The following is a 52,801-nucleotide window of genomic DNA, read 5'->3' on the forward strand; positions in this document are numbered from 1 at the left end:
GTGAAAGAATCCCCACGTGCCGATTTCTATCAGCAGCACATAGAAGTCCGGCAACGTCTGCAATTCTCTCGCCGACTTCGATGCTTCGAGGCGGGCTGTCAAACCCCTCAACGCGTCGATGGCGGCCACACGCATCTTCACATTGCTCAACGCACCATCCAGCAGGCTCTCCGGCAGCGTTCCTTCGTCGATCGCGTTTCGCGTGGCCACCGCCACCGAAAGTGCCAAAGGATGGTCGACGTTAAATTCGATCTTCAACTCACAAATAGCGCACATCGTTTTTTCCGTCCTGTAGTCAAATGCCGCGAGGGTTTCAGGGCGTGACGATGTTGAACCAGAAATCGAAGTTGTCGAGCCACGACACGAATTCGCCGAGTTTCTTCGTGTCGCCGGTCAGTTTTGCCTTGCCGCTCATGACGAGTTTTTCCATCGTGGAGTTGCCCATCATCACGTCGTTCAGGTCCGTGCGCGTCATCGTCACCGTGGCGTCCGCGGTATTCGAAGTCTGGCCCTTCGAATAGTGAAGCGCGGAGTTCTCGACGCCGACCACGTAGTTTTCCTTTGTGTCGGTCATGACGAAATTGAACGAGATGGTCTTGCCGGCTGCCCGTTCGGCGTTCAGGCGCACGCCCTGATAGTCGAGGAACATTTCGAGCGGCATCGCCTTGATCGTGTCGGGGCTTTGCGAACTGCCGAACGGCACCTTGTGCACGCCGTTGCGCAATTCCATCGCGCCGGTCAGATAGAAGTTGCGCCAACTCGCCGCTTCGGCCTGGTAGCCCAATTGCTCATAGGCGTCCGCCAACATATGCTTGGCGGCTACATTCTGCGGATCCGCGAATACCACGTGATTCACGACTTCGGCGACCCAGCGGTATTCGCCCTTGTCGTAGTACTGCTGCGCCTTGTGCAGAACCGCTGCGGCGCCACCCATGAACTCGACATAGCGCTTGCCGTTCTCGACCGGCGGCAAGCGATGCAGGTTGGCCGGCACACCGTCGAAGAAACCGAGGCGCAAGTTATATTGCGCAACGAGATCATGGAACACAGTGCCGTAGTAACTGCGGCAATACCATTGCTTGGCGAGCGAATCGGGCAGACGCACGGACTCGGCGATTTCCAGCGGCGTATAACCGGTGTTCGCGAGGCGCATGGTCTGATCATGCAGATACCGGTACATGTCGCGCTGTGCCTTCAGGAAGGCAATGATGCGTTCATTGCCCCACGTCGGCCAGTAGTGAGACGCGAACAGCACCTGCATGTCGCTGCCGAACATGTCGATCGCAGCCTGCAGATACTTCGACCACAACAATGCATCGCGCACTTTCGCGCCGCGCAGCGTGTAGAGATTGTGCAGCGTATGGGTTGCGTCTTCGGCGGCGCAGAACGCCTTGTACTTCGGGATGTAGAACATGAACTCGGACGGCGCCTCGGACTCCGGCGCCATGATGATCGTCATCTCGACGCCATCGAGCAGCAGCTTCTGTCCGGTCGTGGTCGCGAAATCTGTTGGCACGAGCAGCGTAATCGCGCCGATCGACGTGGTCTTGCCGAGGCCACCATCCACCACGCCGGCCGGTCCGCGCGGCAGCAGATTGCCGTACATGTAGGCCGCGCGGCGGCTCATCGCATTGCCGGCGATCACGTTTTCGCCCACCGCGGCTTCCGTGAAGCCGGCCGGCGCGTAGATCTTGATCTTGCCGGACTTCAGATCGGCTTCGTCGACAATGCCGCGAATGCCGCCGTAGTGGTCGGCGTGACTGTGGGTGTAGATGACGTGAGTGATCGGCTTGTCGCCGAGGTGCGGAACGACCAGCTGTTTCCACACCACGCTCGATACGTCGGCAGTCATCAGCGGGTCGATTACGATCCAGCCGGTGTCGCCGCGGATGATACTCATTACCGAAAGATCGTAGCCGCGCACCTGCCAGACGCCGTCGACTACTTCGAATAGACCGTGATTCATGTTCAGCTTGGCATTGCGCCACAAGCTGGGGTTCACGGAGTCGGGTGCATTGTTTTCCGGGCCGCCCTTGATAAAGGCGAACTGCCCAAGATCCCAGGCTGCGCCGCCTTTTGAACTGGGGATCACGCCGGGATCCGGCAAGGTCGCGATCAGCCCGCGGCTGGCGTCCTGAAAGTCTTGCGTGTCGTTGAATGCCAGCTGATTGGCATAAACCGCGTTGGCCTCTTTGGTGGCCTTCGTGGGGGGCTTGGCGCCGATGCCGGTAGCCATTGGACCGGTCGCGGTTTGTGCCAATGCGTCTCCGGCGACGGTGCCGATTCCGCTTGCGATGCCTACTGAAACGACACCCTTTAGAAAACCTCTACGTTTTGATGCGGAAGCCTGATTATTCTCGTCGGACATAGAACCACCTCCATGTTTCCCAGACGTCCCATTGGCATTGACCTAGGGGGCCTTCACTCTCCGCGAGCGTTTTGTTCGCGCGACTAATCGTAGTCAAAGTGGTGATGGCACGCAATGGTCTTATGAAAATTCTGCGCAGTGCGGAGCCGCGCCCTTGGCTTTCAATTCCGTCGCGCGGCCTTTCATTTTTGTATTGTCAGTTGAAGTAGCCGACGGCGAGATCGATGAATTCACGAATCTTGCGCGGCACGAACTCGCGACTTGGATAAACGAGCGAGACCGCGACGTCGCCATTGAGCACGGTGTAGTCATTGAGGACCCGCACCAGTGAACCGGCGCGCAATTCATCACTGACCATTTCGAGCGGCAGCAGCGCGATGCCCATTGCGCCGAGTGTCGCCTGCTTCTGCATGATCATGCTATTGACCGTGAACGACGGATCGAGCGCGATGCTTTCTTCGCTGCCGTTGCCCTTGCTGAACATCCAGGTCGGCGGGCTGGTGTCGAGCGGCGCAGCGATCACCCGATGTTGCGCGAGATCGGCCGGGGCTGCCGGATAACCGGCCTCGGCCAGATAGGCGGCGGCCGCCACCGGCACCGCGTGAGAGTTGATGAGTCGGCGCGCCACCAGCGATTCCGAGCGGATCATGTGTTCAGTCACGATGCCCACGTCGAAGCCGCCTTCGAGCAGATCGACGCGTTTTTCGGTGAGCGTGACGCGCAGATTCACGTGCGGAAATTTTGCCTGGTACTCTGCAAAAAGCGGTGTGAGCCGAAACAGCGAGAAGCTGCCCAATGCCACGATCCGCAGATCGCCCGCGACTTCCTTCGAGGTGGTGGTCGCGCGTGATTCGACCTCTTCGAGTTCCGCCAGCAGAACGCGGCAGCCATCGGCGTAATCCGCGCCGGCTTCGGTCAGCACGACCTTGCGCGTAGTGCGCTGAAACAGCCGGATGCCGAGGTGCTTCTCGAGGCTCGACACATGGCGCGTCACGACCGAGGTCGAAACATTGAGTTGCTCCGCAGCTTGCGCGAAGCTGCCCGCGTCGGCGACCTTGACGAAAGCCTGCATGGCCTGAAAAAGATTGATCATGTTAGTGCGAAATACGTGTTCGTTGATCCGTCATTGTGTCGCCGTTATCAGTTTCAGCCCTGCGGGCAGCGATTCGCCGAACACCCGGCCTTCGTCGGCGTTATCGAGCTCCACGGTCTCGCTGACCATCGTGATCCACGCGCGCGGCGCGTTAGCTGCTTCGAGCCGGCGCACCACGGTATGGCGCAAGTCGTCGGGCAGGTCGCGTGAGCGGTCGCCGGTCATACGGGCGATCTGTACAGCGGCGAATGCCGCAGGGTCGACCTTCTTCCAGTCGAGCGCGAGGATTGCGTTCAGCCACTGTGCTGCAATGTCCGGCGGCACGACGCTATGCGCGCTGCCATAGAACGGCCGCCGCGCACCGATGCGGCCGACAGCCCACCAGCTCTGATGGTTTTCCGCGGGCTTCTTCAGCCGCGTGAGTATCGATTCACCGAGCTCGATCTTGCGTTCGACCGGAATGCGTTCGAGCGATGCGCTCAGCCGGACCATGTCGGTGAAGCCGGTTTTCGACACATCGAACGGCAGCTTGTGTCGCGATTGCGCGGCTGTTTGCAGATAAGCCATCGCGTCGAGCACGCGCAGTTGCGCGCTTTCGTCGAGGCCGCCCGCGGCGCGGCGCCATAGCGTCCACCATTCCGACCAGACCTGGCTTTCGTTGAAGTACTGAATGCCGTCGTCGAAGAGCGACCAGAGCTGCTCGACGCGCCATTCGTCGAGCGGATAGCCGAAGCCCGGCCGTACGCAATAACCGGCGAGATTCAGCCATAAGCGCTCGTGGTCCGCCGAGCGCCGACGGCGACGCGCACGTTCCCATAGCGCACCGAACAGTTCGCGCAGCAGCGCGCTGTTCCAACTCTCGCGCGGCCCAAGCAACTGTTCGAGTTGCGAGCGCAGGCGTTTGACCTCTTTCGGGTCGACTTTTTGCGTGCGCGAACCGAAGCATCGGTCGATATGGTCGATCGCTTCGTCGAGTGCAGGGTGCCGGGCTTGTGCCGGATCCGCCGCCAAGTTCACCTGGGCGCTCACCTGGCCGTCTGCACGACGCAACTGGAATTCGAGCAGCCAGCGTTGCGCGGGATTGTCGAGCTCGATGCAATGGACTTCGAGCGTGCCCACTTCGGTCAGGGAAGTGGCGATTTGTACGGCGGTTTCTCCACGCGTGGCGCTCGCGCCGCGCGGCTGCACGATCGTCGCGATGGGTGGCAGCCGAACGAAATCGCCTTGCGTAAGATCGGCCAGATCGCCTGGCCGGTAGACCGTATCCGCGCTTGAAGAAGCCAGATGAAAGCGCACCGGATGCCCGAGGCGCAGCGCAAACGTGTGGTCTTCGATCCGAATTTCGTGGCCTTCTTCGGTGCCGCGCGGCAGCAGGCAGATGCCGCGTTGCACCGGCTCGGCATCGCGTTCGCCATTACCGGCTTCGTCCAGCACGAGAAAGTAACTGCGCGCCGAGCCGCCGCCGATTTTCGGCGCGTGGCCTGTGCGGGCGAGAGCATAAGCGACCGCGCCGCGCGCCACGGAGACGTCGGGATTGTCGTTGTGCAGAACGTTGAGCGGCTCGCCGCGCCATGCGCTCAAGGTGCTGGACAGGCGCTGCGTCAGAGCCTCGGCGCGAAACACGCCGCCGTTCAGCAGTAACGTGTCAGGCACGGGTAAAGGCTCGTCCTGACCTTCGCCTGTATCAGGGGAAACGGGAGAGGAACCCAGCGCCTTGCGCGACTGCGCCGCGAAGCGACTCAGAAACGCCGCGATATGACGCGTGACCGCTGCATCGGTGGCATAGGGCAGGCCGAACTCGACGATCGCGCCGCGTGGCCTTCCGGGCCGTTCGTTCGATGCCACTGCCGGAAAGAATCCGTCGACGATGATCTGCTCGACTTCCTCGCGCGTGACCTGCGCCGTGCGTGCGCCGCCGATCAGCTTGGAGCCCGCGCCGAGCAGCGTGATCGAAGCCGACTCCGGCGCGTGCGGACCGAGCAGTTGTTCCTTCGCGCCGCGGCAACGCTCGACCAGTTGCGACAGACTCGCCGCCGACAGACGCGTGCGCTCGTTGCCTGGTTGCGGCAAACGGGCCTCGACCCGATGCGCGAGCGCGAGATCCATGTTATCGCCGCCGAGCATCAGATGATTGCCCACGCCGATGCGCGTGAGTTCCGGCTCGCCGTCGCGCATGTGGACTTCGATCAGCGTGAGGTCGGTGGTGCCGCCGCCCACGTCGCAGATCAGCACGAGCCGTGTGTCCGACAGTTCCGTCGCAAGGCGCTCGCGATGATGAAACAGCCAGTCGTAGAACGCGGCCTGTGGTTCTTCCAGCAGCCTTAACGTGGGGAGACCCGCGATACGCGCCGCTTCCACCGTCAGCGCTCGCGCGCCTTCGTCAAAAGAGGCGGGCACCGTTAGCACGACGTCCTGTGCTTCGAGTGGCGCGTCCGGAAAGCGCTGATTCCAGGCCGCCCGCACGTGCGCCAGATAGCTCGCGCTGGCTTCGACCGGCGAGACCTTGCGGACGTCGTCCGCCGCGCCCCACGGCAGGATCGGCGCGGTGCGATCGACTGATGCGTGCGACAGCCAGCTCTTCGCGCTGGCCACCAGGCGGCCAGGCACCTGGCCGCCGAGCGCACGCGCGAGCCGGCCGATTACTACGGACTGATTCTCTGCGCCATCGGTCGAACTCTCCGCTACGCGCCAGGGCAACTGCAGATCGCCCGCGCTCAGTTCACCCGGCGCTGCGTGATACCGCACCGACGGCAACAGCGGCCGCGCGGCGACTTCGCCGAGACTCACCAACTGATCGATCTCGAAGACGCGAATCTCCTGCGAACCCGCCGCAGCATAGGCCAGCACCGTATTACTGGTGCCGAGATCAATGCCGACGCTATAGCGCTTCATCTCAGTCATGCATTGGCGTTGCCGCGCACGTCGAACTCGACCTTCCAGCGTTCGTCGCTGCCGCGCGGCATGGCTTCGAGTTCGAGCGTGCCGGCTTCCGTCACGCGCGCATGCAATTTCACCGGCACAATTTCACCGGCGGTGCGGCCGGTGGAGGGCAGCGTCGCCTGGATTTCCTCCAGTTCCTGCAATTCCTCGGGGCCCCAGAAGTCGAGCAGCGTGCCGACCTGATCCTGGCGACGCACCGACGATCCGAAGAAGCGGAAGTGCACCGGCTCACCAACGACCAGCCCGAATTCCTGCGCCGGCAGTTCGGCGTCCGTGCCTTCCTCCATGCCGAACGGTGCGACGCATAGCGCCTGCACCGGCGGCTCGAGACCCGGAACGGCGGGCATCGCCGATTCGATCGCGATGTAGTACGCGCGCGCCGTGCCGCCACGAATGCGCACGCCCTGACCGCGCCGCACGTAACCGTAATAGGCCGCGCCGCGCGCGACGGCGAGATCGAGATCCGCGCCTTCGAGCAGGCGGGCTTGCGGCGCACCTTCGGCGCCGAGCCAGCCATTGAGCGTGCCCATGATCCGCTCGACCAGCAGCGGCGACTTGAACACACCGCCGTTGAAGAGCACAGCGGTGGGGTGCAGGAAGGTCGCGCCTTCCGCCGTGGCGATATCGCGCAAACCGTCGAGTTCGGCGAGCGCGCCCACCTGACGGCCAAGGAAGGCCGCCAGATGCCGTGTGATGCCCGCGTCCTGCGCATACGGCAGGCCGAGTTGCGTCAGACCGGCGCGCGCACGGCTCACCGGACGCGCCGCACTATCCACCTGCGGGAAAAAGCCTTCGAGAATCGTTTGGGTCAACTCCGCACGCGTCAGTTCGGTGCGAATCGAACCGCCGATCAGCTTCGATCCACGGCTCGGCACGATGAGCGGCACAGTATCGGTCGACGCGTCGCTGAGCAGCGTTTCCTTCGCCGAGCGGCAGGCATAGGTGAGGGCGCGCAGTTGCCACGCGTCGGCCTGGGTGCCAAGCGCGGCGAGCTTGCGCGCGACCACGTGGGCGAGCGCGAGGTCCATGTTGTCGCCGCCGAGCAGAATATGTTCGCCGACCGCGACGCGATGCAGTTCGAGATTGCCTTCGCGCTCGATCACGGCGATCAGCGAGAGGTCGGTCGTTCCGCCGCCCACATCGACCACGAGAATGATGTCGCCGACCTTGACCTGCTTGCGCCACTGGCCGCCGCTCTTCTGAATCCAGCTATACAGCGCGGCTTGCGGTTCTTCGAGCAGCGTCATGCGGCCGTAACCGGCGGCTTCCGCAGCTTCGGCGGTCAATTCGCGCGCGGCCGGATCGAACGACGCGGGGATCGTCACCGTGATGTCCTGCTGGCTGAACGGTGCCTCCGGATGCGCGTGATCCCACGCTTCGCGCAGGTGCGTCAGATAGCGCACCGAGCTTTCGAGCGGCGACACGCGCGCGACTTCAGACGGCGCGTCGTTCGGCAGAATCGCCGCGCGACGGTCGACGCCCGGATGGCACAGCCAGCTCTTGGCGCTCGACACGAGCCGGATCGGCGTGGCCGCGCCGCGGCTGCGGGCAAACTCGCCGACCGCGAATTCGCGTTGGCCGGTCCACGGCAGGTACAGGTCGCCCGAGGCCAGTTCGTCCGGATGCGGCAGGTAGAGGAACGAGGGCAGCAGATCGAGGTTGTCGATCGCGCCGGGGCCTGTGAGTTGCGCGACCGGCAGCACGCCTTGAGTGGTCTTTTCGCCGTCGCTGGCTGTGGTGTCCACGTAGGACAACGCGCAGTGCGTGGTGCCGAGGTCGATACCGATTGAATAGCGTGATTCGCGCGGTGCGTCGCTCATAGCTCCACCTCGGCCGGTGCGATCACGCGGGCGTTATGGCTGCCGGTCAGCTTCGGCAGACGCACTTCGTCGGCACGCCAGCCGCGGTGGCTGATGCTGCCGTTAAACGGCGCCTTGCCGACCACATTGCCGGTCAGGCGAATCGAGGTGGCGTCGAAACCTTCGGGCAGCGTTACGCGGCTGCCTTCGGCTTCGTCGCGCACCGGACGGATCGTGAAATGCTCGCGCAGCGTTGCGCGGCAGCCGTCGTGCACGAGGCGGGCGGCGGCGCCGATGTCGGCGTCGCTATAGCCCTTGATGTCTTCTTCGACGAAATCGATGAAGCGCGCGTCGCGTTGCAGCAGGCCGAGCAACTGGAGCGCGGCGTCCGGGCTCGCTTCTTTCAGCGTGGGCGCCTGCGGGGCGGGAGCCGGGGCTGCGGCGGGCGCGGGCGTGGGTGCAGCAGGTGGCGGCGCAGCGCTCGCGGCAGCGGCGTCGGCGAGGCCACCTTTACGCAGGCGCAACACCCCGCCGGCGAATTCGCCATCGCCGAGGATGCTGAAAAACGTACTGACGGCAAGTGAAATCCTGCCAAGGAAAGACGGGTTCGAATCGGTCATGAATGCTCCTGAGGGGCTCTGTTAAAGGACGAGCTGTCCTGGCTGCGCCGCACGCGACAGGCCCGACGGCCCCGATTGGCTCGATGGGCCGTCGCCATGCGTCTTTGCGAGGGTCGGCGGCAGCATTGCCGCCGAGGTCTGAATCATCCGGTCTTGCGGCGCGTTTTGCGCGCGCAAACCCGTATTTTGCCTCGTCGCGCGCCCGAAGCGGGCAAAGCCGGCCATTCTAGCGGTCAATGGGTGGAGATTGGCGGACGGCGAAGGGTGCCTGCCGGCTATGTCCGGCTGCTCATTTCACGCGGTGTGCGGCCCGAATTCGGCCACCACCTGGTCGATAAACGCGCGCAATTTCGGCGTGACGCGGCTTGCCGGAAACACCAGATGCATGGGGCGCGCGGCCGCTTCATAGCCGTTGAGCAGCCGCACCAGCCGGCCCGCGGCGAGCTCATCTTTCACTGCCACTTCGGGCGCGAGTATCACGCCGCCGCCATTGAGGGCAGCGGCCAGCAGCGCTTTCACGTCGTTGGCCTGAAAGCGGCCGGAGATCGGCACCACGTGTTCGCCTTGCGCGTTGGCGAAACGCCATTCGGTCGCAACCGGCAAGCTCGTATAGACGAAGCTCAGACACTCGTGCGCCGCCAGCGCTTGCGGGGTAGACGGCTCGCCGCGCTCGGCCAGGTAGCCGGGCGACGCGCAGGCGACCAGCCGGTACGGCATCAACGGCCGCGCGATCAACGACGAATCCGACAGCGAGCCGAGCCGGATCGCAGCTTCATACCCTTCGTCGATAAGATCGACGAAGCGGTCGGTCAGCGCCAGCTCGACCCGCACCTCGGGATGGGCCTTCAGATAGCGCGTGATCATCGGCGCGAGACAGCAGGTGCCGAAGGTAACCGGCGCGGTGATGCGCAAACGCCCGCGCGGCGAGGCCGACAGCGACTGCGCGACCGATTCGGCCGCCTCGGCATCCGCCAGCAGCGCCTTGCAGCGTTCGTAGAAAATCTGGCCGATCTCCGTGAGGCTCTGGCGGCGCGTGGTCCGGTTGAGCAAACGCGCACCGACGCGCTCCTCCAGCGTGCTGACATGCTTGCCGGCCATCTGCGCGGAGATGCCGAAGGCGAGCGCGGCCGCGGCGAACGAGCCGCTGTCGGCTGTTTTCACGAACACGGCCATGCTGGTCAAACGGTCCATTATTCCCCACTCCTGATTTCGACAGTCGTCAGATTCTGCATATTTATCCGGCTGAAGTTTTGAATCATAGTGTTTCTCACCGATGGGCGTGCGCTCAACCGAGCGATTCGCAGATAGACATGGAGTGTGAAACATGAAGATAGGCATTCTTGGCGCCGGTTTTTTCGGCCGCGCGATGGTGATTCTCGCGAAGAACCATGGTCACGAAGTGATGATCAGTAATTCCCGCAATCCGCGGACCTTGATCAGTACGGCCGCGGCGCTTGGCTGTGCGCTTGGCACGGCTGAAGAGGCGGCGAAGTTCGGCGACGTGGTGGTGGTGACCGTGCCGTTCAGCAACATTGATGCGCTGCCGTTTGCGGCACTCGACGGCAAGATCGTGATCGACACGTGCAACTACTATCCCGACCGCGACGGCCAGATCGAAGCACTCGACAGTCGCTCGACGACCACCAGCCAGATGCTGGCCGCCGCGTTGCCGGGCGCGAAGGTGGTGAAGGCCTTCAACGCGATTCTGGCGAAGGACCTCGAAACGGACGGCAAGCCTGCCGATGTGCCGAACCGCCGGGCACTGCCGATTGCCAGCGACGACGAGCAGGCTAAACACGCAGTGAGCGCACTTCTCGACCAGTTCGGCTTCGATCCGGTCGATACCGGGGGGCTCGCCGACAGTTGGCGCTTCGAGCGTGCGAAACCGGTCTACTGTATTGCGCTGGACCGCGCGGGCATCGCCGAAGGATTGGCTGCGGCGAAGCGCGACGTCGAGTTGCCGCATGGGTCGTGGAGGCATTGACCGGTGCGTCGCGGCGATTGCCTGAAGAGGCAATCGTCGCGAGCTTGCGACGACGAAACTGGCACCTCGCACGCGGCAATGGAAAGCGACTGTTCCGACGTGTTCCCAAATTTAATTCGATATGCGAGTATGTGCTCCATGGACCTCCGTAACGACCTGTTCAACGGTCACCACCATCACGGCCGCATGCAGTTGCGCCGTGGTTCGTTACGTCCATAGCAAGGAAACGGAACTTCACTGATTCCGTTTCATGCATAAACGACCAAGGCGCCTATGGCGCCTTTTTTTACTTTTATGCACAAGAGAGATTGTCGCGGGCTTTCTGGATTCGTTCGGACTGCGTTACGACGTCGACAGCACGGCGCGGCGCGGTCTGAGCTATTACCTGAATGGCGTGGGCTTCGAGATGCGCTGTAGCGAACTCGGGGCGCAGCAGCAGATCGTCGGCGGTGGTGCTTATCGGGAAGGCGCGGGTTTCGGCATCGGCGCAGAACGCTTGCTGCTCGCGATAACGGCTCAGGGCGTCGTCGTCGACTCCGGCTTTCGGAGCGAATGAGTGGTGGATTCGACGATGTACGCACTGACCCTTACCCGTTTTAGTTCACGCCGTGCGGGCCGGCCGGCGTCCGTAGACTCGAGCCATTCAAATTAAATTATTCCATCCGCATACTATGACGGAAAGGCCGCGCAAGTTTGCACTGTTCATTCAAAGACCCCGGTACTATATGGTTCAGCGAGAATCGGCCCGGGAGCCAGCGTGAGAGAAGCCGGCGTGTAAGCCGATACGAGGCGCGCCGCATATTCCACGTAAAAACATGAACAATTTTATTCGACCCCCAGTTTTCTATCCGTCATCTGCTGTTTTCGTGGACGACAGCGATAGCTACCTTGATGCATTGCGCCGATTTTTTCCGGATATCTCCACTAATCTGTTTTTCACGCGACCTCAAACCGCACTCGCTTTCATCCGCAAACATGCCCGCGAGAATTCGCTAGAGTTTGCACCGGCGTCGGCCTGTCTGAGCGAGACGGGACTGGAGCGCTATGTCGAAAGCTCGGCGGAGCGAGACATACTGGCCCGCGATTCCCGATTTTCAGAGGTGGCGGCGGTTGTCGTCGATTACGACATGCCTGGACTGAGTGGTGTCGAATTCCTTTCGTCCATATCCAATTTGCATTGCGCGAAGGTACTCCTGACAGGCGTCGCGGATGAGACCATCGCGGTAAAGGCCTTCAATGCCGGCATCGTCGATTTGTATCTGAGAAAGACGGATGCGGATTCAGCCAACCGACTGGTCCATTTTCTGAAAGACGCCAGGAACAGGCATTGTTCAGAGGCAGGCTGGCTTGGTTTAGGCGAAAACGGTACAACATATTGCGATCCGAGAACGAGAAAGGTCATCGACGAAGTGGTTGCGGCTGAAGGCATCGTCGAGTACTACTGGCGTCCGGAGCAGAATGCCATCCTGATGTTCGACCGTGCGGGCAAGCCGAGCGTTTTCCTGGCGTGGGCCGAAAATGACTGGATCTCCCAGGCGGAGATCGTGGCCGATGAGAGTGGGCCAGCCGATCTGTTGAGGCAAATGGCGGTGCGCGAGTCGATGCCGGTTTTCTGGCCGCACCTGGCCTTTCGTCCCGCTACGGACTTCAAAACGGTAACGCCGCAAACCATCCCGGGCTGGGACGACGCTTTCTATTGCTGGACCCGAATAGATTCGACCGACGTGGGTGTGAACACACTGACGTTTTCGCAATGGCGGAGCGACCGGAATCAGCAAGCCCACGGATGACGGCGCCGCTACTTCGCGTACGCTGCGATAAAAATGCCGGAATAGCCCAATGCTTCCAGACACATTGAGCCACATGTACGCCATTCCGACTGCCTTTGTGTCTGCGCTGTTCGTGGTGTTCGGCCTTTACGTGCTCATCACGCAAGGGGTGACGCGTCTGTCCGCGCCATTTCTTTTGATGTGTGCGGCGACATTTGCATGGCAGGGTATATGGACCTTGCTGTTCCAGACGGAAGATCCTCACATTGCGAGCGTGCTGGTCAGGGTCGGTTATCTCTTCATTCTTTTCCTGCCCACCACGTTTTATCACTTCGTCACGGAGGTGGCGGCGAGGCGTCGTGAGCAACCGGTATTGCTCGCGTCTTACGGTATGTGTCTTGTCCTGGCCGTGCTGCTGCCCGGCAACGAAGTTATCGCCGGTTACCGGCACTACTTCTTTGGCTACTACCCGAGCGCGGGGCCGTTGCATCCTTTGCACGTGTTGCAGACCGTATTGCTCGCCGCCCGCAGCGGACAGCTTCTGCTCGCCGCCCGCAAGCAGGCCGGGGGCAAAGCGCGCAGGCGTCTCGATCTCTGCTTTGCGAGCCTTTGTCTCTATTCGTTCGCGGCAGTCGATTACGCGGTCAACTACGGCTACGCGTTCTATCCGCCGGGCGTGCTGTTCATCGCCCTCAGCCTGGGACTTCTCGCGATCACGATTGTCCGCTATCACCTGATCCACCCCTATGCGCTCGCGGCGACCATCGCGCACGAAATCGCGACGCCGCTGGCGACGATCGCCATGCATGCCGACGAAATCGCCAGCGTATGGTCCCACGTGTTCAAAGGTTACCGGCTGGCCGTCACGCATGGGCTTTACGACGACCAGGAGGTGCATTCCGGACAGCCCGAACGTGTCAGCCAGCTCGCCGCAGCGATCAGACGGGAGGTATCGGGCACCAGCGCAATGGTCGAAATGGCGCTCGCTTCATTCACCCTGGATCGTCTGGACCGCACCCGTTTTAGTCCTCATTCCATACAGCAATGTGTGACGTCAGCGCTGGAGCGCTATCCGTTCCGTGGCGGCGAACGTGCATGCATCACGGTGGCGCCGATCGATGCAGCCTTATGCTTTTCAGGCTCGGACACGCTGGCGGTTTTTGTTCTGTTCAATCTGCTGAAAAACGCGTTGCACGCTATTCACGTGAGCGGTGAGGGCGAGATCGCCATCAGTGCGGTTCAGGAGCAGGGCTTCTGCGTCCTGCGATTCCGCGACACGGGGCCGGGCATCGCGCCCGATGTGCTGCCGCATATCTTCGACGCCTTCTTCTCGACCAAACGGCACGGAAGCGGCGCGGGCATGGGGCTCGCATTCTGCCGCCGCGCGGCGGAGCTTCTGGGTGGCAGTATCGAATGCAGTTCGATGCGCGGTGCGCACACTACTTTCACCGTGCGCTTGCCGGTACCGGGCTCGCCGGCGGACCGCGCGCAGAGCAAAGCGCCGGCGCGTTCCTTGCGCCGGCATCAGAAGTGAAAGTTAGGGTTGGAAGTTAGCGGTGAATCTTAACGATAAAATCCAGCGATAAAACCCAGCGGAAAAACTGAACGGCGAAGGTCAGCCGCTGAGATCAGGCGGCTAATGCCGTCGTCGGCAGTTCATACTCCTTGACCCGCTCGACGATCCCTTCCGGGAAGCGCCTGATCTTCCGGTCCCGCCCGGCGTACAGGATCTGCTGGTAACCCTGCGAAACCTGGCGCCCATCCACGCAGAAGCGGAACAGCAGGTAGGCCGAGCACTGCTTGACCTGCACCGTGTTCAGATAGCAATCCACGTGCTGGAAAGGAAACGTTTCGTGGACGTATTCCTGATGTGCGCGTTTGGTCACGAACATGCCGTCCGATCCCAGCAAGTCATTGTGTATGCACTCATGAAACCATCGCTCGCGGCACACACCCTGCCACTCGAAGTAACGTGAGAAATACGTATTCATGAACGCGTTCGAGTCTTTCAGATAAATGTCGAACGTATGGTGGAAGGTCTTGAGCGAGGCTGTCGTCGTCGGGTCTTCGGAAAGAAGGGCGGATCCTCGGGTCAGGGCGGTAGGGATTGCTTCACGCATCAACATACGATTTTCCTTTTGCAGGAACGGCTGCTCGCGGCAACCACGCATGCCTCCCTATATGGCAGGCACATCCCATTCTGTTGGGGATGTGGGCCGCATGGCTATTGCCTGACAAACATGCGGCGCAGAAATCTTGAACTTCTGGTGGATCGAGCGTGCTGCGCGCGCGATTGCCGCGCAGATTGAAACCCGCCGTACCTGAAAAATCGCATTGGAGATGCCGGGAATGTGCCGGCGGAGAATGTGGGCGAGGGGGCGGCGCGTAACGCACCCACCCCGGCGCCTCTACCCACTACGCATTTCTCCATGCCATGCTCACAGCATGGATTTGCCCTGGGCAAGAATCTTGTCGCAAATCTGCTTTGTGGCCTGTTGCTTCAGGCCGCCACCGCTCAGGTCCAACTGCTGGCCGCTGCTGCTGCTCAGGATACCCTTGGCGCCGTCGGTATAGCCGCTGTCGGACGAGGCGGCACTGGAACCGCCAGGCAGCTTGCTCATCAGCGAGTCCTTGACCGAAGACGCGCCGCTGCCGCTAACATAATTGTTCTTGATGCAGAACTCCAGCACGCCCGCGACATTGCTGGTGCTGCCAGAGGTCAATGACTGACCCGACAAGGCACTGCCCATGTTACCGAGGCTCCCGAGGCCACCGGACGAACCGCCTCCGCTACCTCCGCTCTGGTTGAGCAGGTTTCCAAGCTGCGCCTGGGCGCCCGAGACAGGTAGCAATGCGGCGAACAGGATCCCTAGAGCTGTAGTGCGATACGTACGTGCTTTCATACTCGAACTCCTTTGCTGGCTGGAAATCCTCTCTACTATAGTTCTTTTCAGACGGACGGCAGACGGCGTGGGCACGTTCCAGACTGCGTGACACACTAATAGGGAAGTCGCACATCTTCCCGGGAACCTGAATTTAGAAACGTAAGTTCGCTGACCCGGCACCGACATGACGTTTTCGCATGATGCGCTCACGGTCAAGGCCGGGTCTGCAGAACCACGCCATGCTGTGCGATGAGGACGGTCAATAGTGGCGAGCAATGGGTTAAGCCGCGAGTTGCGTTTTATACAATCGTTGCGAGAAGGCAGCGTGCGTCAATGCACTGCTGATAGAAGTCGTAGGGCGCAAGCGCTTGCTTCAAGGCGAATACGTGCTCGGGCTGGTAGTTGGACCGGAATCGCGTCGAAACCGATCCCCCTTACGGTGAAGTGAGGGCGAGCGCACTTCAGGGCGGGGCAAGCAGTTGCAGAACTTCTTTGCGATATCCGGTCAGCCTTCCTCCGTCGACAACCAGCGTATGACCGGTCACGTATCTGCTCTCGTCGCTTGCGAGAAAGTGGTACACGCCCACCAGATCGTCCACTTCCGCAATTCGTCCGAGCGTCGAGAGCTGTTTAGCGAGCGTATTGAGAATGTGGGCGGGCGGCAGCATCGGCGTTCTGACGGGGCCGGGCGCCACTGCGTTGCAGCGTATTCCGCGCATGCCCAGTTCGACTGCGGCCGTTTTGGTCATGCTGATGACGGCTGCCTTAGTCGCGCTGTAGTCGAAGAATCCCTCGTTTTGCTGCAGACCGGCGACCGATGCCGTGGTGATGATCGACCCGCCATCGCGCATACGACGCGGTGCGTACTTCAGCACATAGTAAGTGCCGTAGAAGTTCAGCGCCACCACGCGATCCAGCACGGCTTCGTCGGAGTCAATCAGGTGTGTGCCTTTGCCCGGCCCGCCCGCATTGTGAATGACCACATCGAGTTTGCCGACTGCAGCCTCGGCTGAATCGAATGCGGCCATGACGCTATCGCGATTGCTAACGTCGACGTGAAGGTAGAGGGCTCCCTCATCCAGTAAGGATTGAGGCGGCGACTGTATGTCGGCGATGACCGTGCGCGCGCCTTCCTGCACGAATCGCTCACACGTGCCGAGGCCGATTCCCGAAGCGCCGCCTGTGACGAGGATGGCCTTGTCTTTCAGGCTGAAAGGGGCTGGTTTGTTCATGATGTCCCGTGGTTTTGTGAGCGGCCGCTAGCGCCGCGTGAGAAAGACCAACGCATCGCTTCAGTAATGTGCGAGCCTGGTGAACAGGGTGACCGGCGGCATGGCGTCCGGATCGGCTACGACGTCGATCAGCACGGGCCCATCGGTATCCAGTGCTGTCGCGATCACGGTGGCGATATCCTCCGCGCGCTCCAATCGGATGCCTTTCACACCGCACGCCCTGGCGATCGCGGCATGATCGACTGGCGAAAAATCGCAGACGTCGGTGTGGCGTCCTAGGCCGGCCTCTTCAGCGTGCTTCTGATAGCCGAGCACGGCGTTGTTCATGACGGCGACCACCAGCTTGACGCTGTGCCGCTTCGCGGTTTCGAGTTCGGACCATACATGGCCGAAGCCGCCGTCTCCGACAATGCAGAACACCGGGCGATCCGGCTGACCGATCCGCGCGCCCATCGCCATCGGAAAACCCCAGCCGAGACCGGCCTGGCCACGGGGCGTGATGAAGCGTCGGCTGTGTTTGGCTGTCAGATAGTTGGCGACCCAGATAGACGAAAAACTCGCGTCGGCCACGACGATGTGATCGTCGGTCAACTGCTTTTCCAGTTCGGCCATGAAACGCTCGGGACGAATCGGCGACGCGACCGATTGGGTGACGTCAGCGATTTCTTCGCGATGCCGGCTCTTCGCGCTGGCCAGGGTACTTTCCAGCGCCGCACGCGCTGAACGGCGCCTCGACAGGTCCTGGGTCGCGAGCGCGTCGTTCAGCGCCGTGAGGGTCAGCCTGGCGTCGCCCGTCAGACGCAGCGATTCGTAGTTACGGCCGATCTCGCCAGAATCGATGTCGATATGAATGTAGGTTGCGTGACGCGGCAGCAAGGTCCAGGAGTCGGTGCCGTTCTGATTGGTCCGGTTGCCCACCAGCAGTACAACGTCTGCTTCCGTGACCAGCGGTTTTGCGTGCCGCGCCATGCCACGTTCGGCCATGAAATACCCAATCACGCCCATCGACAGTGGATGCGTTTCATCCACACTGCCTTTGCCCATAGTGCTGGTCGCCACTGGCAGATGTGCATGCTCTTGCAAGGCTCGCAACGCTTCCTGCGCGCCGGAGCTGATCACGCCGCCGCCTGCATAGACGATCGGTGCGCGCGCGTTGGCCAGCAGTCCAGCCGCCGTCGTGATCAGCGCGGGGGCGGCCTGCACGCGATCGAGCGGATAGTGGCCGAGCGACGCGCGCCGCTGCCCGCTAGCGGCATGGCCGTCACGTTCGGCGAGCAATTCCATCGACACCAGCAGAACGGCCGGTCCCGGCCGCCCGCTCGCGGCGGCGGTAAAGGCCATATCGACGTAGTCTTCGATGCGGCTCTCACTCGTCACCCTGCGGATCCATTTGGAGACGCCCCTGAACAACTCCAACTGGTCCAGTTCCTGGAAAGCGTTGCGATCGCGCGCGCCAGGCCCAACGTCCTGCACCAGCGCCACGATGGGAATCGAGGCGGACAGACACTCCGCGAGCCCGGCCACCAGCAGCGTGGCGGCCGGGCCGTTCTGCGCGGTCACCACCGGTACTTTGCCGGTGGCACGCGCATAGCCGTCGGCCATATAGGCGCCGGCATTTTCCTGCCGATAGCCGATCTGACGAATGCCGATGTCATCAGCCGCGAGCGTCAAAGCAGGTGGATTGCTTTGTCCGAAAAGATACTCGACACCGTGACGCCGCAAAGCATGGGCGAAGCGCTGGGGCGGCCGCAGCAGTTCAGGTGTGTCAGTCATACTTGATCTTCCTCTGATTGGTAGTGCTTATAATTGAATGTGATCGGTGCAATTGGCAAAGTTAATCCGGACGGGGTTATGAAAGGCGATTCGTGACGGGTGCCGGCATCGGCGCAAATGCGTTCCAGCTCAGGGGGTGATCAGCACCTTGCAATGATCGTTCGGTTTGCTGAGCCGCTCGAACATGGCGGGCGCTTCATCGAGACTCACCGTTGCAGTAACGAGTCCGTCCACAGTAATCCGACCAGCCGCGAGCATACGCTGCACGAAGGGAAAATCGTCAATGTCATAGGCGAGCGGGAAGGTCATGCGCAGGCGTTTGAGCGCCGCCGACACCACGGTAAAGTTCTCAGGCTGCATACCGGTGCCGACCATCACCAGATGCGCACCGGTCGGCGCGAACTCGATCAGTTGTGCGATCATCGGACGCCCCACACACTCGAAGATTACCGAAGGCTTGCGCCCGGTCCGTCGTTCGAACTCGGCGACCGGATCGGTCCACTGCGCGGCATCGATCACGACCTCTGCGCCGACCTTTTGCGCGCGCGCGCGCCGTGCCGGCATCATTTCACTGACGCCGATATTGCCTGCGCCGAAGAATCTGGCCCACTTCGCGACAGCCAGCCCGATGATGCCCGCGCCGACCACCAGAACGTCTGCTCCTGCCGGCACATTTGCCGCCTTCCAGGCGCCGAGGCCGACCGCGAGCGGCTCGATCGTTGCCGCGTCGGTGTCGCTGAGGCTGTCGGGAATCTTCATCGCCAGCGCGGCCATGCAGGTTGTGTATTCCGCGTAGCCGCCGGGCATGCGCAGATCGAAGCCTTGCATGACGATCTGCGCGCATTCCGAATTGCGGCCCTTCGCGCATGCCGGGCACGTGCCGCACGGTTTGGCGGGCAACGCGACGAGGCGGTCGCCCACACTCCATCCCGTCGTACCTGGGCCCACTTCGACGACGACGCCCGAGTATTCGTGGCCGAGCACATTGCCGGGCTGCAAAAGACCCGGCACCTCGACCGCGTGCAGGTCCGAGGTGCAGATGCCACATGCCTTGACCTTGAACACCAGGCCGCCGGGTGGCGCCGCGGGCCGTTCCATATCGGTGATCTGCAATGGCCGGCCAACTTCCAGAAACTGCAATGCTTTCATGAACGTTCCTTTGGCGTTATCAGGCAGCCGCGGCTGCCAATGTCGACGGAAAAATCAACTGACGCCGACGAGCGGCGTCATACGACGAAGGCGGGTAGTCAGGCAAGGCCGAACAAACGACCGGCTCAAACCGGGTGGCCGCGATCCAGGCCGCGAAACACGGTGGCGTCGATCGCGCTCATCAACCGGTCGACGGTCAAACCGTCGACGTCCGGCACCCACTTGCCCAGCCAGATCAGCATACCCAGCAGTAACTGCATGACGAGTTCGGGCTCGCATTGCACGATCGAGCCGTCCCCCATCCCTTCCTTCAGAAATTTGACCAGAAATGCTTTCAGCCGGTCGGCCCACGCCGAGATCGCTTTGCGCTGAGCGGACTCGAGATACGAGTAGTCGCCGAAATAGAGTTGCGGGCCGTTTTTCGAAGCCTCGACCAGCATGTTGCGGATGAAGTGGCGCAACTTCTCCTCGCCGGTGCCCCCGGCGGCGTCGGTCTTGATCAGAACCCCCTCCAGACGCTCGAGCGAAGAACGGTGGCAGGCGTAGGCGAGCGCCTGCTTGTTCGGGAAGTAGTGGTAGAGCGCCGCGTCGCGCAGATCCAGCGTGGCGGCGATGCCGGTCAACGTGGCGAGTGCGTAGCTTTTGGAGTTGATCATTTCGGTCGCCGCGCGAACGATCGCCTCCCGCATACCGGCCGATTTACGGCTTTGCGAGAGTGCTTTGGGTTCTTTAGGTTTTCTTGTCGTCATGTGGTCGTAAGCCATGTCACGGGCAGGAAACGCCCTTGATGCGTATTCTGCCGAGCTTCGTAAAATTCCGATACGGGTAAATTCTAGTATTGACTAGAACTTCTAGTTTGGACTAAAACATCGGTTAGCGGACCGATCGCACAGTCCGCAGACATTGGAGACAACGACATGCAGAAAACTCAGGGTTCCGAAGCGGTTCCCATAGCCGGCCAGCGTTCGGGGTTATCAGCGAGCGCGCGCGCCTGGGCGGCCTTCGAGGGAGGACGTGACCCATATTTCCCGCTTGTGAGCATCTATATCTTCATGCCGTACGTCGCTACGGTGCTGATCGGCGACGCCGTCAAAGGGCAGGCCATCATCGCCGCCTACGCGTTGCTCGGCGGCCTGATTGCCGCACTGACCGCGCCGTTGCTCGGCGCCGCGGCCGATCGGCTGGGTCGCCGGTTTCCACCGCTGTTCGTCCTTTCGCTGTTGTTCGCGCCGCTGGTGTTCTCGCTGTGGTGGGCCAAGCCCGACGGCTCGGGCCTTAGCGTGCCGACGATTCTCGTCATCACATTGTTCATTTCGCTGGTTTTCACCTACGGCGAGGTATTTCACAACTCGTTGCTGCCCTATGCCGCGCGAACTTCTCTGGACGCTTCGTCGATGTCGGGCGCGGGGTTGGCGCTCGGCAATGTCGTGTCGGTGGCCGCCCTCGTGTTCGTGCTGTGGGCGTTCGCCTTGCCGGGCAAGGTGAACTGGGCCTTTGTGCCGAAGGTGCCGCTATTCGGTCTCGCAGTCGGCAGTAGCGAAACCAGCCGCATCGCGGCGCCGATCTCGGCGTTGCTGTTCGTGTTGGGCGCCATCCCGTTGTTTCTTTTCAGCCAGGACGCCCCCCGGCGCGACGCCGGAATTCTGGCCGCCATTGGCGGGGGCGCCCGCGATCTGCTCGCGCTCGTCAAAAGCGTGCGCCAGCACCGTGACGCCGCGATCTATCTCGGCTCACGGATGCTGTTCTCCGACGCGCAAATCGCCTTGATCACTTTTAGCGGCATCTATGCGGCAGGCGTGATGCATTGGCACGTGCTGGAGATGACGGCGTTCGGCATTCTGATGAGCAGCTTCGCCGCGCTTGGTGGTCTCTTTGCCTCGAAGCTGGATCGGGTGCTGGGCCCCAAGCGTGCGTTGCAGGTGGAGATCATCGGCACGATCGCCGGCATCGTGGCGCTCCTGAGCGTCTCGCCGGCCGGCATGCGCTTCGTATTCGCGGCCGATCCCGGCGCCGCACCGCTCTGGAACGGACCGGTATTCACCCGGCTGCCTGAGATCGTGTTTCTCGCCATCGGCGGTGTGGTGGCCGTCTGCAACACGGCGATCTTTGCCTCGGGACGGACCTTCCTCACGCACCTGACGCCGCCTGGACAATCGGGCGCCTTCTTCGGTCTCTACGCGCTGTCCAGCACGGCGACCGTGTGGCTCGGCCCGCTCGCGGTTCAGACCGCTGTCACCACGTTTCACAGCCAGCAGGCAGGCAATGTGGCCATTGCGATTCTGCTGGCGCTCGGGCTGGTGCCGCTCAGCCTGGTGCGCGACCCCGCGCGCCATCGCACATGAAGCAGGAAGGACCATGCGGCGAGCGCGCCGAGTGCGCGCGCCGCGTATCTGATCCTGCACCGAAGTAACCCATTCACATCTCGAGGAATGTTCATGCGCGACCATCAGCAGTTCTACATCGACGGGCAATGGGTCACGCCCTTGGGTGGCGGAGAACCTTTCGAAGTCGTCAATCCGGCCACTGAAGCCGTGGCCGGCACGATCCGGCTTGGCAGCGACGCCGACGTCGAACTAGCCGTCGTGGCAGCGCGGCGCGCGTTCGACAGTTATTCCCGCACCACCTTGCAGCAGCGCTGTGACCTGCTCGCCAATATCGGCGCGGTCTACGAGCGCCGTCTCGACGATCTGGCCGTGGCGATCTCCGAGGAAATGGGCGCGCCGCTCAAGCAGGTGGCGCGTACGGCGCAAGCGCCGCTCGGTCTCTGGCACCTGCAAACCACCCTGGCGATGGCGGCAGCTTATCCGTTCGAGCAGCAGCAGGGCAGCACGCTGATCGTCAAGGAACCGGTCGGTGTGTGCGCGCTCATCACGCCGTGGAACTGGCCGATGAACCAGATCGTCTGCAAGGTCGCGCCGGCACTGCTGGTGGGCTGCACGATGGTACTCAAGCCGAGCGAGTTCGCGCCGTTCTCGGCGCAGATTCTCGCGGAAATACTGCACGAGGCGGGCGTGCCGGCAGGCGTCTTCAACATGATCCACGGCGATGGCGCGAAGATCGGACCCGCGCTGTCGGCGCATCCGCAGGTCGACATGGTGTCCCTGACAGGTTCGACACGCGCGGGTGCTTCGGTTGCGCGTCATGCCGCCGACACCATCAAGGTGGTGTCGCTGGAACTGGGCGGCAAGTCCGCCAATATCATTCTCGATGACGCCCCGCTGGAGCAGGCTGTGACCGCCGGTGTCATGAACATGATGTTCAACAGCGGCCAGAGTTGCAACGCGCCGTCCCGCATGCTGGTGCCGCGCTCAAAGCTCGCCCAGGCAGAGAAAATCGCGGTGGCGGCGCTGGAGCGTCTGGTAGTCGGTGATCCGGCGAACGCGGCCACGACCACCGGACCGCTCGCTAACCGGCGCCAGTTTCAGCGTGTGCAGGCGCTTATCGACCAAGGCATAAGCGAAGGCGCGACGCTTGTCGCCGGTGGCCTTGGGTTGCCCGACGGCATCACACGTGGCTATTTCACCAAGCCGACCGTATTCAGCCAGGTCCACAACCGCATGCGCATTGCACGGGAGGAAATCTTCGGTCCCGTGCTGACCATGCTTGCGTACGAAAGCGAAGAAGAGGCGATTGACATCGCCAACGACTCCGATTACGGCCTCTGCGGCTACGTCTTCGGTGGCAGCGTTGCGCGGGCCACCGCCGTAGCGAAACGCTTGCGCACCGGCATGGTTCACCTGAATGGCGCCGGCGTCGATCCGGCGGCACCGTTCGGCGGCTACAAGCAATCGGGCGTGGGCCGGGAGTGGGGCGCGGCGGGAATCGACGAGTTCGTCGAGACCAAGGCCGTCATGGGCGCAGTGGCGCCCGCACAAGATGCTTCAACCGACTGACCGGGACCACGCTTCACATGGAAAATTTCGACGTTCTAATCATTGGTGCAGGGGTTTCCGGTGTCGGCATGGCATGCGCGCTGAGCACCGAATGCCCCAGCAAAACTTACGCCATTCTCGAGCGGCGCGAACGTCTGGGCGGCACGTGGGATCTGTTTGATTACCCGGGTGTGCGCTCGGATTCCGACATGCTCACCTATGGCTACCGGTTTCGGCCGTGGCAGGACGCGAAGGTTCTCGCCGCAGGCCAGACGATTCGCGACTATCTGGCGGAGACGGCGAAAGAGTACGGCGTCGACCGGCATATCCGTTATGGCCTGAAGATCAGCCGCGCGGACTGGTCGCAAACGCAACGGCGTTGGACTGTCACAGCGATCTCGGAAGCCAGTGGCGAGACCCGCAGATTCAGCTGCGCGCAACTCGTGATGAGCACCGGCTATTACAACTATGACGCGGGCTATACGCCGGCCTTTCCGGGTATCGGCCGGTTTGCCGGCGAGGTGGTGCATCCGCAGCACTGGCCGAAGGATATTGAGCTAGGTGGCAAGCGCGTGGTCGTGGTGGGCAGTGGCGCGACGGCGATTACGCTGGTGCCGAACCTCGCACGGCTGGCAGCTCACGTGACCATGCTGCAGCGTTCGCCAACCTACGTGCTGTCCGTGCCGTCGCGTGATGCGCTCACGGAGAAGCTGAGCCGCATTATGCCCAGGCGTTGGGCGTTCGCGCTTGCGCGCCGGCGCAACACCGCGCTGGCTGGCTGGATCTACAAGGCGTCGCGAAAATGGCCGCACAAGATGCGCAACTTCCTGATCGCGCAAGCCGGCAAGCACCTCGGCAGCACCGCCGATATGGCGCATTTCACGCCGGCTTACATGCCGTGGGACCAGCGGTTGTGCATTGTGCCCGACGCCGATCTGTTCAAGGCGCTAAGGAGCGGCAAGGCGTCGGTCGTCACCGATCACATCGCCGGTTTCGATGGCACAAAGATCGTGCTGCGCTCAGGCGCCGAACTCGAAGCAGACGTGCTGATCACCGCCACGGGGCTCAATGTTCAGGTATTCGGCGGAACGGAGATCTTCGTGGACGGCGAGCGCTATGAGCCGCGGCAGCACATGCTTTACAAGGGCGTGCTGCTGGAGGGCCTGCCGAATTTCGCGTGGATCGTCGGCTACACCAATCTCTCCTGGACCCTGAAGTCGGATCTGGCGGCCAGCTATCTGTGCCGCCTCTACAAGCACATGGACGATACCTCGAGTGCCGTGTTCCGAGCGCGCGACGAACACGGCTGCAGGCTGGAAGAGTCGGTGATGGGCAATCTTACGTCGGGCTACATTACGCGCGCGAAAGACGCCATGCCGCGGCAGGGCAGGCAGGCGCCGTGGCGCGTGACTCATCACTATCCGAGTGACAAGGTAACGCTTCTCGACGATGCCGTCGACGACGGAATTCTGTCTTTCGAGCGACAGCAGCAAGAGGTTTGCACGCGCTAGGCACGGTTAGCGACCGGTCATGAAGCTTCACATCTATCCGCATCAACTTCGCTTAAAGCTGATCCATTCCAATAATTCAGGAGACACGAAGCATGTCGGTACAACATCTTAAACGGGCTGGCGTCGAGCTCACTCTGGCGGCTGCGTGCACATTGGGTGCAGCCCAGTGCGCGCATGCACAAAGCAGCGTCACCCTGTATGGAACCATTGACGCCTCGCTGCTGTACACGAGCAAAACGCTCGATATGAAGACCGGTGGTAACGCCGGCCATCAGTATTCATTTAATGATAGCGGCTTGAGCGGTTCGAATTTCGGCATGCGTGGCGTCGAAGATCTGGGTGGCAACCTGCGAGCGATCTTTGCTCTCGAGAGCGGCTTCAGCGTAGCGAACGGCGCGTTCAGCAATTCGAACGGCAATGCATTCGGCCGTCAAGCGTGGGTGGGAGTGGATGGCGGATTCGGTACGGTCAAGGCCGGTTTGCAATACTCGCCGTTCTTCATCGCGCTTTACGATTTCGACCCGCGCGGCATGTCGTATTTCGGCAGTGGTCTCGTTTCGTACAACAATAACGTGTACGTCACCGGGCTCTTCAATGCGAATTCGGTCAGCTATACGTCACCGGAAATCGCTGGCTTGCAGGCAATGGGTCTATTTGCAATGGGGGGGGCGGCGGGCGACTTCCAGGCGGGCCGTCAATATTCCGGAAGTGTGCGCTACCACGCCGGCGGTCTGACGATCGACGCCGCGCTGTATAGCGGCAACGCCGGCGGCAGTGCCGCGTCGATCCGGGTGCCGACCGTCGTCGCGTTCGACGGGCGTACCATTGGCGCGAGCTACCGGTTCGCGAGTCTCACGCTGAATGCGTCGTACGTACAGTACAAGGTGGCCGGCTCCTTTAACAACCGCGTCTATTCCGGTGGCCTGAGCTATAAGTTCGGTCCGGCAATCAATGTGGATGCCGGTGTCTGGTACACGCGTGACGCGAACAATTCGACCAATCACTCGGTGCTGGCCTCGACGGGGATAGACTATTACTTGTCGAAAGCGACGCTTGTTTACGGGCAGGTCGGCTTCGTGAACAACCACGGCGCGATGGCTTCCGGCCTCTCGGTCAATAACGCCTTCAACGGGCCGACCGGTACGACTATCGGCGCTAACCTCGGCATCCGGCATGTGTTCTGACAGTCGTGAGCCACTCGATCTAGCTGCAAAGCGACGAGGTCGAGCGAGGCTGCGGTAGCGATTGCGCTCGCGCAATTGCGGATGGTCAAGCAGCGTCTCGACGTCGTTCATCATACCGTTCGCAATCGACGCGCGATCCAGCCTTGCCAGCACTTCCGCGCTGCTCCACGCGGCGAAGCGCTGCTCGATCGTCTGTTCCAGCACCTCGCGATTGGCGACCCGTAACGAGTTCGAGACGTAGCGCGGCTCAACCGCGATAGCTGCGTCGTCCAGCACGACTGTGCAGAAGCTAAGCCACTCACGTTCGTTCTGGATACCGAAGAATACCGTCTTGCCGTCGCCGGTTGCGAACGGACCGTATGGCGCGATGGTCGCGTGCCGTGCGCCGCTTCGCGGAACCGGCTCGCCGCGGCCGCGCGTGTAGTACGCCGGGTAGCTCATCCACTCGGTCAGCGCGTCGAACAGCGAGACCTCGAACGCCATGCCTTTGCCGGTGCGCGAGCGCTGATGCAGGCCCATCAGGATGCCGTTCAGCGCGTACATGCCGGTCGCGATATCGGCAATCGCGAGGCCGCATTTCGACGGCGTCTCGGGCGTGCCGTTGATCGACAGGAAGCCGGTTTCGCACTGCACCAGCAGGTCGTAGGCCTTCTTGTCGCTGTACGGTCCGTTGGAGCCGTAACCGGAAATATCGCAGGCGATCAGTTGCGGAAAACGCGCAACCAGAGACTTCGCGTCGAGTCCCTGGCGTTGTGCGGCGCCGGGCGCCAGATTCTGGATAAAGACGTCCGCACGGGCGAGCAGCGCTTCAAGCGTTTCTGGCGGAGCACGTCGCGAGCGCGAAGATACAGTGCGCGACTGGCTTCGGTCGGCTGTACGCCTTGATGGCTGCGCAACAGTAGCGTCGTTTTCAGTTCGGTTTCGAGCCCGGCGACCTGCTGGCTGAGCGAAGGCTGAGCGACACAAAGCTGTTCGGCCGCCTTCGACAGGCTGCCGCAGTCGACGATCGCAACGAAATATTTGAGCTGGCGGATGTCCATGGAAGAAGCTTAACCTATGGCTCAAGCGGGGTTATCGCGGAAAATCCCAAGAAGAACACCAAGAACGGAGGCAGCTTGCGAACGGTCGAATACCGCTTTTCCACCATTTGGCGCATCGATGCGCCAGTGCAGGAAGTTTGGGAGGCAATCCAGGATTCGGCGCGCTGGCCCGAGTGGTGGAATAATGTTCAGCGCGTGGACCAGTTGGAGGCGGGCTCCGATCAGGGCGTGGGCGTCGTACAACGCTATACGTGGAAAGGCTGGTTGCCCTATCGCCTCGTGTTCGATATGCGGGTGACGCGCGTCGACCCGTTGGTCGCGCTGGAAGGGCAAGCCAGTGGCGACGTCGAAGGCGTCGGCCGGTGGAGCTTTTCAACCGACGGACGCAAACTTACCGTGGTCCGCTACGACTGGTGCGTGCGTACGAACCGCGCATGGATGAATGCATTGGCGCCGGTGTTGCGACCGGTTTTCCAATGGAATCACGATGCTGTGATGCGCGAAGGCGGCGCAGCGCTGGCGCGACGGCTGGACGCGCGGCTGGTTGGCATCGAGCATGGATGAAGTCCGTCACATTACGAAAGAGGAAGCTTCGATGGCTATTCAGCGAACCGGCCACAGGTATCGTGATACCGGTACAGGCAAGACGATCGACGTCTGGTTTCCGACTGCTGGCGGTGAAAAAAAACGCAGTTGCCTCGCCGAGAAAGTTGGCCTCATTTCTGGCGATTTCGTCACGGTAGCGATTGAGTCGCTCGACGTCCCCCCGGTGTCGACGGTTTCGTAGCTGTTGCTGCACGCGTGATTGACTAGAACCGTGCAGGTCCTAAAGTCGTCGCAGAAAGCGGGCGTTTCGCGAATCCGGGTAGCGTTGAATGAGCCCCGCCAGGAACGCTAGTCGAGACTGGGTTACATAGCTGCCAAAGAAAACATGCACCGCGTCGAGTGCCTGCCCGACGCGGGCAAGTTTCTACAACCCTTGCTCTTCTCCAGCGAAGATAATCAAACGTAGCGCATTTCGTTGAGGTCGGCGATGAGCGTCGGACCGGTCGGATGCCAACCCAATCGCGCCTGCGTTTGGGCGCTGGAAGCCGGAAAATCCATGCCGACAAATAGCCCCATCCATCCGAAATGCTCGGCCGCTTTTTCCGGCGCGATGGAAACAGCCGGCAGATTCAGACCTCGGCCCAGCGCCTCGGCGATCTCGCGACTGCTGAGCCCTTCTTCGCCGACTGCGTGATAGCGTGCGCCCGGTTCACGCGCTTCCACCGCGAGACGGTAAAGACGCGCTGCATCGAGCAGATGGCCCGCCGGCCAGCGGTTACGGCCTTCGCCCACATAGGCTGAGACGCCTTTTTCACGAGCGATCGCGACGAGCGGCGTGATGAGCCCCTGCTTGACCGTGTCGTGAACCTGCGGAAGTCGCACCACCGACACGTTGACACCTTTTTCCAGCAACTCATTTCCCGCGAGTTCGGACGCGATGCGCGGATTGGGATGGTTGATATTGAAGACGTCTTCGGTTGCAGGCTGGCCAAACCCAGGGCTGCCAATCCCGGTCCCGGAGGTGATGACGAGGGGACGATCGGAGCCGGCGAGGGCAGAGCCGAGTGCCGCGATGGCGCGCTTGTCCTTTTCGCAATTCTCGACAAACCTTGAAAAGTCGTGATCAAAGGCCGTGTGGATCACGCCTTCTGCGTTCGCAGCGCCGTTACGCAAGCTCTCAGGATCTTCCAGACTTCCGTGATGCACCTCGGCCCCCGCGGCAAGGAGCGCCTGGGCGCCCGCTTCCGAGCGGGTCATGCCGATCACCTGGTGGCCAGCCTTGATGAGTTCGGGGACGAGGGCTGAACCGATGAATCCAGTCGCGCCCGTGAGAAAGATACGCATGACAAAGCCTCCTTGGTAGTCAGGGGCGTACTATCCGGCTATTTTTCACTCGTTAAAAGTAGTGAGATCATCCTATTAAAATGATTAACAGGCTTGTAGGCGCAGGAGAAATCAAGTGTGGAACCGCGCCGTGCTCGCCTGTGCAGGCTGTCATCTCAGGAGACCGCGCCGGAGCCATCCGCGTTTCGCAAAACGGCAGTTTGGACAAAAAAACGGCTATATCGCTAATGCTTATCGTAATGGCGCGATCGATAAGCGCATTTGTAACTGCAGTTCGCGCGAGCTACGTCTCGCGATTAACCCGTCAAAACGCTGATCGATGACCTCGCCGCGATTCGCCCGCGGCGAAGTAAGAAAACCTCACAGCTGCGATACTTTGGCGTTCGCTGTCATTTCACGAAAACGTTGTTGGCGTGGAACGCAGAAGAACACGCACATCGCGGCGACAAACATCAGCGCCGAGATCGCAAACAGTCCGTTGACGAGACTGCCGGTCGCTGACTTCACCAGGCCGAGAAGGAACGGGCTTGTCATGCCCGAGAGATTGGACAGACTCGAAATCACTGCGATGCCGGCAACGCTCGAGCGTATGGAAAGCAGGCCTGTCGTCATTGCCCAGAAAACCGGCAGCGACGAGACGATCGCGGCGCGCGCGATAGCGAACATCGAGATCGAAAGTCCGAGACTGTGCGCGGTGAGGGAGGTGGCACTGAGCGCGACTGCGGCGATTACAGCGGCAGCGATAAAGTGCCAGCGGCGCTCAAAGTGCTTGTCCGAATGACGGCTGTAGAGGATCGTCGAAATGGCCGCCACGGCGTCGGGAATCATCGCGTACAGACCGACCTGCTGAAGGCTGCGTACGCCCAGTTCCCGAATCACGGTCGGCAGCCAGAAGCTCAGCGCATACGAGCCGCAAAGCATGCAGAACAGCACGAAACTCAGCAGGTAGACCTTCGGATCCGCGAAGGGAGAATGGGTGTGGGTCGCGGAGGAAGACGCGGCTGCGGCTGCGGCCACTTCTTCAATGACCAGCGCCTTCTGCTGGTCGGTGAGCCAGCCCGCTTTGCCGGGACTGTCAACGAGATACAGGTAGGACACGATGCCGAGCAGACTGCTCGGCAGTCCTTCGATCACGAACATCCACTGCCATCCCTGCATCCCATGCACGCCATTCATGTTCTGCAGGATCCAGCCTGAGGTCGGTCCGCCGACGAGTCCGGCCGCCGCGGTGGCAAGCATGAACAACGCGACCACGCGCGCACGGCGTGCTGGCGGATACCAATACGTCAGATAGAGCACGATGCCCGGAAAGAGTCCAGCCTCGAACACACCGAGGAAAAAGCGCACGACGTAGAACTGCACCGGTGTCGAGACGAACATTGTCCCTGCCGACAGCAGACCCCAACCAAGCATGATGCGCAGGAGCGTCTTGCGCGCGCCAATCCTGTGCAGTAGAAGGTTGCTCGGCACCTCGAAGATGAAGTAGCCGGCAAAAAAGATGCTGGCGCCGAGGCCGTAGATGGCGTCTGAGAAATCGAGCGCGTGCTTCATCTGCAACTGTGCGTAGCCGATATTGACGCGGTCCATGTAGTTCAGCATGTAGCAGATGAACAGCAGCGGCACGATGCGCAGCGTGATTTTCCGGTATGCACTGTCGCTCGCGGATCGCGAGGAAATGCCTGAAGCGGGGGTTGACATGGTGTCTCCTTGAGTATTTGTTTTATCGTCCGAACGATGCTACGCAGACCGCGTGTCGTCAGACTCTGGCGGCGATCGCCTTCAGCGCCTCATAGATCTGGTCCGCGACTTCGATCGCGTTGCCCGCCCGGCGCTTTTCCCGCTCGACGGCCGACCGCTCGAACGGCACGCGAACCGGTGTCGCCGGATCGAGTGGGCGGGTATCGCGCAGGCTGTTCGCGAATGCGCTCACGCGGCGCGCGTAGTCGTCGCCGTCCGTGAGCAGGTTCGGATCGACGACGAGCATGAAGAAGCCGCAGTCGCGCAGTTTGGGCGGCGCTGCCGATGCGCCACCCATCATCCCGAGCAACTGCACGACGAGCGCCAGGCCCGATCCTTTGTGACCGCCCCAGACCGCGAAGGCGCCAGCCAGTGCCGCAGCGGGATCGCGCGTGGGCTTGCCGTCGGGCGCGAAAGCCGATCCTTCCGGCAGCAGGTCGCCCATGCGCTCGGCCAGTACGACTTCACCGAGCATGATCGCCGACGTGCCGATGTCCCAGATGACAGGTGTCCCGGCGCTCGGGAAGCCGAAGGCGATCGGGTTCGTCGAGAAGCGCCCTTCGGTGCCGCCGTGCGGCGCGACGCGACGCCCGCCGCTACCGGCCACGAAGCCCATGAAGCCGGCCGCCGTGATCTTCTCAAGGTAGTACGAGAACATCCCGGTGTACCATGTCTGGTTGGCAGTGACGACCGCGATGCCCGTCGCGCGCGCCTTCTCGAGCGCGATTTCGGTAGCCCGATGGGCGACGAGATAGCCGACCTGGTCGCCGCCGTCAAGCGCGGCCGAGACGGGCGATTCCTTGACGATCTCGATGGGCTTGCGCGGCGTATGCGTCGCGTGAATGCGTTCGATGACCGACAGCGCGCGTGGCAGCCCGCCAAACGACAGGCCTCGCAACTCGCAGTCGATCAGATGATCACTGATGATGTCAGCCTCGGCCGGGGTGTGGCCGGTGGCGGTCATGCACGCTCGAATCAAGGTGCGTGCGTCGTGGATGCTGAGGATCATGACTGTCTCCGTGATGATTTTCGTGGTGGACGTGCGGCTATCTGGCGTCGGCGAGTGAGGGCGCGGACTCGGGCTTACGCGCGCTGTCCCAGGCCGCAGGCGCGGGGACCGTTTGCTGCAGCGTGTGGCGCTCGATTTTCGCCGAGCCGGTCTTCGGCAGCGATTCGCGAAACTCGATGTAGCGTGGCACCATGAATTTCGGCAGGCGGCCCGTGAGCCATTTGTGCAGTTCGCTCGCAGTGAGCGGCCCGGCATCGCGCAGCACGCCGACGAGATATACCTCGTCCTCGTTGTCGCCCGCGGGCACCCCCAGCACCGCACATTCGACGAGATCCGGATGCTGGATCGCGATGGTCTCGACTTCGTACGCGGAGATGTTTTCGCCACGGCGGCGAATGCGCTCCTTCTTGCGGCCGGCGAAGTACAGATAGCCCTCGTCGTCGGCGCGCATCATGTCACCGGTGTGGAACCACAGATTGCGCCATGCGCCGACTGTTGCCTCGGGCTTGTTCAGGTAGCCTTCCATCACAATGCCGGGCCGCTTCGGGCGCAGCACGAGTTCGCCGACTGAGCCTGTGGGCATCGGATTGTCGTTCTCGTCGACGATCGCGGCTTGCCAGTCGTCGCCCGCGCGGCCTGATGCCCCCAGCTTGCGTTCGGGGAACGGAGTAAATACAGTCATGCCCGTTTCCGTCATCGCGTGGGCTTCGACGAGACGCACGTTGAAGCGTGCCTCGAATTCGGGATCGTGGTGTGCATTGAACATGACGCGTACCCGATGCGCGCGGTCGTCGGCTGAAGGCGGCTTGTGCTTGAGGATCGGCGGGATGGTGAAGATGGTGGTGCTGATCGTCGCGTCCGCGCGGCGCACGTCCTGCCAGAAAGTGGTAGCGCTAAAGCGCGGTGCGAGATGCACCTGCGCACCAAGCACCAGCGCGGGCAAAGTCGCCATCGTACGGGACATGCCGTGAAAAAGCGGCAGTGGCGTGAAAACGATATCGTCAGCGGTCATGCCCACCGCGTTGATGAAGCTCTGGGCGGTCTGGAAGGTCAGCGATTGCGGCAGTAGCACGCCCTTGGAGGGGCCTGTGGTGCCCGATGTGTAGCAGATGAACGCGGTATCGGCCGCGGTCGCCGGCGCGCACACCGGATCGCCCGCATCGATCACCAGCGCGTTCCAACTGAGCGTCTGCATGCCGGCAACGCCGTCATGGGCGCCGCAGATCACCATTGTCTCCAGCGCACCGCGCTGGGCCGGCGCGAGATTCGCGAAGGCCGTCGCATGATTCGCGCTGGTGATGACGATACGCGTTTTCACGTCGCAGGTGACGTAAGCGAGCATGTCGCCCGCGTAGGCAGTATTGATCGGCACGCAGACGGTGTTGAGCAGGCTGAGGGCAAACCACGAAAAAACGAATTCAGCCGAGTTGTCGAGCATCACCATCACCGGCTCGTGGGGCTTTACGCCGATCGAGCGCAATCCACGTGCGACCGCCTGGCTGATCGCGTGAGTTTCGCTGAACGAATACGTTCTTTCGTCGACGCTCAGAAAGGGCTTGTCGCCGTGACGCTCGGCGGCCTGTGCGAGCAGCTTGCCGAGGACGCGTTCTTCGTAGGGAATTTCGAGGGTCATAGTTCCTGACTCGGTTTCATGGCCCGAGGCCATGCGTTGGCGATGGCGCTCGTGCGTTGGTAATCGCTAGGTTCGCTTGAACTATAAGAGCCGTTCAAGGTGCCGGCTAGGCGTGCACCTTTATCGCCGCCATGCACTCACGGCATGACAGTGCAGCGCAGGTGCTGGCGGCGGGCAAACTTCGGGTAAGTTCCGATTTCATTGAAAGTTCGGGCGACGCAAGGCGTCTTGCGCAACGTGGTTTTCCCGCGAGCCGCCGCTGCAGGTATGTCATGGCGGCATTTCCGTCATGACCGTCCGCTGCTACTGCGGGCCGGTCGTTATGCCTATAGTGACCGCAAGACGTCCACTGGCGCCGCGTGCGCCTGCTCATCGAGGAGACCCCCCATGCCCTATTTACCCGACGCGATGCCCGCACCGCAACCCTCGCGCGACGACGCGCCATTCTGGAGCGCCTGCAACGAAGGCCGACTGCTAATTCGCCATTGCACGGATTGCGAGCGCTTTTCCCACCCGCCGATGCCGAGCTGCCCGCACTGCGCGTCCACACGCATGGACTGGAAGGAAGTCAGCGGTAACGGCACCGTGTACACGTACACAGTCAGCCATCACCCGACGCACCCGGCGCTCAAGGGTCACAACCCTTACAACGTCGCGGTGGTACTGCTCGACGATGCGGGCGACGTGCGGCTCGTGAGCAACGTCGTCGACGTGGCGCCCGAAGACATGAAGATCGGGTTGCCGGTCAGCGTGTATTGGGATGCCCTCGCGGGCGGTTTCCAGTTGCCGCGCTTCAGGAAGCGCATCGAATCAGATCAAAGCAAGGGAGAAGAACAATGAGCTTTCCGACCGCAGACGCACCCAAGCGCCTTCAGCCCTGTATCGTCGGCGTTGGCGAGACCGCCTACGCCAAACGCGGCGGGCACAATGACCAGTCCGAGTTCGAGCTCTGCCTGCAAGCGATCCGCAATGCAGCCGCTGATGCCGGCATCGAGGCGAGCAGGATCGACGGCTATGCGTCGTTCGGGTTCGAACGACACGAGCCGGTCATGGTGCAGGCCGCGCTCGCCGCGCCACTCTTGCGCTTTTCGTCGCTCGTGTGGGGCGGCGGCGGCGGTGGCTGTTCGGCCTCCGTGATGCTAGCCGCTGCGGCGGTGGCGACAGGGCAATGCCAGTATGCGGTCGCGTATCGTTCGATTTGCCAGGGGCAGTACGAACGCTATGGCGAATACCGTGCGCGTCCGATGTGGGGCTCGTACGTCGCGCCGTTCGGCCTGATGTCGCCGGCGATGATGATGGCGCTCGTCTATCGACGCTATCTGGAAGAGTCGGGCATGAACGCCGACCATCTCGCGGAACTCGCCGTCACGATTCGCGGCAACGCGCAGAAGAATCCGCGGGCGGTGATGCATGGCCGGTCGATGACACACGACGACTACTTCGCTGCGCGGATGGTCGCAGACCCGTTCCGTTTGTACGATTGCTGCCTCGAAACGGACGGCGCGTGCGCCGTGCTCATTACGTCGGCCGAGCTGGCGGAGAAGCTGCAACGGCCTGCCGTACCGATTCTCGCGGCAGCACAGGCGAGCGGCGCGCGCTGGACGCTCGGGCCGATGGGTTCGCACAATATGCCGCTCGACACTTACGCCACCATCAATTCCAGGGATGTCGCCGCAGCGTTGTACCAGCAAAGCGGCTTGACACCGGGAGACATCGACGTCGCGCAATTCTACGATGCGTTCACAGGGCTGATCCCGATGGCGCTCGAGGACTATGGCTTCTGCCGGCGTGGTGACACCGGTGCGTTCATTGAGGCGGGCGAGATTCGTGCCGGCGGGCGGTTACCGGTCAATACATCGGGTGGCTTGTTGTCGGAAGCGTACCTTCACGGCCTGAACCTCGTGATCGAAGGCGTGCGGCAGATGCGCGGCGAATCGACAGCGCAGGTCGATGGCGCCCGTCACTGCCTCATCACGAGCGGCGGCGGCGGCGGCCACAAGAGCGGACTGATTCTCGGCCGTCCATAACATCTTCACTCCCACGAAACGGCGATGACTGACATGACCAACGAAATTCACGCGGAGCTTGCGTTTCGCTGTGACACGAAGCTTGGCGAGGGCCCCCTCTGGAGTTCCGCCGACGGCGTGCTGTACTGGATCGACCTGATCGGCAAGCGCCTGTACCGGGGCAATCCGCAAAGCGGCGCAGTCGACTCAAAGACGCTGCCCTATCGATGTGCGCGCGTGACGCTTTGTACCGATGGACGTTTGCTGTTTTCGTTCACGCGCGGGCTTGCGTTCGGGACCTACGAGAGCGATGACTATACGCCGTTCGCGGCGAGCGGCCTGATCTCGCCGCAGGAGCGTTATAACGACGCTGCCTGCGATTCGCGCGGCCGCTTCTGGACCGGCACCTACGACGTCGATCTTGAATCGCCGATCGGTGGGATCTATCGTTTCGACGGCGATCGGGCGTCTCGTGCGGCCGACGGTATCCGGCTCGCTAACGGACTGCGATGGAGTCCGGATGAGCGCTCGATGTACTTCGCGGATTCGCGTCCGGGGCAACTATGGGTGTACGAGTTCGACGTGAACGACGGGCAGGTTGGCGAGCGTAGACTGCTCATCGACTACACCGATACCGGCGTGAAGCCCGATGGCCTGGCGACCGACACCGACGGCTGCGTGTGGATTGCCGAGGTGCACCGTTCGCGCGTGGCGCGCTACACGCCACAGGGCGTGCTTGATTGCGTTGTTGATGTACCGACCCGCCGGCCGACCTCAGTCTCGTTCGGCGGCGCCGACCGCAGGACGCTCTACATCACGACGCGAAACGACGGCATGTCCGAGGCCGACTTCGCGACTGAGCCGTACGCGGGATGCGTGTTCGCAGCAACTTCTCCCGTTCCGGGCTTGACCGAGCACGCGTTCCGGATTTAAGGGAGATCGAAGGAAGCAGACGACGCTTATCCTGGCATGACCATCGGCGTGCCTTGCCACACGCCACCCTGCACGAGCCGGCGGATCTCACGCTGAATCAGTTCGCCGACAAAGCGGACTGTCTTCAGACGACGATGCTCGCGCGTGGTGGCCAGTGTCAGGCAGATTGACATGCCGGGCTGGTCGATGGCGCGTGCCGCCAGTTGGCCGGCGGCCACCTCGGGGGCAATCGTGCCGTAGGTCAGCAGCGTATAGCCGAGCCCTTGCGCGGCGAGCGACTTCAGAAGCGCCGTGCTGTTGGTCTCGTAGATCGGATCGAGCGGCGCGCCGATCTCGCTGAACGCTTCGTCGACGAGCAGTCGTAGCGCCTGGCCACGGCTGGGCAGGATCAACGGCGCGCCGACGAGATCGGCCATCGTGGGGCGTTCGATATTGAGCAGTTCGGAGTTGGGCTTGCCGGCAAGATAAAGCCGCTCCATCAACAAGGGCACCGCGACCACACGGGAATCCGTCGGCGGATCAAACAGGACGGCGATTGACAGTTCGTTGTTCAGCAACTGTGCGCTTAGCACGCGGCTCACATCCTGAACGAGGCTCACGTGCAGCTTCGGCCAGTGCGACGCGATCGTGGAGACCACATGCGCGGCGAGATACGAGCCCGCCGTGTGCGTCATGCCAATCGAAATTGAGCCGGACACGTCTTCCGCCGAATGCATCACCTCTTCGCGCAATTGTGCGAGTTGCGCGAGGATGCCGCCTGCTTTCGCGGACAGCAGCTTCCCCGAACGTGTGAGCTGGCAGCCCCGATTGGTGCGTACGAACAGCTCCACGCCGAGTTCCTCTTCGAGCCGCTTCATCTTGCGTGTCACGACCGGTTGTGCGAGGTCGAGCTGCACCGCCGCGCGCGAGAAGTTCTCCAGTTCGGCGACCTTGCAGAAGATCTTCAGCAGATCACAGTCCATGGACTGCTCGCCAATCGGTGCGGTGCTGGTGGTCATGTCGAAAATGTATCTCGGAATAAGCTGCCATCGTAACCAATCATCGGCAGGGTGTCCACGAACGACTGAGCGCGTCCGCGCACTCTGGAAACCGTCTACGCTAGTGAATACCCTGAATCGGGGCTCTTTTGAACTGACGTGACACCATGTTAAGCAGGCGCAACAGTCTTCCTGCTCGTCTGACTCGTGCCCGTCGTAATGCATTTGATATGCATGATCGTTATGGCCGGCATGTCATCTTGCTCCTACTGCCGACGAGGCCCGCTCCTTATAGTCCTCCTTACCGCGGGCGGGTTTGCACTGCGGGATAACCGGTCAACTCGATAAAAGAATACGGTTCAGGAGACAGCGACAATGAAAAAAGTAGTTTGGGTCCTATCGGCCCTCGGCGCGGTATCCGGCATCGCCAATGCGCAGAGCAGCGTCACGCTCTACGGCATCATCGACGAAGGATTAATCTTCAACAGCAACGCCAATGGCTCGCGGCAGTACTATCTCGCCTCGGGCGTGCTGAGCGGCAGCCGCTTCGGCTTTCGTGGGGCAGAGGATCTCGGCGGCGGCCTGCGTGCGGTCTTCACGCTGGAGAACGGCTTTGACGTGAACAGTGGCAAGCTCGGTCAGGGCGGCCTGATGTTCGGTCGGCAGGCCTATGTCGGTCTTTCGAGCGACCGCCTCGGCACGCTCACCCTCGGCCGCCAGTTCGACTCGACGGTCGACTATGTTGGGCCGTTCGGGTTTGCCGGCACCTACGGCGGCTACATCACCGCGAGTCCTGGCGACATGGACAATTTCGCGATCGGCAATCGCGTGAACAACGTCGTCAAGTATGCGAGCCCGAACATTGGCGGCCTGACGTTCGGCGGCATGTATTCGCTGGGCGGCATTGCCGGGGACTTCTCGCGTAGCCAGGTCTGGGGCGTCGGTGCGGGCTATGCGTATGGTCCGTTCAAGCTCGGCGCATCGTACATGAACATCCGCAATCCGAATGTGTCGTTCTACGGTACGAGTGTGTCGGGCGCGACAGCCGGGACCAACAACATGTCGTCGGTAGCGACGCGTGGTTTCGCTTCCGCGCAGACGCAACAGGTTGCGGCGGCCGGTGCGTCTTACACGATCGGCCAGTTCACGTTGTCCGGCACCTATTCAAACGTTCAGTTCAAGGATTTGAGCGGCGCCGTCGGCGTGCTCAATCCGGGCGCCGTGCGCGGCACGGTGACGTTCAACAACTATGCGGCCGCGCTCAAATATCAGTGGACCCCGGCGTTTTTTACTGCCGCACAATTCGAGCGCACAACCGGCAGTTCAATCAACGGCAAGAGCGGCGCGGCCTACAACCAGCTCGATTTTTCGGCGGACTACCTCCTGTCGGTGCGCACCGACGTCTATTTCACAGCGGTCTATCAGCGCGCATCGGGAACACAGTCGACCGGCGCGCCGGCCGTCGCGGCGATCAATGTGATCACGCCATCGTCGACCAATCATCAGGCCGCCGTCCGCGTCGCGATCCGTCACAAGTTCTGAGGACGTCAGAACAGGGCCGCAGCCATGAATCATCGAAAACCAGAGCTCAAGGGCCAGTATGGTGGCCGTGGCGCAAGGCTCAAACTCTATCCTTCAGAAACCAGCGGAAAACGACACCTACGGGCTATCCCGAAGCGTTCATCGGCCGAATACGACGTCCGTGTCGTCGCTCGATGCAGCGTTGCGAGAGGGTCGTGCGGCAATGCCGTTTCCGCATGGCAACGATACCTGGGGCCCGCTACCGAACTGAGTCGGCAAACGGCACTATTGGTTCGTAGAACCTGGCCGGTAGTCGGCAAGGCCCGCGCGACAATTAAAGAGCGACACACTCGCATAGGACTTATGTATGTCCGATTCAAATGTTCCACTGGCTGACTGGATCTCAAAGCAGGACGTGACGAGGGACGTAGCGACGGCTTTCCCACTGTCCGCCCTCGCCGCGACGCTCGATCGTACGGAGGCCGGCGACTGCGTGCCGCCCTTGTGGCACTGGCTCTACTTTCTGTCGGCAGCCCCACAGGCGGACGTCGATTCTGACGGCCATCCGAAACGCGGTGGCTTCTTGCCCCCGGTACCGCTTCCGCGGCGCATGTGGGCCGGCGGACGGCTCACCTTTCATGCTCCACTGCGCGTCGGCGAGCAAATGACTCGCACCTCCACGATCTTGCGCGTAGAGGACAAGATCGGGCGTTCCGGACGGCTGGTGTTCGTTACCGTTCGACACGCCGTCGAAGCGGGAGGCCAGTTGAAGATCGAGGAAGAACAGGACATCGTCTATCGGGACGCGCCGCACGCCGACGCTGTTGCACCACCGCCGGAGCGCGCCCCGCTCGATGAAGTCTGGCGACGTGTCGTGGATACGGGACCGGTCATGCTGTTTCGCTATTCGGCACTGACCTTCAATGGGCATCGAATTCACTATGATCGGCCCTACGCGACAGGGGTCGAAGGATACCCCGATCTCGTGGTACACGGCCCCCTTGTCGCGACACTTTTGATTGATCTGGTTGCTCGCGAATTGCCCGAAGCAACGATCCGCCGTTTCACCTTCAAAGCCGTGCGACCTGCTTTCGCGACTCGGCCATTGACGCTTTGCGGACGGCCTTCCAACGACGGAAACACGGTTGAGTTGTGGGCGATGGACCACGAAGGCTACTTGACCATGCGCGCGAGCGCTGAGCTCGCCTGAGCGTCCATACGAGCGACGCTCAGGCGAAGCTTTTCGTATCTTTGCGCGCCACCCAATTTTAGACCAGGCTGACATGACCACAGATAGCGCAGTTCAATTGGACGAAGTGAATATCCCGGCCTCGCGCTCGTATCTGTTCGTGCCGGGAAACCGTCCGGAACGATTCGAGAAGGCCCGTGCGGCCGGCGCCGACCAGGTGATCTTCGATCTCGAAGACGCCGTACAGGCAGACGCGAAATCTGAAGCCCGCGCCGCGGTGCTTGCTGGCGTCGACGCTCTTCGGCCAGTGCTCGTGCGCATTAATGGCTTCGACACACCGTGGTTCGAAGATGACCTGGCGGCGCTCGCGTCGTGTCGCGGGGTTGCCGGTATTCTGCTGCCAAAGGCGGAAAGCCTGGAACAGTTAAGTGCGGTACTGAAAAGGGCGCATCGCGATATCGTGCTTTTTCCGATGATCGAAACGGCCAGGGGTATCGCGAATCTTTCGGCCCTTTGTGCGGCCCCTCGGGTCAAACGGCTGGTTTTCGGAACGCTCGATTTTCAGATTGACCTGGGCATTGAAGGCGATGCAGACGAACTGAACCTGTTTCGCTCGCAGATCGTTCTGGCCTCCCGGCTCGCGGAAATTGGCGCGCCGGTGGATGGTGTCTCCACCGTGATATCCGATTCTTCCGCCATCGAAGCTGAGGCGCGGCGTGGCAGGCGCTTCGGCTTCGGCGGCAAGCTATGCATTCATCCGGCTCAGATCGATGCCGTTCATCGTGCCTTTGCGTGGAGTGATGCGCAGACGGATTGGGCGCGTCGGGTACTGCTCGCCATCGAAGCGAGTAACGGCGCAGCCGTGGCGGTCGATGGAAAAATGGTCGATCTCCCGGTGATTCTGAAAGCACGCCGGATTGCTGCACAGGTCCACAATGAGGCGCGCGACTCGATGATCTGAAGTTTCGCGGCGCTTCCGCTTGCCAGGCAGCGCCGACGCGCATCACGCTTCGAAGAGAAAGAGGAGGACCGCGCACGCTTCGTTTTACGGCCCGCGGTTCCACATTAGGGGAGGGCGCTTACCAGTTCCGGCACGAGAGCGAACAGGTCGCCGACGAGGCCGTAATCGGCGACACCAAAGATCGGAGCTTCCGCGTCCTTGTTGATTGCGACGATGACTTTGCTGTCCTTCATCCCCGCCAGGTGCTGAATCGCGCCCGAGATGCCCACGGCCACGTACAACTGCGGTGCGACGATCTTGCCGGTCTGGCCGACCTGATAGTCGTTGGGGACGAAGCCCGCATCGACCGCCGCACGCGATGCGCCGAGCGCCGCACCGAGCTTGTCCGCCAGCGGCTCCAGCATCTTCGTGTAGTTCTCGCCGTTACCGAGACCCCGGCCACCGGACACGATGATTGACGCCGACGTCAGTTCCGGCCGATTCAGCTTCGTCACTTCACGGCTGACGAATTGAGAAATGCCTGCGTCGTTTGCCGCTTCGATCTTCTCGACCGATGCGCTGCCGCCCTCGGCCGCGACCGGATCGAAGCCTGTCGCGCGCACGGTAATGACCTTGATCGGGTCGCTCGATTGCACAGTCGCGATGGCGTTGCCAGCGTAGATCGGGCGCTCGAAAGTATCTGGTGCGTCGACTGCGGTGATGTCGCTGATCTGGGCTACATCCAGATGCGCCGCAATGCGCGGTGCGATGTTCTTGCCGTAGGCCGTTGCGGGCGCAAGGATGTGCGAATAATCCTTCGACGGATCTCGCACGATCGCCAGCACCGTGCCTTCGACGTTCTCGGCCAGTCCTTCGGCGAGTTGCGGCGCATCGGCGAGCAGTACCTTGGAAACGCCCGCGATCTTTGACGCAGCATCCGCTGCGCCTTGCGCGTTCGAACCCGCCACGAGCACGTGAACATCGCCGCCGATCTTCGAAGCCGCCGCGACGGTATTCAGCGTCGCGGCCTTGATCGATGCGTTGTCGTGTTCTGCAATTACCAGAATCGTCATTTTCTTCCGTCTCCGCGTTGTTCTTAAAGCACTTTGGCTTCGGTCTTGAGCTTCTCGACCAGCGTTTTCACGTCCGGCACCATCACACCGGCGGAGCGCTTGGGCGGCTCGGCGACTTTGAGCGTCTTCAGGCGCGGCGCGACATCGACCCCAAGGTCCGCTGGTTTCAGCGTTTCCAAAGGCTTCTTTTTGGCTTTCATGATGTTGGGCAGCGTCACATAGCGCGGCTCGTTCAGGCGCAGGTCGGTGGTGATGACTGCGGGTAATTTCAATGAAAGCGTTTCCGCACCGCCATCGACTTCGCGCGAGACCGTGGCTTTGCCGTCTGCCACGACGATTTTTGATGCAAACGTCGCTTGAGGCAGGCCAGCCAGCGCGGCGAGCATCTGACCGGTTTGGTTGGAATCGTCGTCGATGGCCTGCTTGCCGAGGATCACTATTTGAGGCCGTTCCTTTTCCACGAGCGCCTTGAGAATCTTCGCGACGGCAAGCGGCTGCAATTCATTAGCCGATTCGACCAGAATCCCGCGATCCGCGCCGATCGCCATCGCCGTGCGCAGCGTCTCCTGACATTGCGTCACGCCGCAGGAGATCGCAACGACCTCTGTCGCAATCCCCGCCTCGCGTAAGCGCACCGCTTCCTCAACGGCAATCTCGTCGAACGGGTTCATCGACATCTTCACGTTCTCGATATCGACTCCCGTACCGTCCGATTTCACGCGTACTTTCACGTTGTAGTCAACGACGCGTTTCACTGAAACGAGTATCTTCACTATCCTGCTCCCTTGCGTTGAAAGGCCGCATGCGCGCCGTGAGGCACTCACGCCGCGGCGACCGGATCAACGATAGGGCATCGCGCGTGTTGGCGGCAGTTCTCCCGCTACATGACCGTCATGACGAACCGGTATGTCAGCAACGCCGTTAGCAACGCAATCGGCGAGACCTCGCACGCTTCCGATCAGCTCCGCCACGACCCGTGCGGAAGTTCGACGTCGCGTTCTGCCAATGCGAGCTTCGTCTTCAAGGTTTCCCTGTCGAGCGGGATGCAGTACGCGGGTTTTGCGCGTTCGAAGCGCCAGCTATCGGCAAGCGCGCCCGCATCGAGCGGGTCGTAGCCGCACTCGTCGAGCCATGCGGCGACCACGCTCTTCGAGTCGGCGTCATCGCCCGCGATCGGCAACGCGCGTCGCTTCGGAGCGCCGGCCGGCTTTCCTGTCGTCTCGATATCCTTGGCCAGAATCGCATTGAAGGCCTTGACGACACGCGCTGCCGGGAAGTGCGCCGCGACGATTTGCGACGTCGTAGTCTCGTGGCGGTCGAGCGCGTCGATTCTGCCGTCGCGTTCGGGATAATAGTTGCAGGTGTCAACGAGAATCTTGCCCTCGAATGGCCCTGCGGGCAGGTCGCCAACGTTACGCAATGGAACGGCCAACACGACAATGTCGCCGAATGCCGCTGCCTGTTCCGCTGTGCCGGCTTTGCAGCCGATCGCAGACACGGTGCTGCCGAGCGTCGCCGGCCCGCGCGAGTTGCTTATCATCACGTCGTGCCCCTGGCGCATGCCAAGGGTTGCCAGGGAACGGCCAATATATCCCGCTCCGATAATACCGATCTTCATTGCAGTAATTCCTTCCGTCAGTGGGTTGAATGCAACGCGTCGAATGGCGCTGCCCTGTTCACACTATGATTCGAACCTCGTGTGTGATAAAGCCGTGTTGAGTGTAGGCTGACGAAACGGAGAGTTTGCAATGATGGATCGTCTTACCAGCATGGCGGTGTTCGTGAAGACCGCCGATACCGGTTCGTTCGCGGCGGCCGCGCTAGCATTCGACATCTCTGCGCAGATGGCGGGGCGACATGTGGCCGAGCTCGAAGCGCGCATCGGTGGACAACTGCTCAATCGAACCACGCGTCGTCAGAACCTGACCGAGATCGGCCTGGAGTTCTATCGGCGCTGCAAGCAGCTGCTCGCGGACGCCGAAGAGGCAGAGGCCGTCGCGAGCAACCTTTCGACGACCCCGCGCGGACGGCTGCGGGTCACAGCGCCGGTCACTTTCGGGCTTTTCGGTCTCGCGCCGCTCGTCGCGCCATACCTGCTGGACCGTCCGGAGGTCGAGATCGATCTCACTCTGACGGACCGCTATGTGGATCTGATCGGCGAGGGTTTCGATGCCGCAATCCGGCTAGGGCCGCTCGTCGATTCGTCGCTGGTCTCAGCCATACCGTCACCGCATGCCGGCCATGCGCGGTTGCCGCTACCGGCGTCCGCGCGGCTTGCCTATCCTGTACCTCATAAGTCGGGCACGCCCTCCGCCATGGTTTCAGGCGCAGCCGCCCGAGCCAGCCAGTCCAGCCTACCTTCCGACATCCAAAAATGCTCTATCAATCCGTCCCACAAAGTTTTACTGCCGCGACTACCGTGCTGCAACGTGTTCGCTGGTTACTCGACGAGGCAGTGCTCGCGGTCGTCCGCTCATGTGTGATCGACGGCAAGCTGGATGCGGCACGGCTGGACGAGTTTCAGTTCGCCAGCTATGAAATCGCGCTGGCGAGCGCGGAACTGCTTGCAGCGGAAACTGCCTGCGATCGAACCGACCCGGAAGACTGCGCCACCGACCTGGACATGCGCCTCTCACTCGCCTTTGCCACCGACGCCATGACGAGCGTTCTGCAGCGTCTTGACGCTTTGTATGTCGACCTTGCCATTCCCGCCGCAGGGTTGCATGCGGTCACCCAAAGCGTGGAGTTTGCGCGCTTGCGCCAGGCGGCATGCAGCAGCGAAGCGCTCGCGCACCTTGGTGAGGCGCTCGGCTCGGCCGAGTCGATTGCCAACATAAAACAGCCGGATGACGTCGCAATGGCGCAGGACGCGTTCCGGCGCTTCGCAACGGAGGTGGTCGCACCGCTTGCCGAACGCATTCATCGTCACGATCTGACGGTTCCCCCCGAAATCCTGGATGGCATGCGCGAGATGGGCGCCTTTGGACTCTCGATACCGGAGTCGCTCGGCGGCAGCGCATCGGAAACCGGTAACGACGCGCTGATGATGGTGGCTGTCACCGAGGCGCTGTCGGAGGCGTCGCTTGCAGCGGCGGGCAGTCTCATCACGCGTCCGGAGATTCTTTCTCGCGCGCTGCTCACGGGCGGTACAGAGGCTCAAAAACAGCACTGGCTGCCCGCGATCGCATCAGGCGAAGCGCTGTGCGGCATTGCGATCACCGAGCCGGACTTCGGTTCCGATGTCGCGAGCCTGAGCCTCAAAGGCACGCGCGTGGAGGGCGGTTGGTTGCTTGACGGCGCCAAGACGTGGTGCACCTTCGCAGGCATGGCGAATCTGCTGATGGTGGTCACGCGCACGGACCCCGATCGTTCGGCCGGACATCGCGGCTTGTCGATCATGCTCGTTGAGAAGCCGTCGAGCGACGCGCACGAGTTTGACTTCGCGCAACCCGGTGGCGGGCGTCTCACCGGGCGGGCGATTCCGACCATCGGCTATCGCGGCATGCATTCGTTCGACCTGCATTTCGAGCGCTTTTTTGTTCCGGACTCTCACGTTCTCGGCGGCGAAGCAGGCCTCGGCAAGGGCTTCTATTACACGATGCAGGGCATGACGGGTGGACGCATGCAGACCGCCGCGCGGGCCTCCGGCGTCATGCGCGCCGCGCTCGATGCGGCGATTCGCTATGCTGGCGACCGAAAGGTGTTCGGCAAAGCGCTGTCGAGCTACCCCCTCACGCAAGTGAAGATCGCGCGCATGGCCGCGCGCTACGCTGCATGCCGCAAGCTGACCTATGCGATTGCACGTCAGCTCGAAAACGACGGCGCGCAAATGGAAGCCAGCCTCGTCAAGCTGCTGGCTTGCCGCTCGGCTGAGATGGTCACGCGTGAAGCATTGCAGATTCACGGGGGCATGGGCTACGCGGAAGAGAGCGCCGTGAGCCGATATTTCGTCGATGCGCGCGTACTGTCGATCTTCGAAGGCGCCGAGGAAACCCTTGCGCTGAAGGTTGTCGCACGCGCTCTGTACGACCGCGCGTTGACGCGCATTGCTGCAGAAAAAAACGAGGCACCCCATGCTGCCTGATGCGATTCTGAAAGGCATGCGGATCGTCGAGGCGTCGGCGTTCGTCGCGGCGCCCCTCGGCGGCATGACACTCGCGCAACTGGGCGCCGAAGTGATTCGCATCGACCCGCTCGCTGGCGGCCTCGACTACCGGCGCTGGCCGGTCACGGCAGACAACACGAGCCTGTTCTGGTGCGGCCTCAACAAGTCGAAGAAGTCCGTCACGCTCGATCTGTCGAGCGCCGAGGGGCGTGAGCTTGCCGCCGCGCTTGTCACCGCTCCCGGTCCGGATGCGGGAATCCTGCTCACCAACTTCCCGCCACGCGGCTTTCTCGACTATGAGGCTCTAAGCGCGCGGCGCGCTGACCTCATCCAGTTGACGATCACCGGCGATCGTCATGGCCGCTCCGCAGTCGACTACACGGTCAATCCACGCGTCGGCATACCGTATCTCACCGGTAGCGGCACCGCCGACGAAGTCTGCAATCACGTGCTGCCCGCGTGGGACCTCGTCACAGGTAACCTCGCCGCGCTCGGCATTCTCGCGGCTGAGCGCAGCCGCCGACAGACCGGTGTGGGACAGCATGTGAAACTCGCGCTCGAGGACGCGGCACTCGCCGTAATGGGCCATCTTGGCTTTCTTGCCGAGGCGCAACTCGGCAACCAGCGCGAGCGGGCGGGCAACGATCTGTTCGGCGCTTTCGGGCGCGACTTCGTGACCGCAGACGGGCAACGCATCATGATTGTCGGCCTGACCACGAAGCAGTGGAAGTCGCTCTGCGCGGCCACTGGCCTTGCCGGCGATGTCGATGTGCTCGGCAAAACACTCGATCTCGATCTGCAGCGGGAGGGTGAGCGTTTTATCGCACGTGCTCAACTTGCCGCGCTTTTTGCGCCGTGGATCGCCGCCCGAACGCTGGCGGACGTCGCCTCGGCGTTCGATGCACATGCGGTCTGCTGGAGCCGATATCAGACCGTGCGCGAACTGGTGGCGACCGATCCCGAATGTTCGCTGGCTAATCCCCTTTTCTCGGCGGTCGTTCAGCCGGGAGTTGGCGAGCTGCTCGCGCCAGGGAGTCCGCTTGCATTCTCCGCATTCCCTCGCGCGTCGGCCCGGCCTGCGCCGCGTCTGGGTGAACACACAGAACAGGTGCTCACAGACGTGCTTGGCCTTTCGAGCGCGCAACTGGGCGCATTGATCGATCGCAAGATCGCGGGCCGCTGACCAGTTCAAGCCGGACCTATCTCTCCGATTTTCAGCGCGTACCTCGCCGATAGCGGCCGAGGCGTAAGGAGGCTTCTTGTTTACCGATTCATTGCCCGATCTGACGCCGTATTTGCGCGACGGAGATACTGTCATGTGGGGGCAGGCGACCGCCGAACCTTTGACCCTAACCCGGGCTCTAGTTGCTCAACGGGCGCATTTCGGGCGCCTGAATGTCTTTTCGGGGATCGACCTGAGCGGCACCCTGCGTCCGGAACACGCCGACCATTTCCGCTTCATGAGCTACTGCGGCGCGGGTGGCAATCGGGCGCTCGCCAAAGCTGGGCTGCTCGACATCTTCCCGACGCCTTATTCGCTGCTGTTGCGCGACTTTGCGCGCGCGGGTAGCCGTATCGACGTCGTTCTCGTGCAGGTCGCGCAGGCCGACGAAGACGGCATGTACAGCCTCGGTCTGGCTAACGATCTGCTGATCGCGGCCATCGAACAGGCGCGAGTGGTAATCGCCGAAGTGAACCCGGATGTGCCGCGCACCTACGGCGAACGCCGGTTACGCCCGGACGAGATTGACGCGCTCGTTCCTGCCGCCTTTGCGCCACTCGAAACACCGTATAGCGTACCGTCGCCTCACGAAGAACGCATCGCGGAGCACGTCGCTTCACTTGTCGACGACGGCGCAACGCTGCAGGTCGGGCTCGGGGGCGTCGCGGAAGCGACCCTCAAGCGGTTGACTGATCGCAAGGATCTAGGCATTCACTCGGGCATCGTCGGCGATGCGCTGGTTGATCTGGCCGAGTCCGGTGCGCTCACGAATGCGCGCAAGGGGCGCGATGCTGGCAGAAGCGTCGCAGGTATTCTGATGGGGACGAAGCGGCTCTATGCCTACGCCGACCGCAACCCCGACATCGTGCTGCGCGGCACCGACGAGACGCACGGCGCAGAAGCGTTGCGCTCGATCGAGCGCTTCGTCGCGATCAATTCCGCGATCGAAGTCGACCTGACGGGCCAGGCGAACTCTGAAGTCGCAAACGGCGACTATCTTGGGGCGGTAGGGGGCGCGCCCGATTTTCTGCGCGCGGCGCATCTGAGCCGCAGGGGCGTCCCCGTGATCGCGCTGCGTTCGACGGCGGGCGAACGATCACGAATTGTCGCCTCGTTGTCCGGGCCCGCGAGCACCGCGCGCTGCGACGCCGGTGTGATCGTGACCGAACACGGCATTGCGGACCTGCGTGGCTGCTCACTGACTGAACGCATGCGGCGCATGATCGCGATCGCGGAGCCGGAACATCGCGAGCAGCTTGAACGCCAGGCACATGCCGCCCGGTGACCACAACTGACAAGAAACCGCCCGTTTGGAGTGGACGCGTGTCGACACCGTATACAGAAGGGGCGAGACTTGTCACGATTCGTCCGGGTAATAGATTTGCGGTGATCAATTTAATTCGCGACGCACATTGTCTTTGTGGGAAGGGCTGTGCGAGGCTCTTAGCCAGAAAGCCCGGTCACGTACGAAACGATCCGTTGCTGGTGCGAGAAGTTTGGCGCTCGATTCGCCCGGTGCGCCAAGGCGACGCGGCGCAAGCCGGGTAGCACATGGCATCTGGACGAGAGTGTGGCGCGAACACAGGCGAAAGCTTGTGGTGCTGTACTGAAGATGGGAGTTGGCCTCCCGGAGTCGGCTTGCAGGAGCAGGCTCCAAACCGCCCGGTGCTGCTGCGTTCAAAAGGCGTGTTGGTGAGCGACCGCGGAAAAGTCATCCATGAAGGATGGCAGGTACGTGTTGAGAAGATGAGCGCAAGCAAACCGTTCGATGATGCGTCGTTAAGCGTTTCACCAGCACCTTGTATCGATAAGCCGATAAGCCGATAAGCCGATAAGCGAGCTTAGCGATATAGTACTTTTCGTGAAAACTCGCGTTTTACAAAAATACGCCGCTCGCCCATATCATCACCAGAATCCCTCAATAGGCAAATTTCAGATAGCTTTCGCCGTCCGCCAAGGCATCCGCGTCCGCCACTTGCGGCATATGGCGAAGCAGCCGCTTCCCGCGTGGTGATAGTGTTCGAAACACATCGCCGGGTACGTCGATACGAACCTCGGGCCGGAAATACCATTTGCGGCTGTAGCCGATCACCACCATCGGCCGCGGTTCGGCTGTCCTGTTTGGCGTGCCACGGTGCAGTGCGCGCACGTCACGGATCATTACGTCTCCGAGTTGCATCGGAATCGCCACGAGCGGTATCTCGCCGCGTTCAAACGCGGCCATGGCAAGATCCTTATTCATACGATGTGTCCCCAGTGTCGTTTCGAATGGACCGTTTTCGGCGGTCACGTCGCACAGGGGAAAATTGACCGCAAGCTGGAACGACGGTGTCTCCGGCTCGCCGTCAAACAACTCCGGCGTGTCGCGATGAACGTCCTGATACGTCGATCCCAGCAAAGGCGTGTCCGACGCAAGCTGACACATCACCGGGTCGTCACCGGCCACGCGCTCGACGATCGCCAGTATGTCCGGGTCGCAGAAAATGGACTCATCGGCGAATACGCCGACAAACGGCAATGTGATGTAGTGGCGGTTCTCGCCGCGCACGGCAGTGGCGCCCGCGTCGATCCTGGCTTGCAGTAGCGGCGCAAAGGCCAGTTGCCACCGGCGCAAGGTGTCACGCGTGAAATGGTTGCGCAAAACGACTATTCCGTCACGCTCGAAATCGCGCGCGAAGCCGTCATGCTGTTCGGCGGTATAAAGACTCACGGCTAGCTCCTGTTGGTAGTTGAAAATACAGGTCCTTCTGTGAAATACGCGAAAAGGTCAGTTACATCACTGCCCCGACAAACCATGGCATGAATTCGTTCTGGCCATAGCCATGACGCTCCGATTTCGTCTTCTCGCCAGAGGCCGTGCGCAGCACAAGCTCGAAGATCGCCTGGCCCATCTGTTGCACCGTGTGCTCGCCATCGAGAATGCTGCCACAGTTGATATCGATATCCTCCTGCTGACGATGCCATAACGCGGTGTTTGTAGAGAGTTTCAGCGACGGCGACGGCGCACACCCATAGGCCGACCCGCGCCCAGTCGTGAAACACACGACGTTGGCGCCGCCTGCAACCAGACCGGTGACAGAGATCGGATCGTAGCCGGGTGTATCCATGAACGAAAAGCCCTTGTCGATGATGGACTCCGCATATTCATACACGGCCTGCAGGTTCATCGTGCCGCCCTTCGCCACGGCACCCAGCGACTTTTCCAGAATGGTCGTCAGCCCACCGGCCTTGTTCCCCGGCGTCGGATTATTGTTCATTTCACCATGATTTCTGGCCGCATGGTCTTCCCACCACCTGATGCGCTCGATCAGCTTGCGGCCGACTTCGGGAGAGACGGCCCTGCGGGTGAGCAGATGTTCGGCGCCGTAGATTTCGGGCGTTTCAGACAGCACCGCGGCGCCGCCGTGGCGCACGAGCAGGTCCGCGGCTGCGCCCAGTGCAGGATTCGCGGTGATGCCCGAGTAACCGTCTGAGCCGCCGCATTCCAGACCGAGCACCAGGTGACTCGCCGGGACCGAACGACGGGTTGCCCGGTTTGCATGCCCGAGCATGTCCAGGACGATGGCGGCCCCTTTCGCAATCGCCTTCGACGTGCCACCGCTGTCCTGAATGGTGAACGTCCTCAGCAGGTCATTCTCTTCGAGCGCATGTGCGCCAAACAAGCCGGCGATCTGGTTCGCTTCGCAGCCAAGCCCCACAACCAGAATGCCGGCGAAGTTGGGATGGCGTGCATATCCGGCGAGCGTCCTCTGCAGCAGTCGCATGCCTTCGCCTTTGGTGTCGATGCAGCAACCCATCGGATGCGTCAGGGCAACGACGCCGTCGACGTTTGGAAACCGCGCAAGCGACTCGCCGTCGAACCGCCCGGCGATGCCCTTCGCGACGGTCGCCGAACAGTTGACGGTCGTGAGGATGCCGATGTAGTTGCGCGTAGCCACGCGGCCATTTTCCCGCACGAGTCCCTGGAACGTCGCCGACTGCGCGACATACCCGATCGGTTTGACGTCTGCGCTGAACGCGTAGTCGCGGTCGAACTCACCCATCGCGACGTTATGCACATGCACATGTTCGCCGGCGCGAATCGGCTGCGACGCGAAGCCGATGATCTGGCCATAGCGGCGCACGGGCGCGCCTGCAGCGATGTCGCTCGTCGCAACCTTGTGTCCGGGCGGGATCAGTCCCGACACGACCGTGTTTTCATCGACGAGCGGCATGCCTCCCATGTGCCGCACAAGCCGTGACCGACCAGATAGGGCATGCACTTGATCCAGATCCAGATCCATATCGATCACGAGCATGTCGCACGGCTTGAGCGCCGCGAGCGCCCGATTCACCGCCAGCGAGTCCGCATCCTTCGCGCGAAGCGTGAACGCGTGTCCGACGATCTTCGTATTAACCACGAGCGCACGAACTGCCGGGTCGGCAAATCCAGTCTCAGGATAATGACCTAACGTCGGAAAACGACCTGCCGCAACCGGTTGACCAGTCGGGCACGCGTTTTTTTGTCCACGTTGATTCCTCGTTTAATGCAAGACCCCCGCTATACAGCCCCCGGGCAAAGCGCTGCTATCAGGAGAGGCCGACGCAGGAGAGGCCGGCTCTCCTGAAACTCCTGTCTGGAGCCGCGTCGCGTTCGCTCTGATGACTGCCGCTCAGCAACAGCAAGCACTTGCGAGAAACGGCAGGCGCCAGCCCTATGACACCAAAGCCTCATTCGACGGCGTCGCCGAGCAAACGAGAAAGGCGAGATTCGCGAGCATCGTGCCCGGAACGCCGATCTGAACCCTCGATCCGAACAGGCCGCGTCTTCTCTGCGGCGCGTACGGTCAGATCGGCTCCACCCCGCACCAGTCCGCGATGAACAGCGCGATGCTTTTCGTGATGAGACGCAGCGATTCGACGTGCACGCGTTCGTCGAAGCCGTGAATGTCGAGCGACCTGGGCCCGTACACGAGCGTTGGCATATCGCCGTAGATGACGAAGACCCGGGCATCCAGATAGCCTGGCGTCGTGAAAGATTTGAGTTCGGTATCGAACGCGAGGCGGTGGCATGCCTTCAGCACATTCTCCGCATCCGTTCCCTCTTCCAGCACATAGCCTTCGGCGTAGAAGCCCGTCTTCGAGACGCTCGGACGGGAGTCGCCAAAGCGCGCGTCCGCTGCTGCGCGTTCGGTGATGCATTGCTCTACTGCCGCGAAGGCCTGGTCTGCACTCGTTCCGGGGTAAGTGGCGATGCGGATGTCGAATTCGCACCAGGGCGGTACAGTCGATGGCCAATCGCCGCCGACGATCTGTCCTACATTGAAATTGATCGGATGGTCGAGATGCTCGAAATGACGATGACAAC

At 61.9% G+C, this 52,801-nt stretch carries 44 protein-coding genes and 3 pseudogenes; 21 read left to right on the forward strand and 26 right to left on the reverse strand.

All coding sequences use genetic code 11. The annotated features are described in order from the left end of the window. From VFE81_RS05095 to VFE81_RS05125, 7 genes and pseudogenes are all read right to left on the reverse strand, one after another. Positions 1-276, reverse strand: a pseudogene (locus VFE81_RS05095) (hypothetical protein); the annotation flags it as partial. Between the two features lie 37 nt (positions 277-313). Then, positions 314-2,236: an alkyl/aryl-sulfatase gene (locus VFE81_RS05100; RefSeq protein WP_414695550.1), complete on the reverse strand. Its 1,923-nt coding sequence runs from the start codon at positions 2,234-2,236 to the stop codon at positions 314-316. Between the two features lie 328 nt (positions 2,237-2,564). Beyond that, positions 2,565-3,461, reverse strand: coding sequence for a LysR family transcriptional regulator (locus VFE81_RS05105; RefSeq protein ID WP_325043556.1), 897 nt, complete (start codon positions 3,459-3,461; stop codon positions 2,565-2,567). 30 nt (positions 3,462-3,491) lie between these two features. After that, complete coding sequence (locus tag VFE81_RS05110) at positions 3,492-6,362, reverse strand: Hsp70 family protein (protein ID WP_325043557.1); 2,871 nt, start codon at positions 6,360-6,362, stop codon at positions 3,492-3,494. Next, positions 6,359-8,221 carry an Hsp70 family protein gene (locus tag VFE81_RS05115; protein WP_325043558.1) on the reverse strand — a complete coding sequence of 621 codons (1,863 nt, stop codon included), beginning with the start codon at positions 8,219-8,221 and terminating at the stop codon, positions 6,359-6,361. Before VFE81_RS05115 ends, VFE81_RS05110 begins: the two co-directional genes overlap by 4 nt. Further along, the gene (locus VFE81_RS05120) at positions 8,218-8,820 is read right to left on the reverse strand and encodes a DUF2760 domain-containing protein (RefSeq protein ID WP_325043559.1); all 603 of its coding nucleotides are present in this window, start codon (positions 8,818-8,820) and stop codon (positions 8,218-8,220) included. The genes VFE81_RS05115 and VFE81_RS05120 overlap by 4 nt, the downstream gene beginning before the upstream one ends. 294 nt (positions 8,821-9,114) lie before the next feature. Continuing rightward, positions 9,115-10,011 (reverse strand): LysR family transcriptional regulator, encoded by an 897-nt coding sequence (locus tag VFE81_RS05125; protein WP_325043560.1) that lies wholly within the window; start codon positions 10,009-10,011, stop codon positions 9,115-9,117. Positions 10,012-10,144: 133 nt separating this feature from the next. Between VFE81_RS05125 and VFE81_RS05130 the strand changes: the two genes are divergently transcribed. From VFE81_RS05130 to VFE81_RS05145, 4 genes are all read left to right on the forward strand, one after another. Next, positions 10,145-10,804, forward strand: coding sequence for an NADPH-dependent F420 reductase (locus VFE81_RS05130; protein ID WP_325043561.1), 660 nt, complete (start codon positions 10,145-10,147; stop codon positions 10,802-10,804). Positions 10,805-11,054: 250 nt separating this feature from the next. After that, on the forward strand, positions 11,055-11,360 hold the full coding sequence (locus tag VFE81_RS05135; RefSeq protein WP_325043562.1) for a hypothetical protein: 306 nt from the start codon (positions 11,055-11,057) through the stop codon (positions 11,358-11,360). A 259-nt stretch (positions 11,361-11,619) separates the two neighbouring features. After that, positions 11,620-12,594, forward strand: coding sequence for a response regulator (locus tag VFE81_RS05140; protein ID WP_325043563.1), 975 nt, complete (start codon positions 11,620-11,622; stop codon positions 12,592-12,594). A gap of 73 nt (positions 12,595-12,667) precedes the next feature. Further along, a complete protein-coding gene (locus VFE81_RS05145; RefSeq protein WP_325043595.1) occupies positions 12,668-14,107 on the forward strand; it encodes a sensor histidine kinase in 1,440 nt (479 codons plus the stop codon). A gap of 94 nt (positions 14,108-14,201) precedes the next feature. Here VFE81_RS05145 and VFE81_RS05150 read toward each other — a convergent pair whose 3' ends face one another. The 6 genes from VFE81_RS05150 to VFE81_RS05175 all read right to left on the reverse strand — a co-directional run bounded on the left by VFE81_RS05150 (position 14,202) and on the right by VFE81_RS05175 (position 20,376). After that, positions 14,202-14,699, reverse strand: a complete 498-nt coding sequence (locus VFE81_RS05150) for an acyl-CoA thioesterase (protein WP_325043564.1) — start codon at positions 14,697-14,699, stop codon at positions 14,202-14,204. 312 nt (positions 14,700-15,011) lie between these two features. Beyond that, entirely contained in the window at positions 15,012-15,476 is a 465-nt protein-coding gene (locus tag VFE81_RS05155; RefSeq protein WP_325043565.1) for a DUF2501 domain-containing protein, read from the reverse strand. A gap of 443 nt (positions 15,477-15,919) precedes the next feature. Then, positions 15,920-16,690, reverse strand: coding sequence for an SDR family oxidoreductase (locus VFE81_RS05160; RefSeq protein WP_325043566.1), 771 nt, complete (start codon positions 16,688-16,690; stop codon positions 15,920-15,922). Between the two features lie 60 nt (positions 16,691-16,750). Next, complete coding sequence (locus tag VFE81_RS05165) at positions 16,751-18,463, reverse strand: acetolactate synthase catalytic subunit (protein WP_325043567.1); 1,713 nt, start codon at positions 18,461-18,463, stop codon at positions 16,751-16,753. Positions 18,464-18,592: 129 nt separating this feature from the next. After that, positions 18,593-19,612: an alcohol dehydrogenase catalytic domain-containing protein gene (locus VFE81_RS05170; RefSeq protein WP_325043568.1), complete on the reverse strand. Its 1,020-nt coding sequence runs from the start codon at positions 19,610-19,612 to the stop codon at positions 18,593-18,595. A gap of 125 nt (positions 19,613-19,737) precedes the next feature. Next, positions 19,738-20,376 (reverse strand): TetR/AcrR family transcriptional regulator, encoded by a 639-nt coding sequence (locus tag VFE81_RS05175; protein ID WP_325043569.1) that lies wholly within the window; start codon positions 20,374-20,376, stop codon positions 19,738-19,740. A 153-nt stretch (positions 20,377-20,529) separates the two neighbouring features. Between VFE81_RS05175 and VFE81_RS05180 the strand changes: the two genes are divergently transcribed. The 4 genes from VFE81_RS05180 (at position 20,530) to VFE81_RS05195 (ending at position 26,179) form a co-directional block, all read left to right on the forward strand. Further along, positions 20,530-21,954, forward strand: coding sequence for an MFS transporter (locus VFE81_RS05180; protein ID WP_325043570.1), 1,425 nt, complete (start codon positions 20,530-20,532; stop codon positions 21,952-21,954). Positions 21,955-22,047: 93 nt separating this feature from the next. Next, positions 22,048-23,505 (forward strand): aldehyde dehydrogenase family protein, encoded by a 1,458-nt coding sequence (locus tag VFE81_RS05185; protein WP_325043571.1) that lies wholly within the window; start codon positions 22,048-22,050, stop codon positions 23,503-23,505. 17 nt (positions 23,506-23,522) lie between these two features. Continuing rightward, positions 23,523-24,995 carry an NAD(P)/FAD-dependent oxidoreductase gene (locus VFE81_RS05190; RefSeq protein WP_325043572.1) on the forward strand — a complete coding sequence of 491 codons (1,473 nt, stop codon included), beginning with the start codon at positions 23,523-23,525 and terminating at the stop codon, positions 24,993-24,995. Positions 24,996-25,087: 92 nt separating this feature from the next. Next, the gene (locus VFE81_RS05195; RefSeq protein ID WP_325043573.1) at positions 25,088-26,179 is read left to right on the forward strand and encodes a porin; all 1,092 of its coding nucleotides are present in this window, start codon (positions 25,088-25,090) and stop codon (positions 26,177-26,179) included. Between the two features lie 90 nt (positions 26,180-26,269). Here VFE81_RS05195 and VFE81_RS05200 read toward each other — a convergent pair. Next, positions 26,270-26,983, reverse strand: a pseudogene (locus VFE81_RS05200) (CaiB/BaiF CoA transferase family protein); the annotation flags it as partial. Then, positions 26,881-27,219, reverse strand: a complete 339-nt coding sequence (locus tag VFE81_RS05205) for a LysR family transcriptional regulator (RefSeq protein WP_414695549.1) — start codon at positions 27,217-27,219, stop codon at positions 26,881-26,883. The gene VFE81_RS05205 and the pseudogene VFE81_RS05200, both read right to left, overlap by 103 nt. Before the next feature lie 75 nt (positions 27,220-27,294). Here VFE81_RS05205 and VFE81_RS05210 point away from each other — a divergent pair, with 75 nt between their 5' ends. Together VFE81_RS05210 and VFE81_RS05215 are read left to right on the forward strand one after the other, a co-directional pair. Further along, positions 27,295-27,783 carry an SRPBCC family protein gene (locus VFE81_RS05210; protein ID WP_325043574.1) on the forward strand — a complete coding sequence of 163 codons (489 nt, stop codon included), beginning with the start codon at positions 27,295-27,297 and terminating at the stop codon, positions 27,781-27,783. After that, positions 27,776-28,006 carry a hypothetical protein gene (locus VFE81_RS05215; RefSeq protein WP_325043575.1) on the forward strand — a complete coding sequence of 77 codons (231 nt, stop codon included), beginning with the start codon at positions 27,776-27,778 and terminating at the stop codon, positions 28,004-28,006. The genes VFE81_RS05210 and VFE81_RS05215 overlap by 8 nt, the downstream gene beginning before the upstream one ends. Positions 28,007-28,221: 215 nt before the next feature. On the opposite strand, the gene VFE81_RS05220 is transcribed toward VFE81_RS05215, so the two are convergent. The 4 genes from VFE81_RS05220 to VFE81_RS05235 all read right to left on the reverse strand — a co-directional run bounded on the left by VFE81_RS05220 (position 28,222) and on the right by VFE81_RS05235 (position 33,488). Continuing rightward, positions 28,222-29,109 carry an SDR family oxidoreductase gene (locus tag VFE81_RS05220; protein ID WP_325043576.1) on the reverse strand — a complete coding sequence of 296 codons (888 nt, stop codon included), beginning with the start codon at positions 29,107-29,109 and terminating at the stop codon, positions 28,222-28,224. Between the two features lie 360 nt (positions 29,110-29,469). Continuing rightward, positions 29,470-30,807 carry an MFS transporter gene (locus VFE81_RS05225; RefSeq protein WP_325043577.1) on the reverse strand — a complete coding sequence of 446 codons (1,338 nt, stop codon included), beginning with the start codon at positions 30,805-30,807 and terminating at the stop codon, positions 29,470-29,472. A gap of 58 nt (positions 30,808-30,865) precedes the next feature. After that, positions 30,866-31,855: an Ldh family oxidoreductase gene (locus VFE81_RS05230; RefSeq protein ID WP_325043578.1), complete on the reverse strand. Its 990-nt coding sequence runs from the start codon at positions 31,853-31,855 to the stop codon at positions 30,866-30,868. A gap of 37 nt (positions 31,856-31,892) precedes the next feature. After that, positions 31,893-33,488, reverse strand: a complete 1,596-nt coding sequence (locus tag VFE81_RS05235; protein ID WP_325043579.1) for an AMP-binding protein — start codon at positions 33,486-33,488, stop codon at positions 31,893-31,895. Between the two features lie 387 nt (positions 33,489-33,875). Between VFE81_RS05235 and VFE81_RS05240 the strand changes: the two genes are divergently transcribed. Genes VFE81_RS05240 through VFE81_RS05250 form a run of 3 tightly spaced genes read left to right on the forward strand, consistent with a single transcriptional unit; the run spans position 33,876 to position 36,427 of the window. Then, positions 33,876-34,328, forward strand: coding sequence for a Zn-ribbon domain-containing OB-fold protein (locus VFE81_RS05240; RefSeq protein WP_325043580.1), 453 nt, complete (start codon positions 33,876-33,878; stop codon positions 34,326-34,328). After that, the gene (locus tag VFE81_RS05245; protein WP_325043581.1) at positions 34,325-35,515 is read left to right on the forward strand and encodes a thiolase C-terminal domain-containing protein; all 1,191 of its coding nucleotides are present in this window, start codon (positions 34,325-34,327) and stop codon (positions 35,513-35,515) included. Before VFE81_RS05240 ends, VFE81_RS05245 begins: the two co-directional genes overlap by 4 nt. A 24-nt stretch (positions 35,516-35,539) precedes the next feature. Further along, positions 35,540-36,427, forward strand: coding sequence for an SMP-30/gluconolactonase/LRE family protein (locus VFE81_RS05250; protein WP_325043582.1), 888 nt, complete (start codon positions 35,540-35,542; stop codon positions 36,425-36,427). 26 nt (positions 36,428-36,453) lie between these two features. Here VFE81_RS05250 and VFE81_RS05255 read toward each other — a convergent pair whose 3' ends face one another. Next, on the reverse strand, positions 36,454-37,425 hold the full coding sequence (locus tag VFE81_RS05255; RefSeq protein WP_325043583.1) for a LysR family transcriptional regulator: 972 nt from the start codon (positions 37,423-37,425) through the stop codon (positions 36,454-36,456). Between the two features lie 354 nt (positions 37,426-37,779). Between VFE81_RS05255 and VFE81_RS05260 the strand changes: the two genes are divergently transcribed. The 3 genes from VFE81_RS05260 (at position 37,780) to VFE81_RS05270 (ending at position 41,075) form a co-directional block, all read left to right on the forward strand. Beyond that, the gene (locus VFE81_RS05260) at positions 37,780-38,946 is read left to right on the forward strand and encodes a porin (RefSeq protein WP_325043584.1); all 1,167 of its coding nucleotides are present in this window, start codon (positions 37,780-37,782) and stop codon (positions 38,944-38,946) included. A gap of 346 nt (positions 38,947-39,292) precedes the next feature. Further along, positions 39,293-40,135, forward strand: coding sequence for an FAS1-like dehydratase domain-containing protein (locus tag VFE81_RS05265; protein WP_325043585.1), 843 nt, complete (start codon positions 39,293-39,295; stop codon positions 40,133-40,135). A 106-nt stretch (positions 40,136-40,241) separates the two neighbouring features. After that, positions 40,242-41,075, forward strand: coding sequence for a CoA ester lyase (locus VFE81_RS05270; RefSeq protein ID WP_325043596.1), 834 nt, complete (start codon positions 40,242-40,244; stop codon positions 41,073-41,075). Between the two features lie 104 nt (positions 41,076-41,179). Here the strand turns inward: VFE81_RS05270 and VFE81_RS05275 are convergent, their stop codons facing one another. The 3 genes from VFE81_RS05275 to VFE81_RS05285 all read right to left on the reverse strand — a co-directional run bounded on the left by VFE81_RS05275 (position 41,180) and on the right by VFE81_RS05285 (position 43,745). Then, the gene (locus tag VFE81_RS05275) at positions 41,180-42,127 is read right to left on the reverse strand and encodes an electron transfer flavoprotein subunit alpha/FixB family protein (protein WP_325043586.1); all 948 of its coding nucleotides are present in this window, start codon (positions 42,125-42,127) and stop codon (positions 41,180-41,182) included. A gap of 23 nt (positions 42,128-42,150) precedes the next feature. Then, entirely contained in the window at positions 42,151-42,900 is a 750-nt protein-coding gene (locus VFE81_RS05280; protein WP_325043587.1) for an electron transfer flavoprotein subunit beta/FixA family protein, read from the reverse strand. A gap of 185 nt (positions 42,901-43,085) precedes the next feature. Then, positions 43,086-43,745 (reverse strand): NADPH-dependent F420 reductase, encoded by a 660-nt coding sequence (locus VFE81_RS05285; RefSeq protein WP_325043588.1) that lies wholly within the window; start codon positions 43,743-43,745, stop codon positions 43,086-43,088. A 130-nt stretch (positions 43,746-43,875) separates the two neighbouring features. Here VFE81_RS05285 and VFE81_RS05290 point away from each other — a divergent pair, with 130 nt between their 5' ends. The 5 genes and pseudogenes from VFE81_RS05290 to VFE81_RS05310 form a co-directional block, all read left to right on the forward strand. Then, complete coding sequence (locus tag VFE81_RS05290; protein ID WP_325043589.1) at positions 43,876-44,610, forward strand: LysR family transcriptional regulator; 735 nt, start codon at positions 43,876-43,878, stop codon at positions 44,608-44,610. Beyond that, positions 44,547-46,211 carry an acyl-CoA dehydrogenase gene (locus VFE81_RS05295; protein ID WP_325043590.1) on the forward strand — a complete coding sequence of 555 codons (1,665 nt, stop codon included), beginning with the start codon at positions 44,547-44,549 and terminating at the stop codon, positions 46,209-46,211. The genes VFE81_RS05290 and VFE81_RS05295 overlap by 64 nt, the downstream gene beginning before the upstream one ends. Next, on the forward strand, positions 46,201-47,415 hold the full coding sequence (locus tag VFE81_RS05300; RefSeq protein WP_325043591.1) for a CoA transferase: 1,215 nt from the start codon (positions 46,201-46,203) through the stop codon (positions 47,413-47,415). The genes VFE81_RS05295 and VFE81_RS05300 overlap by 11 nt, the downstream gene beginning before the upstream one ends. 133 nt (positions 47,416-47,548) lie before the next feature. After that, positions 47,549-48,739, forward strand: coding sequence for an acetyl-CoA hydrolase/transferase family protein (locus tag VFE81_RS05305; RefSeq protein WP_414695551.1), 1,191 nt, complete (start codon positions 47,549-47,551; stop codon positions 48,737-48,739). Between the two features lie 174 nt (positions 48,740-48,913). Beyond that, a pseudogene (locus VFE81_RS05310) lies at positions 48,914-49,021 on the forward strand (IS6 family transposase); the annotation flags it as partial. Positions 49,022-49,372: 351 nt separating this feature from the next. Here VFE81_RS05310 and VFE81_RS05315 read toward each other — a convergent pair. The 3 genes from VFE81_RS05315 to VFE81_RS05325 all read right to left on the reverse strand — a co-directional run. Then, entirely contained in the window at positions 49,373-50,164 is a 792-nt protein-coding gene (locus VFE81_RS05315; protein WP_325043593.1) for a phytanoyl-CoA dioxygenase family protein, read from the reverse strand. A gap of 61 nt (positions 50,165-50,225) precedes the next feature. Then, positions 50,226-51,677, reverse strand: coding sequence for an altronate dehydratase family protein (locus VFE81_RS05320; RefSeq protein ID WP_325043597.1), 1,452 nt, complete (start codon positions 51,675-51,677; stop codon positions 50,226-50,228). A gap of 603 nt (positions 51,678-52,280) precedes the next feature. Then, a partial coding sequence (locus VFE81_RS05325) for a peptidase dimerization domain-containing protein (protein ID WP_325043594.1) occupies positions 52,281-52,801 on the reverse strand: 521 nt, incomplete at its 5' end.

It is taken from the genome of Paraburkholderia sp. (assembly GCF_035656215.1).
Classification (GTDB): Bacteria; Pseudomonadota; Gammaproteobacteria; order Burkholderiales; family Burkholderiaceae; genus Paraburkholderia.

What these genes read in the sequence shown, in the direction of transcription:
- VFE81_RS05100 (WP_414695550.1), bottom strand. Translation starts at nt 2,236, where the DNA reads ATGGCTACCGGCATCGGCGCCAAGCCCCCCACGAAGGCCACCAAAGAG.
- VFE81_RS05105 (WP_325043556.1), bottom strand. Translation starts at nt 3,461, where the DNA reads ATGATCAATCTTTTTCAGGCCATGCAGGCTTTCGTCAAGGTCGCCGAC.
- VFE81_RS05110 (WP_325043557.1), bottom strand. Translation starts at nt 6,362, where the DNA reads ATGACTGAGATGAAGCGCTATAGCGTCGGCATTGATCTCGGCACCAGT.
- VFE81_RS05115 (WP_325043558.1), bottom strand. Translation starts at nt 8,221, where the DNA reads ATGAGCGACGCACCGCGCGAATCACGCTATTCAATCGGTATCGACCTC.
- VFE81_RS05120 (WP_325043559.1), bottom strand. Translation starts at nt 8,820, where the DNA reads ATGACCGATTCGAACCCGTCTTTCCTTGGCAGGATTTCACTTGCCGTC.
- VFE81_RS05125 (WP_325043560.1), bottom strand. Translation starts at nt 10,011, where the DNA reads ATGGACCGTTTGACCAGCATGGCCGTGTTCGTGAAAACAGCCGACAGC.
- VFE81_RS05130 (WP_325043561.1), top strand. Translation starts at nt 10,145, where the DNA reads ATGAAGATAGGCATTCTTGGCGCCGGTTTTTTCGGCCGCGCGATGGTG.
- VFE81_RS05135 (WP_325043562.1), top strand. Translation starts at nt 11,055, where the DNA reads ATGCATAAACGACCAAGGCGCCTATGGCGCCTTTTTTTACTTTTATGC.
- VFE81_RS05140 (WP_325043563.1), top strand. Translation starts at nt 11,620, where the DNA reads ATGAACAATTTTATTCGACCCCCAGTTTTCTATCCGTCATCTGCTGTT.
- VFE81_RS05145 (WP_325043595.1), top strand. Translation starts at nt 12,668, where the DNA reads ATGTACGCCATTCCGACTGCCTTTGTGTCTGCGCTGTTCGTGGTGTTC.
- VFE81_RS05150 (WP_325043564.1), bottom strand. Translation starts at nt 14,699, where the DNA reads ATGTTGATGCGTGAAGCAATCCCTACCGCCCTGACCCGAGGATCCGCC.
- VFE81_RS05155 (WP_325043565.1), bottom strand. Translation starts at nt 15,476, where the DNA reads ATGAAAGCACGTACGTATCGCACTACAGCTCTAGGGATCCTGTTCGCC.
- VFE81_RS05160 (WP_325043566.1), bottom strand. Translation starts at nt 16,690, where the DNA reads ATGAACAAACCAGCCCCTTTCAGCCTGAAAGACAAGGCCATCCTCGTC.
- VFE81_RS05165 (WP_325043567.1), bottom strand. Translation starts at nt 18,463, where the DNA reads ATGACTGACACACCTGAACTGCTGCGGCCGCCCCAGCGCTTCGCCCAT.
- VFE81_RS05170 (WP_325043568.1), bottom strand. Translation starts at nt 19,612, where the DNA reads ATGAAAGCATTGCAGTTTCTGGAAGTTGGCCGGCCATTGCAGATCACC.
- VFE81_RS05175 (WP_325043569.1), bottom strand. Translation starts at nt 20,376, where the DNA reads ATGGCTTACGACCACATGACGACAAGAAAACCTAAAGAACCCAAAGCA.
- VFE81_RS05180 (WP_325043570.1), top strand. Translation starts at nt 20,530, where the DNA reads ATGCAGAAAACTCAGGGTTCCGAAGCGGTTCCCATAGCCGGCCAGCGT.
- VFE81_RS05185 (WP_325043571.1), top strand. Translation starts at nt 22,048, where the DNA reads ATGCGCGACCATCAGCAGTTCTACATCGACGGGCAATGGGTCACGCCC.
- VFE81_RS05190 (WP_325043572.1), top strand. Translation starts at nt 23,523, where the DNA reads ATGGAAAATTTCGACGTTCTAATCATTGGTGCAGGGGTTTCCGGTGTC.
- VFE81_RS05195 (WP_325043573.1), top strand. Translation starts at nt 25,088, where the DNA reads ATGTCGGTACAACATCTTAAACGGGCTGGCGTCGAGCTCACTCTGGCG.
- VFE81_RS05205 (WP_414695549.1), bottom strand. Translation starts at nt 27,219, where the DNA reads ATGGACATCCGCCAGCTCAAATATTTCGTTGCGATCGTCGACTGCGGC.
- VFE81_RS05215 (WP_325043575.1), top strand. Translation starts at nt 27,776, where the DNA reads ATGGATGAAGTCCGTCACATTACGAAAGAGGAAGCTTCGATGGCTATT.
- VFE81_RS05220 (WP_325043576.1), bottom strand. Translation starts at nt 29,109, where the DNA reads ATGCGTATCTTTCTCACGGGCGCGACTGGATTCATCGGTTCAGCCCTC.
- VFE81_RS05225 (WP_325043577.1), bottom strand. Translation starts at nt 30,807, where the DNA reads ATGTCAACCCCCGCTTCAGGCATTTCCTCGCGATCCGCGAGCGACAGT.
- VFE81_RS05230 (WP_325043578.1), bottom strand. Translation starts at nt 31,855, where the DNA reads ATGATCCTCAGCATCCACGACGCACGCACCTTGATTCGAGCGTGCATG.
- VFE81_RS05235 (WP_325043579.1), bottom strand. Translation starts at nt 33,488, where the DNA reads ATGACCCTCGAAATTCCCTACGAAGAACGCGTCCTCGGCAAGCTGCTC.
- VFE81_RS05240 (WP_325043580.1), top strand. Translation starts at nt 33,876, where the DNA reads ATGCCCTATTTACCCGACGCGATGCCCGCACCGCAACCCTCGCGCGAC.
- VFE81_RS05245 (WP_325043581.1), top strand. Translation starts at nt 34,325, where the DNA reads ATGAGCTTTCCGACCGCAGACGCACCCAAGCGCCTTCAGCCCTGTATC.
- VFE81_RS05250 (WP_325043582.1), top strand. Translation starts at nt 35,540, where the DNA reads ATGACTGACATGACCAACGAAATTCACGCGGAGCTTGCGTTTCGCTGT.
- VFE81_RS05255 (WP_325043583.1), bottom strand. Translation starts at nt 37,425, where the DNA reads ATGACCACCAGCACCGCACCGATTGGCGAGCAGTCCATGGACTGTGAT.
- VFE81_RS05260 (WP_325043584.1), top strand. Translation starts at nt 37,780, where the DNA reads ATGAAAAAAGTAGTTTGGGTCCTATCGGCCCTCGGCGCGGTATCCGGC.
- VFE81_RS05265 (WP_325043585.1), top strand. Translation starts at nt 39,293, where the DNA reads ATGTCCGATTCAAATGTTCCACTGGCTGACTGGATCTCAAAGCAGGAC.
- VFE81_RS05275 (WP_325043586.1), bottom strand. Translation starts at nt 42,127, where the DNA reads ATGACGATTCTGGTAATTGCAGAACACGACAACGCATCGATCAAGGCC.
- VFE81_RS05285 (WP_325043588.1), bottom strand. Translation starts at nt 43,745, where the DNA reads ATGAAGATCGGTATTATCGGAGCGGGATATATTGGCCGTTCCCTGGCA.
- VFE81_RS05290 (WP_325043589.1), top strand. Translation starts at nt 43,876, where the DNA reads ATGATGGATCGTCTTACCAGCATGGCGGTGTTCGTGAAGACCGCCGAT.
- VFE81_RS05300 (WP_325043591.1), top strand. Translation starts at nt 46,201, where the DNA reads ATGCTGCCTGATGCGATTCTGAAAGGCATGCGGATCGTCGAGGCGTCG.
- VFE81_RS05305 (WP_414695551.1), top strand. Translation starts at nt 47,549, where the DNA reads ATGTGGGGGCAGGCGACCGCCGAACCTTTGACCCTAACCCGGGCTCTA.
- VFE81_RS05320 (WP_325043597.1), bottom strand. Translation starts at nt 51,677, where the DNA reads ATGGGAGGCATGCCGCTCGTCGATGAAAACACGGTCGTGTCGGGACTG.